This is a genomic window from Providencia sp. UF-224, assembly GCF_058245955.1.
The window spans coordinates 1-53,555 of the sequence record NZ_JBSICC010000011.1; the positions used below are offsets into that span (position 1 = coordinate 1).

Genomic DNA, 53,555 nt, shown 5'->3' on the forward strand with positions numbered 1-53,555 from the left:
TGGTGCGTCCGAGTAGACTCGAACTACCGACCCCCACCATGTCAAGGTGGTGCTCTAACCAACTGAGCTACGGACGCACTGAAATTAACGTGTTGTGCTAACTAGAATGGTGCGTCCGAGTAGACTCGAACTACCGACCCCCACCATGTCAAGGTGGTGCTCTAACCAACTGAGCTACGGACGCGCTGAAAACTTCTAGGTGACAACGGGGACGAATATTAACGTTATGCCGTGAATCTGGCAAGGGGAAAATGTAATTTCGCGACAGTTTGCTCGTATTTAAAACTATCTGGTGCGAAATACATCTTCCCACACAATAAATTGCTTAAAAAACCGACGACTAGCGTGTCGAACGTAGCAGGACAACTTGCTCAGGTTGCTTATGGATCCACATAATTCGTGTGGCCATACCCACCGCAGCGGCACTTAGTCCAATAATAAAGCCTATCCAGAAACCTTTTGGTCCCATCGCTGGCCCAACATAGTCTGTTAGGGCTAAAATATAGCCAGTAGGTAAACCTAACAGCCAGTACGCCGTGAACGTAATAAAGAAGATTGAACGGGTATCTTTATAACCACGTAAAATCCCTGCGCCAATGACTTGCACGGAATCTGATAACTGATAGATAGCGGCATAAAGCATTAAACTTGATGCTAGAACAACCACTTCAGGGTTTTTGTTATACATCATTGCAATTGGTTCACGGAAAACAGCGGTAAAAATTGCCGTAATCGTTGCGACCATTAAGCCAACGGCAAGGCCTGTATAAGAAGACACTTTAGCCGCTTCGGTGGATTGCTGACCTAAGTTATAACCTACGCGAATGGTTGCAGCGATCCCCAGTGATAATGGGAACATAAACATCACTGAACTGAAGTTAAGCGCAACTTGGTGTCCAGCAACGGCAACAACGCCTAATGGTGCAACCAACAGTGCGACAACAGCAAATAATGTGACTTCGAAGAACAACGCTAAGCCAATTGGCGTACCTAACACAATAATTCGCTTTAAAATTAATGGATTTGGTGATGTGAAAGGAACAGTAGGGCGAATATCGCGCTGAGCCGAAGCACGTTTCACATACCATCTCATCATCATGCACATAGCCCAATACACTGATGCCGTTGCCACACCACAGCCTACACCGCCAAGAGCAGGGGCACCGAAGTGACCGTAGATAAAGATATAGTTAATTGGAATATTGACCATTAAGCCCAGAAAACCAATCACCATCCCCGGCTTAGTTTTCGAAAGACCTTCACATTGGCTACGGTAGACTTGATAGAATAAATACCCCGGCGCCCCCCACATGATGGCATGTAAGAAACGAACGGATTTATCGGCAAGTTCTGGATCAATGTGTGGCATGTTGCTAATAATAAGTTGGCTATTATAAAGCAAGCACATAATACCTAAGGCTAAAAAGAGTGCGAGCCATAGACCTTGTTGAATTTGATCGCCAATTAAATTACGGCGGCCGGACCCGTTCATTTGAGCAACGATAGGGGTCAACGCCATTAGCAGTCCCTGACCAAAAAGAATAGCTGGCAGCCAGATGGAGAACCCAACTGCAACTGCGGACATCTCGATTTCACTGACGCTACCTGCCATAACCGTATCGACAAACCCCATGGCGGTTTGTGAAAACTGAGCGAGAACGATAGGAATACCGAGAGCCAACAAGCTACGCGCTTCTGTAAAATATTTCTGCACGCATACACCTTTATAATAAAAATAATGAAGAAGAAAAAACGAGAAAAATAAATGATTTAGCAATAAATCAAAGTGTTATTAAAAACCCTTTATTCTATCCATTTTATCAATGTATTCCAATAAAGATATACTGCCTATTAATGAAAGAGCACATTTGTCTCTTTGTGTATTTGATTACAGGCAGTTATTCAGTCTGTATCTCACCACTCAAATAAGATAGATCTCAAAAAATTCTTAGGTAAACTGGACTCATTAATTCACGACACAGAGAGTCATTATGTTTACAGGTATTGTTCAAGCGACCGCTCCAATTGTTGAAATTACGGAAAGAGCGAATTTTCGTACTCATGTCATGAAGTTTACCCCTGAATTACTGGTTGGTTTAGAAACGGGCGCCTCTGTTGCCCATAATGGTTGCTGTTTGACGGTCACTAAAATTGATGGTGAAAGAGTTAGCTTTGATTTAATTAAAGAAACACTCCGTCTGACTAATTTGGGTGCGCTACAAGAAGGCGATGTTGTCAATATTGAACGTGCCGCGAAATATGGTGATGAAATAGGTGGTCATGTGGTGTCTGGGCACATTATGACAACCGCAGAAATCAGTAAAATTTTCACTTCAGAAGATAATCATCAAATCTGGCTATCAATTCATGATAAAGCATTGATGAAATACATTTTACACAAAGGGTTTGTCGCGATTGATGGTATTAGCCTAACGGTTGGGGATGTTATCAATAACCGTTTTTGTGTACACCTAATCCCAGAAACGTTAGAAAGAACGACGTTGGGGCAAAAGCGTTTAGGGGATAAAATTAATATTGAGATAGACCCACAAACTCAGGCGATTGTTGATACTGTAGAGCGCGTGCTTAATCAAAAAGAGCAAGAAAAATTGTTGCAGCAGGGCAATGATTTAACAGAAGAAACTAAAGTAGATTAATAAGTTATCAATATTTTGACATTATTCAGGCTATAGCAATACTCTTTTTACTATAGCCTGAATAAAAATAATGAAATTTTAGATTTGGTAGGATAAAGGTGCTTAATCAAGTGTAAAGTTGTCAGAAATATCGAGTCAATAACACCACAGACTGCCAAAACAGCTAATTTGATTAAAACCTTGCCCTATTAGTTAGTTATTTTTCACTAAAATTAACAGAAAAACTGGCATTATCACGTTCAATCGCTTCAACTAAACGCCTAAAATGTGCGCTATTTTTGTGCATTTCAAGTGCATGGGTGCTTTCCCATTCTTCAAAAACAATATAGCCATTTTCTTTAGCCATAAGATCATACTGAATACAACCTTTCTCACGGCGGCTTAGTTTTGCTAAGTCACGAACGATTTCCCTAGTTAAATACCCATCCGTTCTTTCAGTTGTAATTTGGGCATACACAACAATACTCATTCCGTTCTCCTTATGTATTAAGAACTATCTTAATGGGTACTTGGTTTTTGTATTGTAAAAAAGCGAATAATCGGATTTTAAAAAGGCCGACGGGGTCATAGTGAAGTATCTTTTGAAATCACGGTAAAAATGAGACTGATCATAATAGCCAGTTTCAAACCAACGATAAGTGTCTTGATCTATCACCATACTTTTTAAAACATGCTCTAAACGGCAATTGATCTGGTAGCGTTTAGGCGTAATGCCATACTCTTTGAGAAATTCTTTTTGGATAACCCGCAGGTGTAGCCCTGTTTCATCGGCAATGTCGGTGATTTTTTTCGTAGGATTACGATAGAGCAACTCAATGATGTCATCAGTAAAATGTGGCTTTTTGCTGGCTTTAGTTTGGGTAAAGCAATCTAACAATTCCTTAAAAGAGGAATTCGCGAGCGCTTCAAACCAGTTATCTTGCCAAATTTCACCAAGGGCAATAGGCCTATCTGTATAATTGAATATACGTTGGGGTAATAAAAAACGTAAGGCATCATGGCGGATACGCAGTACCATGGTTTTTGCATGGTTAGGGTTTGCTGTAAATGTGTTGATTCTTGGAATGATGAGTTGAAATGGGTTAGTCGTGGAGTAGCCATCGGCGGACATGCAAATTGGATCTGATGAAATCCAAATCTCAGCCCCTGTCCCTGGAAATATTTTAATCGCACTGGTGAATTCTTTGATAATCAAAATAGAACTAACAAAGCCTTTCAATTCATCTGGCGGATAATATTGTTTCAACATCATACTTGAGCACTCATTATTTGATATGGCAATGATAGCGTTTTTTGACAAGAAAAATAACCATTGAAAACATGAGTTTTAGAAGATAAAAAAATAAAATGACTTTTTATTAGTGGAATACGCTTTAATTAGGTAAAAGTGGTTAGTGAATGATGCGTTAAAGCGCATTTTTAAGCAAATACTTCCTGTTACTGAATATGACAAAAGTGCCGCCAGTGCCTACAGTTAGCTTAAGAATAATATATTTGGTGAACGGTCAGTTTGTAATTAAAAACTGCGCCGCATAGCTGCGGCACAGTGTATAACGAATCTAAAGCAATTAATTTGCTTGGCAATCTGCTTGCTTCAATGTTTTTTCACATTTAACAGCACAACGTTGCATAAAGTAACCAATCGCCATTGGGATAATAGTAAAGGCCATCACACCCGTTGTTGCAAGAAGCGGGTCAAAGGCTAAAGCAGAAACTAACAAACTTGCCAAGAAACATAAGCCAAGTTGTAAGGCGTTTTGTAAGGCGGCTGCTTTACCACTTGCGCTAGGGAAGGTATTTAACGCTTTTGAAACGGCTATTGGGTACGACGCCCCGTTCATGGCAGCCATAAAGCAAAATGGAATTAAAATCATGGTTAATGATGGTGTGGTATAGATAGCCATGATGAATAAGATAGACATGCTAACCGCATAACCAATTAATAGTAGCGGGAATAAGGTTTCGGCACGTACTTTGGCTAAAACTAAACGGCAACCATAACCACCAACAATGAAAGCAAGAGTTTGGGGGATGTAGCTTAATCCAATATCCGCAGGGTTAAAGCCCATATTGCGCAGAATAAACGGCGAACCGGTTAGCCAAGCAAAAAAGCCCGCACTGCAAGAGGCATAAACTAAAACGTTGCCACTGAAGATTGGTGAGCTCAGTAATTTACCAAATGAAACTTTGGCTTGAGGCTGGTTTTCATCCTCGTGTTTTTTGACAGACACATTTTTGAGGAAAAACGTTGGTAACAGTAATAACACACCGACAGCCATCAAGATTAAAAAGATAGCTTCCCAAGTTTGGTGTTCGAGCACCCATGCTCCTAATAACGGCGCAAGTGCAGGGGAGAGCGCGACTAATGGCATGATTGATGCAAACACTTTTTGGGTGCTTGCCTCATCATAGCGGTCAATAACAAGGGCTTGCCATAAAACGGCGGCGGAGCAAACACCAACGGCTTGTAAAAAGCGTAAAGTTAATAACTGTGTTGCTGTAGTGACCCAAAAAATTGCCAAACTGCTCACAATAAAGATAGTCAGCCCAACAATTAACACTGGTTTGCGGCCAAGTTTGTCTGAAAGTGGGCCCCAAAGTAGCTGAGCAAACGCGAAGCCCGCTAAAAAGATACTGAGAGAAGCACTGATAGCCCCTTCGGTTGTGTGCAACGTGGTCTGCATTGCACCAAAAGCAGGCAGGTACATATCAATGGCTAAAAACCCCAACATGCTTAATCCAGCAAGATATAGCATAAATCCAGGGGAATTTTTTTTCGCAGTCGTCATAATTATTTACTTATCTGATATTTAAAAAAATGTTAACGGTAGTGCCATTGTATAGGCTATTTTTTTGTCTTGTGAAACGGTAATATTTGGATCTTGCCATCAAAATATTTGAAAGGAGATGCTATGTGGTCTGCTCATGCTCTTGAAGTGATTGATGCGGTTGCTCGGACGGGGAGTTTCAGTGGTGCCGCAGATGAGTTACACCGCGTGCCGTCGGCAATTAGCTATACAGTTAAACAAGTTGAAGAATGGTTGGCAGTCCCTTTGTTTGAACGGCGACACCGAGACGTTGTTTTAACCGAGGCAGGGCTGATTTTTATTAAAGAAAGCCGATCTGTTATCAAAAAAATGACAGAGACCCGTCATCAATGCCAACAAGCTGCGAATGGCTGGAGAGGTCAGTTCAGTATAGCGGTAGACTGCATCGTTAAGCCTCAACGCACCGAACAGCTTATCCTCGATTTTTATCGTCATTTTCCTGATATTGAATTGTATATACACCCCGAGGTTTTTAATGGTGTTTGGGATGCATTAGCTGATGGTCGAGTAGATGTCGCCATTGGCGCAACACGGGCTTCACCAATTGGTGAACGTTATAGTTTTCGAGATATGGGGTTTATGTCGTGGATGTGTGTTGCAAGCCCTGACCACCCTTTAGCGAAAATAGGGCATAGCCTAACAGACGATGAAATGCGTGAGTATCCAAGTTTGTGCTTAGAAGATACATCTCGCAGCTTACCTAAACGCGATACTTGGGCGTTGGATAACCAACGGCGTTTAGTTGTCCCCTATTGGGAAAACGGCTTAGCCTGTTTAGCTAATGGGCTGTGTGTGGGGATGGTACCTGAACATCGTGCAGCACCATTGTGTGCTGAAGGTAAATTGGTAGAATTGACACTGGCACAACCATTTCCATCAAGCCCATGCTGTTTAACATGGGTAGAGAAAAATACCTCTCCTGCGCTGAGTTGGTTATTAGATTATCTTGGTGATAATGAAACGCTCAACGCGGAGTGGTTATCAACATAAGTTGAGTTATCGGCGATAGTCAATAAATGGCCCGTCAGCAACAGAACGGCGCTCAACGAGACGAGGGTGAACTTCAATAGTTTGAGCGTCTTCGCGCTTATTCACAATACGGTCTAGTAACATTGCGAACGCCATTTGACCCAAACGCTCTTTAGGTTGGTGGATTGTTGTCAATGCAGGGGTGAAATAGCGTGCGTTTCGCACATTGTCGTAACCGATGATGGAAATGTCTTGTGGAACACGCAAGCCCATTTCATCCGCGGCGCAAATAGCACCCATAGCCATGATGTCACCACCACAGAAAACAGCAGTAGGGCGCTGTTTATGGCTTAAAATCTGCATCATCGCTTTATAGCCAGACTCTGGTTCAAAGTCCCCTTGAACAATCCACTCTTCTTTTAAGGTCACTTTGGCTTCTTCCATGGCTTTTTGGAAGCCAGTCAGACGACCAATCCCTGTATTACGCTCAAGGGAGCCTGGGATCACACCAATGTCACGGTGACCTCTATCAATCAGGTAACGCCCTGCGAGATAGCCCCCATGGAATGAATTGTCGATAATGCTATCGGTGAAATCCCCGCGGGAAGTTCCCCAATCCATCACAACCATTGGAATATTACGATAATCTTCAAGCATCCCGATAAGTGTATCGGGGTATTCGGAACACATAACCAGCAAGCCATCGACACGTTTTTGCGCCAACATCTGTAAGTAGGCTTTTTGTTTACCAAGATTATTGTGAGAGTTACAGAGGATCAGTGTATAGCCTTTTTCGTAGCAGCTATTTTCAACGGACTCAATAACTTCTGCAAAGTAAGGGGCCTCACTTGATGTTGCTAACAAACCAATCGATTTGGTGTGGTTCACTTTTAAGCTACGGGCAACCGCACTAGGCGAATAATTGAGCGATTTGATAGCAGCCCAAACTGCCGCTTTGGTATCATCAGCCACAAAGCGCGTTTTATTAATAACATGGGATACGGTAGTGGTAGAGACGCCAGCGCGTTTCGCCACATCTTTAATCGTTGCCATGGGGGAACAAAACTCCTGACCAACTATAGGTCTCTCTAAGAATTCTAGTTAAAAAATTACCTGCATATTGATGCATAGATCCTTTGCTGGCAATAATTTAGCGATTTGTTGTCGATTTTGTCTGATCTAGCGCAAAAACGAAAGAAATAATTGATGTTATAACATGTGATATAGACACTGGTTTTGCTTTTTTGGATGTGTATACTCAGTAACCTTAATGTTTATGTGGTTATCATTAATTCAATTTTGTTAGGATGAGAGGAACTCATGGATACAGATGTTAAATATGGAATACTAGCAGCAGTGGGTTCATTAGCGATGATTATTTTCATTGCTGTACATTTATTTTAGTTGTGTTTCATCTTCATTGGGTGAATAAATAAGGGCGAGTAATAACTCGCCCTTATTCTATTGGGAAAACATATTAAATTAAGCTAAGTTTTCTTCTACAAATTTCCAGTTTACCAGTGCCCAGAAATTTTCTAAGTATTTAGGGCGCGCATTACGGTAATCGATGTAGTAAGCGTGTTCCCAAATATCAACCGTTAAAACTGGCTTGTCGTCACCTGAAATAGGTGTTGCTGCATTGGAAGTATTGACGATTGCTAAGCTGCCATCGGCTTTCTTAACTAACCAAGTCCAACCTGCACCGAAGTTTTTGGTCGCTGCATCCGTAAATTGCGCTTTAAACTCAGCGAAAGAACCAAATGCCTTATTGATAGCATCTGCAACTTTACCTGTTGGCTCGCCACCTGCATTTGGCGCTAAGCAATTCCAATAAAAAGTATGGTTCCAAACTTGGGCGGCATTGTTAAATACGCCAGCTTCAGATGTTTTGATGATTTCTTCTAAAGATTTACCTTCAAAGTTAGTGCCTTTGATTAAGTTGTTTAAGTTAACAACGTAGGTATTGTGGTGTTTACCATAGTGGTATTCTAAGGTCTCAGCTGAAATATAAGGTTCTAAAGCATCTTTAGCATACGGTAGAGCGGGAAGTTCAAATGACATGACGTACTCCTTGATTGCTTTTGTAACAAAACATATGGGTGTTTGCTCGTAAAGTGAGCGAAATATTGTGCTTCGTTGTTTATCTACAGTTTTTTGCCAAATGGCCTGTATGATTCTTAATATGTTAATAGTAACACGATTAACCCTATAAAGGGTAAAGGTAATCGCGTTGATAAGTTAGTAATAAAAATGACAGCGTATGATTACCTCTTGTTGGCATAGTCGTCATGATTGAACCAAAATAAGAGAGTCGTGAAGGAAAAAATATGTAGGCGAGTTTTCAGTTTAAAGGGGTAGTATGTCGTCACTTTGAATCATTATGGAGAAAAAAATGAGCCTAATTTACGTCATGATTTTAAATTATATCAAACCATTAGAAGATGTAGATGCAGAAATGGACAATCATATTAAATGGTTGGAAAAAGGCTATGAAGAAGGGGTTTTTATTGCCTCTGGAAAGCAAGTTCCTCGAGTCGGTGGCATTATTCTTGCAAAATCAGATAACTTAGAAAAATTGCAAGAGCGTAATCAAGAAGATCCATTCCAGAAAGCAGGCCTCGTTGAAGTAAAAATCATAGCCTTTGATGCATCAATGAAGCTGGATGGCTTAAACGATATATTCTGATGAGTTGATTAGCTCCTTTTTAAGGAGCTATTTTTAACTTATCTATAATCTAAATACAAATACGAGTAATCAGTTATTATTTTTTCCTGAATTTACAACCGTCTAAATTAGTACACACAACCGTTTTTAAGTAAATGTCTTCTCGTTCCTGACTGGGAATTTTTGCACATACTTTTGTGAGCGCCAGTCTACGTTTTGTGCGTTCAGTTTCTAGTTTCCCTTCAGCTATATAGAAATTAATATCAATATCTGATGTTCTTTTACCGATAAACCCATAGGTACCCCTTATAGAAACAATTTCGATTCCATTATCTTCAAAGACATAAAATGCGCCATCACCCATTCTATTTTCGATAACCACAATATCATTTGTACTTTCATTTTGGGCTAAAGCATCTTTTGTCCATGCATCTTTTACGCAGTACGCCATGCTCTGTGTACCAACGGAAGCAGGGAAATTATCAAGTAATTTACTGTTATTACAGCCAGTAATGATCGTGCTAAATAAAAATATGCTGAAAATTTTTTTCATGAAAATCTCAATTTATAATCTGGGTTAGAGGTGTTTTATACGTATATTTACAAAACTCTTAAATGATATTGATAATCAATTTCATTTTTAAGGGTTAAATAAAAACTTGAATACAATCACCTTCTAATTATCGATTTACCTGCTTATTTGAGTGCGAAACCCTATGAATAATTTATAAAAGTAAAGTGAAGTGCTGGGGGGGGGTTGTAACTGCTATCTATAAAATGATGATGTAAAATGAGGGTAAAGATGTTTAGTAGATTTATTTGACTTGAATCATAAATAAGTCACAATAGTAGCAAATCAAAAGAGGGGCAATCCCCCTCTTTTTTCATACAAATAGCCATCGACATATTCAAAACAAGATATCGTATTGCGTAGTATATTTTAGGGCTAAAAATCAACTATCTAGTTGATAAATAAAAATATACTAATCATGTTAATGTTAAGGAAGTTAACATGACTTTAAATAAAGTGCTATTTAATCAATACTATATAACTGCCTCTCCAAAATTCTTCTAAATTATTCCGAAATGATATTCCAGTCATCAGAGCGACTATCTTGATATTTTTCTGTCATAGCTATACTTTTATGCCCCAAAAGGCTTTGGGCAAACTCCCCATTTTTTTCTTTTTTGTACAATCTAGCCGCAAGGCTTCGTATTTCATGGAAGGAGGGAGGAGTTTTATCGCCCCAAGATAACCCAGTGTTTTTTCTAGCAGTAGAAAATTGGCGAAATACACTTTCATACTGCAAGGGATTGCCGTTACTATTAGTAAATAAATTATCTGAAAATGAGATACTAATTAGCTCAGTTACAACGTCACCTACTGACTTTTCTATTTTCCCCATAGATAAGGTTAGAGGGATAGATAATTTGGTTCCTGTTTTGGCTTGGATAATCAGCAATCTATCATTAGTAATATTGGATTTTTGTAATTTGATTAAATCGCCAATTCGCTGGCCTGTAAGTAATCCAAGTTCCATTATAAGTTCGTATTGCCTACCATAAGCTTTTATCTCATTTTTTATTTTAATAAAATCATCAAAAGATAGCCTTGAACGTTCCACTTGAGTTCTGGGTGCTCTTGTTGATGATGCAGGATTTTCTTTCAAGTTGCCTTTCATTATTGCTTCTTTAAATAAATCAATGGCTGTTAATCTAACGTGCATTGCCATGGATTTTTTTCCACTATTATAAACTTCATCTATTAATTGAGATATTAATTTTGTGGTTATCAATGAGATATCTATATTGGGGATATGCTCTTTTATTATATTTAATTTACTGATATAACCTTTGAATGTGCTTTTCTTTAGGTTTCTATCCTCTAGAGTCTTAATATATTCTAAAATCCATTCATGCAAAAGAATTCCGTTCCCTGATATTCGTTCGACTAAATTAGGTTTTACTTTTGAAGATAAAATTTGATAATTTGCAGCAATAGCCTCATTGACTGCTTCTGCTTTATTCCTTCCTATACCGTACTCTATGCCAGTTTCAGGATTTCTATAGCTATAATAGCCTTTACGGCAATATAAATTAGGTGGTAAATGTGCGTTTTTTGGTTTTCTGTTTCTTGCCATCTGTTTCAATCCTTTTTAACAGTTTACAGTTATTGTTTAATAAAATAGTTGGATTTAATTTTTCGTAATTACTTATTTTTTGTGCTGAGGGATGAATTAAATATTGATATCCATCAAATGATGGTGAAGGATATATTTTCCCAGCACTTATCCATCGCCTAACTGTCTCATCACTTCTGCGATGCTTACTTGCAAACTCTCTTACTGTGAAGTATCTAACCATAATTAGATTCCTTTTCCGGTTTATGGACGTAGTAGCCCAATATTATTTTTTCTTTAATCTTAACGATTAAAATAATTCATCAGCATTCTTAATGTATGATCTATAGTTAATTCAATCTTTCCAAGTATTTGCTGTGTAGTCTTTGCCGATGCGCCCATGCCTCGGCATTTTTTTGTCTAACTTCCTTGTTAAATTCGCCCAGCCAACTACCCTTAAATAGCTAACACAGTGAAAATATAATTATCCCTACACAATCCTTGCCGTCATCGGGTACCCCTGGGTGGCGGTTTTTTTATTTCAATTAATAAATTTCTATCTATTTGTTGGGGGTAGTGTAGTATCGGTGGTGAAGTGTGTTTGCTAGGTTTCAATTAACGATTGATTTCTTTTGTTTGAATTCATACCGTCTAAGTTGGCGGTTCTTTTCATTTTTCTTCATTTCATCGTTGCAGATGAGCTCAACTTGCATTATCTGCATGGCACGGCTCTCGCATTCTTGCTGTGTGTATATTTTCTCAGATACAGGCACAGCAGAACCCTGTATTAGCATGAGTAATACATATCCGATTATTTTCATTAATTGATGCTCTGAATTTTAGGTATAAAAAACCCTGCTAGTACAGGGTCAGATTGTTAGGCAGCTAAAATGTTTGAAGCGTATTTTTCTATTTGGCCAATAGCTTGTTGGCAATATAGGATATTTAATTCAATTGACTCATCATTGCATGAATTTTCTTTTTTTAAATTTTCTAATATGATTTTTTTATGCTCTAATATCTCTGTTATAACATCAGTGATTTGATAAAATAGATATTCATTTATTATTGCGGAGTCATAAGCACATTTTTGTAAAGTTTCAGTATTGATACTGAGTAGTATTGATGAACATTTATCAAGGTCACCTTGATTTAGATTGCTAGAAGCACTTTGAAAATCAATATCTATATTTATAAGTTCGTTCTCTGTTATTTTTTTTATGGATTTTTTTTGTTCATTTTTTTCTTTTTCCTTTAATGTCTCGGTGTAGTTTTTTTGCCAAATATAGCCACCTATAGTTGCAGCAATTCCTAAAGATGAAATTATAGTAAACATCATAGATGTAAAGGATATCATAATACTTTCACCTTTAGTTTCTATAGTAAAATAACCTACAATTATAATTGTTCCAATTAGAAACCAAGCAACAGCACCAATAATGCTAACAATAAAATCTTTCATTCCGTCGAAATCATCAATATTCCGCTTCATAGTCCAGCCTTAACAGAAATTAAAGCAGGAATCATACTCACATCCATGTGACTAATCCACTGTCAAAATACCTCCTTAACTCGCCTTTTTGAACTCAATCACCCATACCCACGGATTATTATTCCAGCTTTCTTCTCCGTAGATGGAACGCCAAGTATCTTCCCAAACTTGAAATCCATAAGTGGCAGGTATGAAATCATAAAGACCACAACCAATCTCTTTACAAATATCACCTAAAGTAATGTCGCGCAGCTGTTGCAGCCAAACATCAGTAATTTCAATTTTCCCTTTGATATTACCGTCTTTATCCGCAAGGTTGATGATGTCGCCAATTTCGCCATATGGGCAATCAACATCAACAAACCCATGCCTCCATGCTGCACATACTTGCTCTGATAGTGTGTAACCATCTTGCATGCACCAAACTTGCGTAACTCTTCCTCGGTTACTTTTGGTTGTGGCTTAATCGGTCTGCGAGTCTGCGTTTTTCTGCCATTCATGACAGCCGTTAACATTGCATCGTTAAACTTAATTCTGTCTTTCATTGTTTGACCTATTTAATTTGTAAGAAAAGATTAATAACCAAGAATTATCCTATTCAGATAGTCGATTTGAGAATAAATTAAGAGTAAATGTTTGATTTGGGTAATACGACAATGCCCCGCAAAAGAAATGATAACAATCAGCCAGTGAGCATAATTGATGTAATTGTTTGCACATTAAAGGTCGTGGTAACTATCGTGACAATTATCTGTTTTATCACTTTGATATTACTAGTTTGCGCATGTGAGTTTTAGCTTATGTTCATTCCTCTTCATTGCCCCCTTTAATCGCTAGGATTAAAACGTTTCATGGCAAATGCTTATTTACCTTCTACACTTAAGCCCGAAAGAGTAGTTACTAGCTGTGTAACTTTCGCCGATGCTCCCTGCGTCGGCTTTTTTTGTCTAAATATCTTGCCAAATCCTGCTCGTTAACTATCCTTAAAAAACCAACACAAAAAATAAACTCTGAACATTCCCTTGCCGTCATTAGTGTGGTACCACTTTGGCGGTGTTTTTTTTACTTCATTGCATCCCTGCGATTGTATCCATATAAGCTTTTATGAATCCTTCCGCGACCGGCGCAACGATGGCATTACCGTAGGCGCGCAATCTTCCCACTCTGCCGGCAACCCCATTAACCAACGGGAATGTTCCGGATTCAACAGGCCGCCACTTGTCATCTGTGCAGTAGAGCCAGTCTGCATCTCTCCAGTAACCGTTAGTCTTTTTGGTGTTGTGATTGCCACCTGACCCGGCAACTTCAAGCAAAGCGTTTTTCCTGTTCCGCTCGATTTCGAGCCTCGAGCATCGTTCGCTATCGGCGATACCCGGCCAGCTAACTTTGCTGCCGTTTGAATATTCATCCCACCTTGCCGGCCTTGTGTTCCCGCTCCGCTTCCGCTGTTCGCTGTTGGAGTCGGCCACCCAATAGAGGCGCTGTCTGATATGCGGGGAACCGAAGCCCGCAGCGCATAAATCAACCGCTGTTGTTGCGTAGTCCTTTGCTTCCAAGTCAGTTTGTACAAGGTCGAGCCAAGCAAGCCCGCCTTTGCTTGCAACTTGTTCACCAAAGATAATGTCAGGTCTGCATTCACTGATAAGGTGGAATAGCGCCGGCCATAGGTGCCGCTCGTCAGTAAATCCATCGCCTTTGCCTGACGTGCTGAAAGGTTGGCATGGGCAACTCCCTGTCCAAACTGGTTTGTCGTCTGGCCATCCAGCTTTTCGCAATGCATATGACCAAACTCCGATACCTGCGAAGAAGTGGCATTGTGTGTATTGTTTAAGGTCATCAGGTTTAACATCCTCGATTGAACGTGTATCGACATCGCCATCAGCTATCAAGCCGGCGGCAATAAGATTTCGCAACCATTCGGCAGCGAATGGCTCTATTTCGTTGTAATATGCTGGCAAGATATCTATCTCCTGTTTGCATCCTTGCAAATATTCCTTGCGATTAATCCAATGTGACAATGACTGCTTTATCAATAGGTGACCAACTTAACGGCTGGTGATTGCCGATAACTTTATTTAACGCTTCGAAGGCTTCGTAAAGCTCAGGTGAAGCCTCACCATCTTCTGGCAGGGTATCCACAAAAATATCGTTAGGGTCTAATTGGTGTGGGTAATTTGGTTCGCATAACACGAGCTTTAAATCATCAACAGATACCCCGTGCTCTTCGCAGTAATCACGAATATCATCGATATCAAAGAAGTATCTATCACCAAAAAACATTGTCACTGGTGTTTTGTTATCCCACTCAACACGCTCAAATTTATCGAATCGTTCTTGTTGGTGCTCTTCCTTGCAAGCTGGGCAACCCCAGTTAATAACGAATGGCTCTTGATTTTGGTGTTTATCACAAACATTATGAGTTGCACCGCAGTATCTGGCTTGGTGCTCGTTATTGCCCCAGTAACGACCATCACGGTCTACCCATCCGGTAAGCGTCTTGATGCTTGCAGCCTCTGGCGAGCTGTATAAAACAACTTTATTTTTCATGGTTATATCCTTTGGTTAAATCACATAGGGAAGGGTTAGAAGGGTGGCTCATCATCAAAATTCATTGGCGGTTCGTTATAACTCGGTGCCTTTGGTTTATTTGATTGCTGTGGTTTCTGGCTTCCTGCCTGATTACTGTTACCTCCAAAATCCAACTGGTTAACGATAATGACTGGTGCTGCTTTCTTCTCACCACTCTGGCTTATCCATTCCTCCATAACGAACTCACCAGTTACTGTAACCTTTGCCCCTTTGGTTAAGTGCTCAGGTAGTTTTTCAGCTTTAGTACCAAACATTTTGCAGATAACCCACGATACTTTTTCGTGCTCTCCGTAACCTTGTTTTACTGGCAAGCTAAAAGATGCAACCGCCTTTCCATTTGGAGTCCATCGCTGTTCGCAGTCTTTACCTAAGTTTCCGCTTGCTGTTATTGTGTTAATTGCCATTTACGCCGCCTTTTTAAGTTCGCTAATTCTTATTCCAGTTAGTCGCTTGCACTCTTCTTGGTGAGTACCGCTTAATTCATTCCATACTTTTTTGTACTCATTCGTGATCGCAAGTTCGCTAGTTGCTTCATGCAAAAAGCCTGTGTAATCACTTAATATTTGCTCTGGTGTTCTCGGTGCTACGTTATGCACCTCTGCGTCAGCATCAACCGCCGTTTCCTCTGTCGGTATGCAAAACGCTTGAAAGGCTGCGTATTTATATGCAATAGACATTGCTTTGTTTGTAGCCTTATCTCCGCTATCCATAGCTTCACCATAAGTCATGACTGTGTGTTTACTGCCATCCGTGACAGACACAAAATCAAACTCAGCTTTGACGGTTACGTAAAATAATGGAGTTCCTTTTTGGCTAAGGCGTTCACATACCGAGCGCTCAGTACAGCGAGTTAAGATAAGTAATCCGTGCTTAACTAATGCAGGGGCTAGGGCGTTATAAACCGCATCAATACCCCTAAACGCATAATTTACGCCGCCACCTTTTGGCTTCTCCTTGCTAATGCCTTTTTCTGCCAGTTCCTTGGCAACATTACTTATTGCTTTGTATACCTCGCTCATAATTACCTCCGAAAATTAGTCACCTACAATTCTGCCGCTTAATGGAATCTCTGTGGCGCCACGATATGGGTCAAAGTGTTGTTTATCTGGATTCAGCATGTAGTAACCACGCCTGAATTCTTCATCTCGTAACTGTTGAATGTGCGCAGGCAAAGGAGGGTGATTAAGCGCTGTGATAAGGTTGTTGCTGTTAACTTGTTTTGAATACGATATATCCATATATCTTGGCCGCTCGTTAGCAACCCCTTGCTCTCGCTCTTTCTTCAGCTCATTCATGAGCCTTATCGTAGCTGCTAAAACTTCCTGTTTATTTGAGCTCCGCAATCTATTATCCACTGCTAAGTAATCAGCCATATTCACCCCTTAGCCAGGCAGATGGTACTGACTGAGGCTGAACACCTAGACTTTCCATGCGATAGTATTCCTCCTCTTCCTCGCGCTCCCTGCGCCGCTTATCGGCATCCTGCCTTCGCTTGAGTTCATACTCTGAAATTCTCATGCTGCGCCCTCATACCGTTCCCTGAGTATTTTTTCCAACAATTCCTTTGTTACGCCTCTCGTGTTGAGAATGAGAGTCTCTGGGTCGTCAGTTTCAACGCTGTAATTACTGCCAGCGTGAATAATTGCCCGTCGACCTCCGCACGCCGCAGGTTCCGTTGCGGTGTACATTTCCTTTGACTCGACAATGAACTTTGTCATTCAGACCTCCCGTAACTTGCTTTGAGAAATTCCATTGCTAACCACCAAACATCATCACAACGTTGGCTTATAGCGATTCGCGCCTGTACCTGTGCCAGACGTAAGAAATGTTTGTCGATTTGCATGATTTATCTCGTTAATAGAGGTAATAGAATTACAGCCATAATGATTAATGCTGCGTAGTAATAGTTATCGCCCATGTGATGACCTCACATAGTTATTTAGGTTCTGGTGTTGGTGCGGTGGGTTATTTGTGTTCGATTGCGTTTTGATGTTTAGCTGTCATTACAACCATTTCAGCAAATTTATCAGAGACATTTTTACGGATGCCAGCGTTAACAGCTTCAGTAATTTGTCGGTCGATATCTTGATTAATGCCTTTTAATTTTTCTTGAACAACATCCTGCACACGCTTATCTGTTAGCCATGTGATTAATCTTGTTCCATTTCCATAGCCATCAGTAAAGCTTCCTTTGTCATTAACTTTCTTTTCCAATAGGCTATCGAAAGTTCTCTTGATTAAGTCGGTGATTGTAAGGCAGTCCTGCGCATCACCCCATTTATCAGTGATGGTTACTTCTTTTTCTAGCCATTCATCAGCAAATGCTATCGCTTTCTGCTCAATTGATTTTTTCGCTGACATTATTGATTCGTCAATTGCTTTGTTGATTTGCTCAGACGCTTGTTTTTCTACTTTTGCTAAACACTGCTTTGAAATTGCACCTTTAACGCCTTCTATGATTTGATATTTAACTTCTTCATCAATGTTCCCATCTTCTTCTAGCCAGTCTAAATCTACTGTGATATTCAGTTTCATAATTAATTCCTTATATGCGATTTCTCACTATTAATAGCGATATGAAATGTGTTGTGGTGGGTTACTGCTGGCCGAGGGCTTTTGAGATTGCTAAAGAGTCGTTTCTAACTTAGCTATAACTTCGTCATAGTTAACTTCTAGCTCTTCACAGGATTCTCGTAAATCACTAAATGAAATCGAGCTTTTCACCGCCTGAGCTTCATTTTTAGACAGAAGAGCGCCACGGTAATCATATGATTCAGAGGTTGCTAACCGACCACCTAGGATTTTCATCCCTTCATATACTATCGGCTCATCGTCAAACTCATACTCAACTACGAATGTCATTTTCCCCATATATCACCCCCGCGCCTTTAACATTGCATCTGCCATTTGATATGCGTTTTTCGCAACCCATTCAAGCGTTTGTTCTGTCACTACGTCAATCATTGCATGATTGGATACAATCCCCTGCATGGCCTTAGCGGCTAGATAATCACGCAATGTCATGCCTTCCTGCGCTACAAATTGCATATCTGGATGCCCGCTTACTGGAAAAGCCGCTCCACCTGTTTTATCTGTCATACTCCCTCCGTTATTAACTAAAATACTGATATACTCCATTTAACTTAAATAAATGGATTTATGATTATGAAATTAATTGCTGTTGCTGCGCTCTTATTCTCTACATCTGTAATGGCTGCAAATCAGTGTAAGCCTGATGATGTTTGCTTAAAGTTTCAATCGAATAAATCTACTTATACCTTGCATTGCAAGGGGATTGGGCGGGTAAAAATAAATGATACTGATAATGGTGATACGTTTTTTATTCTTTATTTAAATAAAGAATACAATCTTTATGAGTATGCGAAAAACAACTACAAGGAAGATTCTGTTATGAGTATATTTAATAAAAAATTTAAATTAACCATCGGTCAAAGAGTTAGGCGTGTATTAGTCATACCTATAAACTCTTCAGAAATCAAAGAATCAACTGACTCATTAATGTCTTGCGTTAAGTCTCTATCTCCTATCTATTAATCACCAAGCCATTCAAGGTATTGCATCTGTTGAATAACACCTTCATCTGTTGGCTCTCTGTTCTCTTTATTGCATTCCTTGCAATTTGTTGTCGCTACTGGTTGCCCCATGCATCCACATTCACGACCAGAGCAACAGGTAATAAACTCAATGCCGTCTTGGCAATATTTATTGCTACATTTCATTGCAGCTCCTATCTATTAATCAACTAACCACAGCCCACAGAATGAACTCTGGTTAGTTGCCTAGATATCGCTCTAGGCTGCGGGCCTCACAGACCATGGCACCGAACTCTTTAATTTATTTAGATAAGCTAAATTTAATCACTACATAAATCCTCCGATTCAAACGGCACTTACATCTATGGCGAGACCGATTTATTGCCTAGTAAAATACAAGTAACCTATGCTAATAGTTTAAATAAATTTATATTAAACTCTGGAAAACTGACGGGGCAAATATCTACATGATAAGATTTGTGTTCTTACCACTTGATGAGGGATAAACCTATGAAGCCCAATGTTTCTGAATTAGCTTTTGAATATCTACGTAGAAACAAAGAAGATTTGACACCTGAAGAATTCTTTAACGAATACATATCGTTAATGATGACTTTTAAATCAGTTATTGAGTCACATGGAAAAAATAAGCCGACAGCATTTGATGTCCTGTCTTAACCTTTAATGGTAACTCCGCCATCATCATGATGTGACGGCGGTTTATTTTAATTAAATGCATGTTTCTATGCTCTCGCCGTCACTTCACCAGACTCTAATAACGTTCCTGACTTACGATATTTAGCTGAGTAAATACTAGAATTTGGTAAGCAGGTATTATCTGCTGAGTCATAAACTTTAGTGCTGCGAATTGAAATTGCTTTTTCAACTCGGCTAATTGGTTTGCGCGTTAGTGATAAGGTAGGGCGCTTTACTTCTTCTAGTTCGCCATGGATTGCGGCTTTTAAGCTTTTAGTTATCTCGTAGGATTCCTGCAATGCCTTTCTGCGTTCCATTCTGCGTGATCTGGCGTTGTTGTAGCCGTGAAAGTTACACATAGTTTTCCCCTTTCAGTTTGCTTTGGTGATTGGTGGTAGGTGTTGATCTCCTACTTTCGGTGTTACGTCATGCGACACGCGACTTACTGAGTTATTGCCGATTCCTATATTGCTAATCAGCCTTAGCGTTCACCAATCCCAAAACATACTGTCTTTGGTTTGCGCTTTTACAGCGCTATCTGCTTAAAGAGCTAACATCCTGTTTATCTATGGCTCCTTGCCTTCGATGGATAGTATATTCACAAATTGTGATTTTAATGTCAACCACAAAATGTGTTTATTTGACCGTTATTGAATTAACGTGATGATTTGAAATGGAAAATATTTAATTTATAGACACGATTTGTGTCAGAGATCACACAGGCGAGGAATTGAGGACACAAAAAAGCCCTCGCGGGGAGGGCTGGGAGATTAGTTTAGTTGATTCTTATCCGTCGGGATTTCAATTTCATCTAATAAATTTAATTTGAATTGATCTGATAAAGGTATGGGCTGAATATCTGAAATAGATTTAACATCAATCCCAACCTCTCTGCCTTTTTTAATAACTTCACCATCAGAGCTCCAAATTTCAGTGATTCCATTAGCCTTAGCAATGGCTATAATTTGTCGATCAAATCTAACTTTATTAGCGGTCTCATTGGAGTTTATTTGTTTGATAAATTGCTTAAACTCTTGTTTTGATGGAAGCATTGAGCACTCTACAGAAGCTAGCTCCTCAAAGGGGAGTATCTCAAAACAGTTCATGCTAGAAATTAGATTAACATGAGCATGCTTATTTGCCTCTCCATCAATGCCCAACAAGTATTCTGCAAGCACTGGTGTAGGTATCACAATTGTGCCACCGCTTCTCTCTATATGGTCAAGTAATGCTTTAGACCTTAACTCTAAGTCATCAACAGAGGAGAATCCGTCAGTACCCAGCTTGTTTGCATTATTGGAACTTTTCTTCATTAAACTGATGAGGATATTGGTGTCCACTATTATTTTTTTCAACTGAAACTCCTGTATTTCAGTATTAGCTCTTCCTGATCGTCTATTTCATCCCATCTATTTGCTGGGTCTGATGACAGTTTTTCGAGACCATCTGAAATGGCAATATCTTGTAGCTCAACAAACTTTTCTATTTTTAAGTTTTTGAGTTTCCAGACACCGTCTTTCTTTTCGTGTTGTGACTCGCCATACACTCTTATTTTTTTAAACAAGTATTTTGCAAGTCTAACTGCATCTGGTTTAGTGGCTGTACATATTAGGATTTCACCACCATTGCCTCTAAGCCTTACTGATACAGAATCTTTGCCTTTTTCAACAATGTGGTATAGCTCACCTTGAATCTTTGTGTTCTTTTTTGTAATTACAATTGGCTTTGCTTCTGTTGCAGGTCTTATTGTGTGCAATAACTCATTATTTGAATATATTTCAGCGGAGTAGTTATCCTTTGAAATTCTTTTTGCAAACTTACTATTCTCTGTATTTTCAATAATATTCGCACAGATAATATTGTGAGAACTAGCATTTGTAGAGTATGCATGAATCTCAATGCAACCATCATTCACTGATTTAAACCTAACTTCCTTTTCTTCACCGTATAGAATCGCGAGATCGGCAAGATAACCAGCAAGCTTATTCATTGGAATTTCGCTAGGGCTAGTGCCATTAATTACTATTTTTAAATTAAGTAACTCGCTCATAAAAAATTGCTCATAAAAAGGAAACTAGGTACTACTATAAAGTATAGGTCATCTTTGTAAATCAGACAGTGATAAAAATGTCAATGGTTGCTGTTCTATCTGTCACACCCTAAAACGTGTCGTCATTCTGCATTGAAAATAGAAATCCAAGCAAAAGGTTCTTCTGCAAACTGTAATACTGCTCCAACTGCTAGCGCTATTATTAATATAACAATCAGCAGCTTATTTTTACTGATGAGTTCTAATAATCTTTTCATATCGAACCCTCACTAATTATCAAAAGCAATCAGTAACAATAGAATGATATCCAGCACCGCGATAATAACTAGCAGTATCATTATGTTGGAGTTGGATATCAGCTCTAGCAGTTTCTTCATCTAAAACGTGTCGTCAGGCCACTGAGACTTAACCACTTTGCCTATAATCTGGCAGTTACCATTAATTGGGATAAGGTCAAACCGTGGGTTTAACGGCTCCAGATAATCTTGCCCTGACTCTCTAATCAATCGCTTAAATGTGAACTCATCACCATGTAATCGCGCTATGCAAAAATCACCAAAGTCTACATCCTGGTCAGGGTCAACAAGTATGAGCATCCCTTCTGGGAAGCTAGGACGCCCGCCTTGAGGGGCTGTCATTGAGTGACCTTCAACCTCTAACCAGAATGCGCTATCACTTGCTTTCTTGGCTGTTGGTATCCATGCAATAGCATCGCTTCTAGTGTACGCATTACTATTTTCAGTAAACTCACCTGCTTGTACTTTGGTGAATAGAGGGTACTCATAGTTGCTAACAACCTGATCGCTCCTATCACCAAACATCAATTCCGCAGGTGAAACACCTAAAGCCTCACTGATAACTAAAGCGTCATCAGCACTTATTTTTCTTTCACCTAGTTCATAATTTCCAATTCTAGAGGCCGCGGAATATCCGCACAGCTTTGCAAGTTGTGCTTGGCTTAACCCTCTAGATTCACGAATAGACTTAAGTCTCTCGCCAATAATTTCATTTATTTTTTTCATGGTTATCTTTTAACACAAAACGTGATGTAAGTATTTAAACGATTCGTGATTGACAGTTAATCACATATTGTGTGTAATAGAGGTGTAAACATGGAGGATACACACAATGAATAACATCGCAGAACAGCGAAAAAAATTAGGAATTTCTCAGGCTGTTTTGGCTTCATCAATCGGATGGGGTCAATCTCGTATTGCAAACTACGAGCTAAGTATTAGAACGCCTAGCCTTAATGATTGCCGAGTAATCGTTGAGGCATTACAGAAACTTGGTGCTAAATGCTCATTAGATGACGTTTTCCCGCCTCAAGCTGCATAACTTTACCGCTCTTTAAATCTCCAGCCCTGAAAAAGGGTATCAATACAAAACTTAACTCACAGGATCGTGAGCAACGGACTAACTGTATCAATAATATGGAATATTAAATTATGGACTACGCAACAACACGCAAAAACTTCAATCAATTCGTATCAAATCATCTAATCGCTACGGCATTACAAGCATTGAGAGCTAAGTCTCAATCGGTAGTGGCCAAAACGTTAGGTGTCCATGACTCAACCATTCTACGCAGAACTGACAAATTTCCTGAGCTATGCGAAACGCTGGCAGCTTCGGGGATTAAAGATTTTGTACTGGAAGGTGAGAGAAAAATATCAGAAGAGGAATATCGCTTTTTGTGGAAGCAAATCGGAGAACTTTCTTTGATGAGAACAAAAGAAAACGCCCAGATTGTTGGAGCAATCGAGGCGCATTAGTAAATCATTCACGGGAGTAATTATACATGAATATTAATTACACAACAAATCGATATGGAGGTCGTTATGCCGCTCGGTGAACTGACCTTCCATAAAAAGATAATTGAACATGCAGAAATGCCAGATGACTTTCGTCTTTCTGGGTGGGTGTATGTTCTCAGTAATCAATTTATGCCAGATATTTATAAGATTGGAATGACGACAAACTCACCAGAGGCAAGAGCTAAAGAACTATCTTCCTCATCGGGTGTGCCTGCGAAATTTAAAATAGAGGCGAGTTATTACTCTCATGACCCGCAAGGCGATGAAAAATTGATTCATGACTATTTATCTAACTTTAGAGTTAATGAAAGTAGAGAGTTTTTCAAAGGGGATCTAAATAAAATTTTAGCAGTGTGCGCTGATATCACAGAGTTTGATACTTCCTCTCCTGTAGAAGAGATAGCTGACCAATATGACATCATTAGTACCGAAAGGCTTAATAGACTAGACATTGGTGATCTCTTTGAATCGTTGGGAATAGAAGTATTTGGATGCCGTCTAGCGGCAGCTGAGAGACTGATACGGATAGCATATGAATGCTTAATTGAGAGCAACCGAAAAAAAAGTAGAGCAATTTTTCTAAATGAAGGTAGCGCTTATCTTATTAGAACCCAAGTGGATCAAATGTATGAAAAATACCTTATTGAAACTGATGGGAAGGGTAGGCCTGCGCCACATGCCACTGATGAAGATATGGGAGTACCATTTTAATGGCTAGAGCAAGGAATATTAAGCCGGGCTTTTTTACTAATGATGATTTAGCAGAATGCGAGCCATTGGCTCGTATTCTTTTTGTGGGGTTATGGACAGTTGCCGATCGCGAAGGTCGACTAGAAGATAAACCACGAAAAATTAAAGCTATGGTTTTGCCATATGACGATGCTGATTGTGACAAATTACTCGATCAATTACATGGCAAAAACTTTATCACTAGATATGAAGTAGATGGGAATGAGTTTATCCAGATTAATAACTGGAAGAAACACCAGAACCCTCACATGAAAGAAGCGGCTAGTGAAATACCAGAACAAGACACGCAACCTATTGATATTAAAGAAGCACCCAAAAAGCACCATACAAGTACAGTGCAAGAACCAGAAGAGAATCAAACTATCCCTGCTGATTCCCTTAACCTGATTCCTGATTCCCTTAACCCTATAAACACCCAAGCCGAAAACACGGCTTGTTCTGATGAGCCTGAAAATAAATCGGCAAGTGTTCACCAGATGTCTAGCAAGTACGCATTCGAAGGTGAGGTGATCCGATTAAACAAAAAAGATTTTACTGAGTGGCAAAGCCTGTATTCAAACATCGACCTCGAACACGAGCTGAGACGGCTGGATATTGAGTTTAGAGCTGACAAGCCGAAAAACTGGTTTATCACCGCTAGTCAGAAATTGAATTACCAGAACAAAAACACTAAGCCAGCTTGGACACCATCTAAGCGAGTAATGCCGCCTAGTCGAACCCAAGAATTCATACCGGAGAACTTCTGATGAGCACAGCAATGCAAACTCTTGCACGGCTCAGAAAACTGATGCCGGAACACATCAAGCCAAAGTTTGAAACACCTGAACAACTCATGGCATGGCAACGAGAGCAGGGCGAAATTGATTCAAAGCGGATCACCGATGCAAATCGTGTTACCCGACTGAATAAAATCATGGGACGTTCTGGAATTAACCCGCTTCACCTAGATTGCACATTCGATAACTACCAAGTCACTACACCTGAGCAGCAAACCGCATTACGCAAAGCCAAGAATTATGCTGAGAACTTTGGCAAAAACTTTGGCGGATTTATCTTTAGCGGCAATGCAGGAACTGGCAAGAATCACTTAGCGGCAGCAATCGGAAATCACCTCATACAGCACGGTAAGAGCATCCTAATCGCTACACTGCCAGACCTAATGATGCGAGTACGCGAAACCTATCAGAAGGACACCAAGACCTCAGAATCGAAACTAATCGATGACCTGTGCGAGGTTGATTTACTGGTGCTTGATGATGTTGGTGTGCAGCGAGGAAACCTCAACGAGGATTTAATTATCTTCCAAGTTGTAGACCGTCGATTAGCAAACAAAAAGCCAGTTGGGGTGCTGACTAACCTAGCGTTTGCAGAGCTTTCAAAGGTGCTGGGTGAGCGCGTTATTGACCGTTTAAGAATGGGTAGCCCGACAACGATTAATTTCGGATGGGAAAGTTACCGCAGCCAAGTTAAGTAACACACCAAATTATAAGTACTTCTAGATGAGCAATAAATACTTAGAAATAACACTAGGAACTGGCGATAAAGTAATTTCGACAGTCACATATCAAGAAATGGATTTTACCGGTATAGCAATCTCAAACCGACATGACGGGAAAAGAGATATTGGAGGTGAGCCTTTTCATTTTCCAGCGGGAACTACAACGGATGATTTTGACACGCTAGTAGTGATTAAATCAAGTTCAATAGAATCACTGAAAGTTCTCAGGGCTAGAATTGATGAGGCTATTGATTTGATGGAGGCATCTAATGCAGGGAACTAATTGGGTTAAGGTGAGTGAAAAACAGGGGGGGTGGTTGTATAGCCCACAATATATGTGAGCTCTATTAAAATTATCTTACTGGTGAAATTCCAGGATCTAGTTCATGTATTCTACGAGTGATATCGGCATTTTTACCGTTTAAATCATCGTTTGATGCGATGAAATAGTGACGACCGCCATCAGTCGTATGCTCAATAACCTTATACGTAACAGTTCTTGGTATAAGAGTTTCAGCTTTGCTATCTCTCGAATAAAACTTTGGAAGTGGTTGTTTTTCACATGTTACTTCTAGCTCTCTTACATAAGGAGCAGAAAAAACTTGCCCATCGTGCTCACCACCAATAACTAGATAGTCATAATATTTTTCATCAGTCATGATTTTTTCTCAATTAATAACTGCATTAACATCTAAGTAAATGACCTTATATCTCAATAAATTAATATTCAAGTAGGAATCAATGAATATTGAAAACTTCTGTTTACATGAATCAACTAAAAAGCTATTTGATAGCAACATAAACGAATTACTCAAATCCCACCCAAAGCTCAGCGTCACAATCAAAGTATACAAGCCAAAGCGTAGCCTATCCCAAAACAATCTCTCGCATAAATGGTACTCAGAAATCAGTAAATATCTGATTCAGAGTGGTCGCACATGGATGACGGAAGAAAAAGTTAAGAATGACTTGAAAGCTACATTCCTCGGCTATGAAGAAATTGAACAAACCAACTTTGTCACAGGGGAAATAACCGTCAGAGAACAGCTCATGCACACTTCAAGGCTAGATACTGGCGATATGTATCAGTACATGACGAAAATCGAAGCATGGTGTGCACAGTTCGGATTACAGCTAACAATCCCACACACAAGCGAATACATGAAACTCAAGGAGCAGCAAGAGAGATGAAACTAGAAAAAGGAAAGGTCTACGAGATATCAGAACAGGCTTTGGATTTTTACCACAAGCATAACCGAGCTGAATACCACTCTACATACCCAAGAGAAACTGATAGGGAGCCACTGCACAACGTAATTATAAGAATGGTTAGTGGAGATTTGGAAACATCCATATTGCTTACCGACGAAATAGTCAAAGTTGCTGATATCCAAGAGGTGTAATGATGAAGCGTAAATACCCAAACCTAACACTCGGAGCCAAGTTATTTATGGTAGCCATATTTGCTTGTCTGTTTGCATCTGCATGGATATTTGTTGAGGCGATATATGGCTAAGGCTAAAAAGCCGAAGCTGAAAACCTGTAAAGAATGCGATAAAGAATTTACTCCCTACCTATCAACTCAAAAAGTCTGTTCTACATCCTGCGCAATACTATTTGCTGCCAAAGAAGTTAAACGAGCTGAAGATAAGGCCCGTCGAAAGAAACTATCTGAGGAGCGTAAAATATTGCGGGCCCGCAAGGAAAAGCTAAAGACAAAATCAGACTGGAACAAAGAGGCCCAAGCGGCAGTAAACAAATACATATTCTGGCGCGATTACGGTCAGCCATGTATTGCTTGTGGTAGGTCCTTAAATTACGGGATAAGAGGTGGGTCCGTAGATGCAAGTCATTACAGGTCAAGAGGTACGGCAAGTCATTTAAGGTTTAATCTACTTAACATTCACGCTGGCTGTGTTCACTGCAATAGGGACCTGTCAGGCAATCTAATTCCATACCGCACTAATCTCATCAATAAAATCGGCGAAGAGCGAGTAACACGCTTAGAGCACGATAACTCGGTCCGTAAATTCGATATCGAATATCTCAAGCGAATGAAAGCAATATTCACTCGTAGGGCCCGTTGGTATGAGAAAAGGCGGAAGCAGCTCATGGAGGCAGCTTAATGTTTACGGATATAGAAGACGTAGCAATTAAAGAAGTCAGATGGTCTCGGGCTAAAAACAGACGAGATTATGCAGTTGTTCAAATAGGATGTGGTCTCATGAAGGCCAACTAATATAGATGGCTATGTGAAAGCTCTAAAGTGAGAGTTATGTTTTCCACTAAAGACGATGGAAACGGAACAGTATCGACGGAGGTAAGATGATTACTAAATTAAAAAAAGGCACTTCGCGCCTAGCCAAAGAATTAGATAGTGCCGTTTCAAATACTGAATATATTAAATCTGAAGCTGACTGCAAAAGCTCGCAAATTAACATGAGGTGAACAATGCGTGATATTCAACAAGTGTTAGAACGCTGGGGAGCTTGGGCAGCGGATAATACGGAGTCAGTGCAATGGTATTCTGTGGCGGCTGGATTTAGCAGTTTAATTCCAAGCAAGGTTAAGTCACGAGACCAGTGCTGCGAAGATGATGCAATGATCATCTCTGAATGCATGGCGCAGCTAAATAGGAAAGATAGCGAAATGCACGACCTGCTACTTGATTACTATCTATTTGGTAAGACATTCATTCAGTTGGCAAAAAAACATAGATGCTCTGATACTCACATCGGTAAAAAATTACAAAAGGCAGAGGGGCAAATTGATGGTATGTTGATGTGGCTGGATATTACTTTGGAAATGGATAAATACATAGAAATAATCCATTAAGTCACTTTACGATCGTAAAATAGCTGATATTGTGACAAGAGTGAATACGTTGTCACCTGACTTACGGAATGAAACCTCGCAATGTGGTTTTTTTTATGCCTAAATAAACATAAGACTTGCGGTTCCTATTTGTCAGAATTACATGTGAAGTTATATGCAATAACCGATCAAAAGTGTTAATTATTTCCCTTAAGATCCTGTTAAGATTTAATTGATAGACTATAAAAAATTAACAGACAAAAGGAATTATTATGAATAAGGCAATTATTGCACTCGTATTATCAGCAGCTTCATTTGGTGTGTTAGCTAACAATCATGCTGGTGGGTTTGTTTCTAATGATGGTTCTGTAGGTCCAAAAGGTGGGTTTGTTGCAACGGCGCAAGCAGTGACAACTGTCGTTCAAGCGAAAGAGCTTCCTGATGATGCGTGGGTCTCACTTGAAGGTCATATTGTTAAACAGATTGGTAAAGAGCTTTACGAGTTTAAAGATAGTACTGGCTCAATCTCTGTAGATATTGATGATAGGCGCTGGCGTGGACAGGTTGTGACGCCTGAGACAAAAGTTCGTTTAGATGGTGAAATTGATAAAGAGTGGGCTTCATTAGAAGTTGATGTGAAGCGAGTAACCATTATCAATAAGTAGCTCTAAATATTTAATGAGCCCCATGATTGGATAATCGGGGGCTTTTCTGCACTGAAAAAACTCTATTTACCAACTTCTGCCTAATTCATATGCTAGATAGCTTTATCTATAGCTCTTTCAATCGCTTTACATTCGGGACTATTTCCACTGGATTGCTCTATTTGACCCGGCAAGTTGCCTTCTGGGGTATCCATCTTTATCACGCAAGTGTCAGGCTTAGTTTGGGGGTTAGTGTTTGATGAACAACTAGTTACTAAAGCGATAACAAAACATGCCAATATAGCTTTATTTTTATGCATACTACTTATCCTATTTTTAAAGGGTAATTCTTGATGCTACTAAAGGTTAAGCGTGAAGTGCAAAGTAATTCATAAAATCGGCCAAAGCGGCTTATTTATTTTTTATAACGATAAGGTAACTCAAGTGGTAGGCCTGTCGCTCTTGAACTCCACCCGTAAAGCTGGGAGTTACCTTTTCATTGTGGAGAATGCCAAGCCTAGTCACCTATCTATTTTTACTATTATTTTATCTGCTTTAGATCTATTCGTTGATACGGAGTCATCCATTTGCTAGGTTAAAATGATGGAAAAAGAGTGAGGCAGGGCATATGGATTATTATTTAACAAAAAGTGACCGCGACGAATTGGTCATATTACACAAAAAAGCATGCCCACAACTTATTCAGTATAGCAGTGCGACTTATGTGGGTTACTATTTTGGTGAATACGGTGCATTACAGAAAGTTGAAAGTATGACTACAAACACTGTTATTGCATGCTCTCACTGTATGACTGATTTACAGGTTAATAATGAACCTGTATAAATTTTATATATCTGACTTATACTATAATTGAAGTGCAACTATCTCCAGTCTAGAAATTTAGTAAGGAACAGTCATGAATAAATTGATGCTAGCAACAATAATTGGCACGTCATTACTATCAGTTTCAGCATGGTCCAGCACAAATAAGTCAGAAGACTTCATCAATGTGAATTATAACTGTGCAAATAATCAAACGTTTAATGCAGTATTTATTAATGATGTAGAAAATAGTTATGCTGTAATTGGGTTTGATAATCGCATCATACCAATGAAAATAATTGAAATGGCATCTGGCGCCAGCTATAAATCTGATTCAGGAAAAGAAAACCTAGTTTTGCATACTAAAGGTGATAAAGCAGAGTTAGTAAAAGAAAATGGTGATATTGTTTTCTCGAATTGCATATCCACACAACTAGATTAATTTTTCTTTTCCTTAACCATATCAACTCACAAGGGCTGCGCATTGCGTGGCCTTTTTCATATATAGCCACCGAAAATCGTTATCAATATGTAATAACATTGTGATTGGTTAGACTACATTGATAACTGGTGCCAATGTAGAGAATCCCAAGTGGGAAGGTGGAGCTAGCCGGCCTACCGTGTTAGTTTGTTGAAATTTAACTTAGGTTCAATAAACCAGTGGATAGTTGAGTTAAAAGACAATAAAAGAGCGATGCTAATAGTTGATAGTGTTAGTAATATTATTAATAATAAACTATATTCTACATGGAAGTAAGTTAAGGTTTGTAAAAGAATAAAACAAATAATAGGATGAATTAAATAAACACCTAAAGCATTGTTTGATACCCTTGAATATTTATCAGTTGATAAAGAAAAGTAAATAATGCTAGAGCCTAAAACTATGCTTATAAAGAACTTTAAAATATAAATAACAAAAAAGTATAATAAGAAATCAGCTTTAGTAATACTTAAAATTGTTCTATTGATGTTTTCTTCATAATAAAGTGCAGCTATAGCTAAGGCTGCAGTGATTATAATTATATAATGAGGTTTTTTTCTAAGTGAAGATATTTTTTCACCATTAATAAAATAAGCAACTACAAAGAATGGGAAGTATTTAATAATGGAAAAGAAACTGGATGCACTAATTAAGTAATTACTTGCTAAATAAGAAAAAAATAATGATATCGCCAAAATAATAAATAATATTAAACTGTTAGATTTGAACTTTTGTGGTAACAATAAAAAAAAAGCTTGCCAAACAGGTGTGGCTAAAAAAAACCATACTCCATTTTGAGGTTCAAAGAGATAAAGTTTTAAGCTTAATTGGCCGGAAAAGTATAGTGGGATTGCATCAACTGTTTGAAATATTAAATAAATTATAATAGATGGAAGCAAACTAAGCTTCAAAGATTTCCAAGAGGCATTCTTCGTTACGAATGCAACTATGAATACAAACATAGGAATTAATGTTAAGTCGAAAATACTAATAAGAAATGAGGCCTTATTTTTATCGACTAAATTTAAGTAGAAATTAAAAACAATAAGAGAGCTCAATATGAGCTTCAACGTGGGCCAATATGGTTGGGTAATATTATTTGACACAGGCTTAATTTGTTGTTTCATATGCACGCCCTGTATAAGAATCAGCTCATTGTACTGTATTGATATACTTATTTGAAATGAATTCCTTGGAAATAATCAAGAAACAATTTTAACTTATCTTGAATGAATATTAGTTCCATGAATTTAAACCTGGGCTACTGTAGTTGGTAGCTTTCTATTAACTAAACATCGGAACACTCCGTAGGGGGTGAAATCATGCGTATGGATAAATATAGCAACGCAGCCTACGGTAGTGCTGGGCTTACAGCATTTTTTGCTAGCTTATCGCTTTATGAATGGGGCTTTATTATCGGGATGGCGTTTAGCATTCTTTTAGGTCTCGCTACCTTTTTTATGAATCGACGAGAGCAGCGAAAGCGGACCCGTTTATTTGAAGAACTTGTTAATAAAACCGACCCACAAAACCCATCAGACACTGCACGAAAAGCCGCCGAACTTATGGCAAAAGCACCTAAGGATATCTAATGTCGCTCAAACAAAAACTAACTGTGCTTGTTGGCGCAGGGGCTTCGGCTATCGCTTTAACGGTGATTGCGCATTTTGAAGGTGTGAGATATGAGCCTTATGAAGATGTGGGTAGGGTATTAACAGTTTGCTATGGTCACACGGGGAAAGATATTGTTCCCAATAAAACTTATACCAAAGAAGAATGCAACGAGCTATTAGCACTTGATTTTATGAGAACTAAGCTGCAGGTAGATCGCCTAGTTAAAGTTCCTGTTGATGAACATACAAAAGCAGCCCTTTATTCATTTGCTTTTAACGTGGGTACTGGGGCATTCGCTAAGTCGACAATGCTTAAAAAGCTTAACGAAAGTGATCAATACGGTGCTTGTGAAGAACTTAAAAAATGGGTTTACGCTGGTGGCAAGGTATGGCGTGGGCTCGTTAATCGCCGAGAAGCGGAGGCGACCATATGCCATGGAAACCTATAGTGGTTGTAATGTGTTTCATGCTACTCGCGATATCAATAATTGCTTTCGGTGCTTATTGTATGACAGATAATACATGCGGTATTGATAAAGCCAGCTTAGAAAAGCGCTGCCAGAAAGCCATCGATCACTATAAAGGTCAGCAAGTTAATTTTTAATCTTCTATATGGTAATCGCCATGAATACAGTCAGAGTCGCATTATTTATCGCAGCGTGGGTAGCTATATGGGGAATGTGGAAGCAACACGAGAGAATAGGTGAGCTAAACACTAAGAATGCCGTACTACTCGTCGAGCTAACAGAGCAAGTCAAAATCAATGAAGCTTACCAAGAACGAGTCCAATCACTTCATAAACTCGATACTAAGCATATTCAGGAACTAGCCAATGCAAAAAGTGAAATTGATAAGTTGCGTATTGCTGCTGAGCGCAATCCTGAATGGGTGTACATCAAAGCTAGTTGTAAAAAAGTCGAAGGCATTACCACCCCCAGCTTGGATGATGCAACAACCGCCAGACCTACTGACACCGCTGTCAGAAATTATTGGCTACTCAGAAGCAGGATAGCAAAACAAACGCAAATGATATTGGGGCTGCAAGATTATATTAGAACGGAGTGTTTGTGATGAATGAAACAGTCTAGCTAAAAAATAACGGTTATCCGTGGATTGGTTCAATTTATCATACGCATTATTCTTAGTCATACTAATAGTGCTTATACTTGAAATGCTTACTGAGCAGCAGGTTAAGATAGTTGCTTCGTTGCATGAACATGATGAAATGTTTGATACATCTTCAGCTGTTAACTCTGCGTCTACTGTTTGTATATATAAGGATAATAAAATTAATAATATACCGAATTATATCCTCAACTATCTTAGGCCTGATTGTAATGAAAATTGAAAAGTTCAAGCACTAGCCGATGACAAAGTTTTGTATAAAATGAATAAGGTAAAAAAATAGCCCGTGCCAGGAAGACTAACGGGCTAACATAATACCAGCACACATCTTGGTTATCATTATTCTTACTACCTTTATAGTAACGAATATAGAATAATAAATTAATAGGTGTCAGTGTGTAACAAAAGGAAAAAAAATATTTCAAGTTATGGTGAGCGCCATTTTTAGGCCCGTAAATAGGATTCATTAAGTAAGCATATTAGGGAAATAATATTCAGCATGGGATAATTGGGGAGAACATTACTATTTTAAATTTTGCTTTATAACATTTTCACTAATAACTAGATGCAAACTAGTACGACTATTTATCTAAATTAGATTGTTAATTAAATAAGAAATGTATTAATACTAGAAAAATAAGTATTCTCATGAGACTATGCAAAGAATGAAAGTTGCCTCATACTTCATTGATATTATTAGTATTTATAATTGGAAAGGGTTAGTTATAGAGATTTTTAAAATTATAAATATAAGTTATTTTGTAATTTATATAATTAACAATAATAGGAGGTAATATGCCTCCCCTCAATGTGTAAGGAGGAGGTCATAAAGGGAGGGTTATTTTCTGCCTAGGAGAAAACCAACAATTAATCCAACACTAGCAGATATGGCTACTGCAGTGAGTGGATTTTGTTTAATTTTTGTCTGAGCATTTTGACTATAATCTTGTGCTGTTTCTAGCATGTCAGCAGTTACTTGCTTGCCCTTACCGTAGATTTCCTTTGCTTTACCTTCGATTTGGTGCTTATTTGACTCAGTTAGCTCCCCATATTTATCTTGGGCCTTGCCTGCTGCTTCTGCAACTTTACCTTCAGCTTTATCAAAAAGTGCCATAATGCTACCTCTATGTTTGATTAAGTAAGTGTAAGTTATAAAAATAAACAATTCCGTTGAAACTTTATACATTAAAGCATCATAATATTTAATTATGCAAGAATTATATAATATTAACTTATTAACTTATTAATTTATAACCCTACAGGATTAGCAGGTATTCGTGTGTTAAGTTAGATTGGTTAATATTATTATGTTGTATTCAGACAGTTATCAGCTAATCAATAGTAGATTTTTTATATTTAATAAGCGTACACTGATGCTCATGGCCAGCATAGATTTATGATTAAGGTGGAGTTAGAGCATGAGATTAATTAGTAATGAACGTGAGCATTTTGGGGCCTTACTCGGATATGCTCCTGGAGGTGTAGCAATATATTCATCAGATTACGATTCATTATCTAATTTTGATAGCAAAAATGATATTTCTTTTCGTAGCTATATTGGTAATGAATATATGGGCTATAAATGGCAATGTGTTGAGTTTGCTCGTCGTTTTTTATATCTCAATTATGGAGTTGTTTTTAGTGATGTCGGTATGGCATATGAAATATTTTCTTTGCGTTTTTTACGGCACGTAGTTGATGATGACATTTTACCGCTAAAAGCTTTTGTTAACGGGAGTCCTATCAAGCCTACCGCGGGGGCATTGTTAATTTGGGATGAGGGTGGCGAGTTTAATAAAACAGGCCATATAGCAATTATTACGCAGGTTTATGATGATAAAGTTCGCATCGCTGAGCAAAATGTCATCCATCATAAATTGCCTATAGGTCAGCAGTGGACACGGGAATTGCCTCTGAAAAGAGATAAAGAAAGATATACACTATCAGATACTTTCCCAGACACTAAAATTTTAGGGTGGATGATACAAACAGATAGTGATGAACATGCTTATTCAGGGCCGTATACTAATCCTGAGTTGCTAAAAATTCATGCTGCAAAAATAGATAATAAAATTGACTATAATAAAGAATGGTTGAATGAATCAAATCCCATAGAAAATAAATATATTCAAGCTAGGCAAGGTCGTAAGCTAAATAGTGCTCTTCATGAATATTTTACAATATCTAGCACAGCTGAAAATAAATTGATACAAGCAACCAATGAAGTTCATCTTATGTATCTGCATGCGACAGAAAAAGTGTTAAAGAGTGATAATCTATTGAAACTTTTTAACATTCCAGAAATGCTTTGGCCTCGTATACGTTTATCATGGAAGAATCGGCGCCATGATATGATTACAGGAAGATTAGACTTTTGTTTAGATGAACGAGGATTAAAAGTCTATGAATATAATGCGGATTCAGCTTCTTGTCATACAGAGGCTGGGGTCATTATTGATAGGTGGGCAAAAGCAGGGCAACTGAAAGATGGCAAAAACCCAAGTGGCCACTTAACCGAATTACTTTCTAGCACATGGGAACACTCTTCTGCTAAACCTTTTATTCACATTATGCAGGATGCAGATAGTGAAGAAGATTATCATTCGCAATACATGGCATATGCAATTACCGAAGCTGGATTCGATTATAAAATCATTCATGGTTTAGAAGAATTATTTTGGAATGAAACAGGTCAAGTTGTTGATAGTGATGGCCGTATATTAGAGTGTGTATGGAAAACATGGGCGTGGGAAACTGCTCTTGAGCAAATTCGACAAGAATGTGAGAAAGATTATGAGCATTCAGCTCTACAAATTCGTACTGGGCACTCAGAATATAATGACGTCAGACTAGTTGATGTATTATTAAAACCTGAGATTCGCGTCTTTGAGCCTTTATGGACAGTCATTCCAAGTAATAAAGCTATATTACCTATTCTTTGGTCGTTATTTCCTCATCACCCTTATCTTTTGAATACAAGTTTTGACATCAGTGATGAATTACGTTTGAGTGGTTATGCGATTAAGCCAATAGCTGGCCGTTGTGGTGACAACATAGGATTAGTTGATAAGTGCGATACAGTTTTAGATGAAACTTCAGGTCAATTTGGTCAACAGGAAAATATTTACCAACAATTATGGTGTTTACCAAATATAGAAGATCGTTTTATTCAAGTCTGCACATTTACTGTTGGGGGACATTATGGAGGAGCATGTTTACGATCAGATCCATCATTAGTTATCAAAAAGGATAGTAATATAGAGCCATTATGGGTGCTTGATGATAATGATTTTTTATAATGGATACGATATCAGAAAATATATCTCTTAAAATTCATATGATTACCTTGTTAAAGTTGGTCCCAGCAATACTATTTCCTCAGTATCTCAAGCCATCAGTTAATAGCTGATGGCCTTTGCTTAAAGGAAAGTTGAGCAACAAAGAAATGCCCCATTACTGGGGCAAAATAAAACGAAGCAATAGTTTGAATACACTATCAGCATAGATGATTAGTAAATTTTTCACATGGATTAAGTGTAAGCAAATACGGAAAAGAAAATACGAATATGAGTGTCGTTAAAAGTATAAGAAAACACTAGAAGGACAAAGTAAGCTTATCCCCTAGTGTTTTAGGTAAGGGGGGAGGTTACTTAGCTGCTCTTTGTATTGCCTCTCCTCCAGCCTCTATGTCTTCACCAACACCTTTAGTTGTGTTACAGGCAGTTAGTGTGAAAGCAACAGCTAATGAGCAGATGAGGAAACTGATTTTTTTCAACATATTTTCTTCCTTTTTAATGTGAAGTTATAAGCTACAGAAGATCATTTATAATTATAGCAGAATAATTAACTTACTATTTTTATCTGTAGGGAATAAGAGTTTCAGTATTAAACCCATCATATCTTTGTGGAGTTAATATGATTAGTGATACCTGACAAATGAAAATTAGCTGCTATATTCTAAGTGTTAATACTTATTTTGTGATTAATCAACATTAGCAAAAAAGGGTACACTCTATGATATTAAAAGAGCTATTTATCCGTATGCTTCATATTTTCCAATACTTATTAGTTGGTTTTCTTTTGTTATTATCATCAATAGCATTACCTAATTGGCTAGGTAATGCCACGGTCTTTTTTGTAGGGTAGTATCCAAAGTAGTGAATGGAAGAAATGGATAATCACAAAGATTATGAAATAAAAAAAGCCCACAAAGATGAAGTGGGCTAAAAATGCTGCTTTATGTAGTTGAATATCGTATTAAATGTAGTTAATTTTTCAGTATATGCAAACTATTTTTTAGTATTGGTGGGGTTAAACACCTTGGTAGTATAAGCAGCGATAAAATATACCAATTCCCACAATAAACATGACCAAAATATCACCAATAATAAGAGTGGGTAAAGTATTCTTAACATTTTGAAACTTCGATATATTTATCTTTTATACACCTGTTAATATATAGCGGTATATCTTTAGATATGATTAATCTCTGATATTCTATGTAGGGGACATTTTTGTACTGATGAGTTAGCTTGTTATGGAAACCAATTTCCAAGGTTTTATTGTCATGATTGTATTCAATAGATTCAATTTCTACTAAATTCATTAATAATCTATACATATTGAGCCTTTATGTAAAACACATAATAAGAGTATTTGAAAGTGTAGTATGGCTCTTAGTAATATCAAATATTTAGTTAGAATTTATAGATGATTAGGTCGTTCAGAGACCTTTTTTATGCGAAAGTATCTTATCGGTGATATTTAGTGAGGTTACAATGCAGATAAAGTCAGTTTTTATGTTTTTAAGCATGCTTTTACTTAACGGATGCAGTGTTAAAGTACCAAAGGATATATCACCAGTTAAGAATTTTGATTTATCCCGCTACCTTGGTGAATGGCATGAGATAGCCCGAATCGATAATCGATTTGAAAAAGGATTAATCAAGGTCTCAGCTAACTATTCTCTTCGTGGTGACGGAGGTGTAAAAGTAGTGAATAGAGGGTGGGATTCAGAGAATAAAAAATGGAAAGAAAGCGTGGGGAAAGCCTATTATGTTGAATCTTCCGATGTAGGAGCTTTGAAAGTTTCTTTCTTTGGTCCTTTTTACGGTGGGTATAATATTATTAAGCTTGATGAAAACTATCAATATTCATTAGTTGTTGGGCCTAATAAAGATTATCTATGGGTTTTATCTCGCACGCCAACTATGCCACCAGAGTTATTAAATGAATACCTTAGCTTTGCAAGTAACCATGGTTTTGATAGGAAGCAAATATTGATATTTCAATAGAACTACCTCTTAATTATCTGCTTTGATATTTTTTATTGAAAATTCAAGAAGTGAAATATATGACCCGCCTCGTGCGGGTTTTTTATTGGGTATAAACTATGGCACTAAACGATAAACAAGAAATGTTTTGTCGTGAGTACCTCGTAGACTTAAACGCTACTCAGGCGGCTATACGTGCGGGGTACAGCGAAAAAACTGCTAACAGAATAGCAGCTCAATTATTGTCAAAACTTGACATTGAAAAACGAATCCAAGAGCTGATGAATAGGCGTAGCGAAAGGCTAGATATCGATGCTGACTACGTGCTTAAGCGTTTAGTCGATATAGACCAAATGGATGTGTTGGATATTCTTCACGATGACGGGGGTATTAAGCCTATTCATGAGTGGCCTAAAGTTTGGCGTACGTCATTAAGTGGCATGGACTTAGCTGAAATGTTTGAGTCCAAAGATGGTGAGCGTGACTTGGTTGGTATCATGAAGAAGATCAAATGGCCTGACAAAGTGAAAAATCTTGAGCTACTTGGTAAGCACGTCAAAGTACAAGCATTCAAAGAACAGATTGAGCAGAAAGTTGAAGCGACACACAACATTATGCCAGTTCCATCATGTACCAATGTGGATGATTGGGAAAAGGCTGCACAGCAGCAACAGGGTGAGGTATTAGGTGGATGAATTACAACGTAGTATGGAAACCCTTACCTGGTTCGCAGTCATTATCATTAAGTTGCCCATGCAATGAAATCCTGTATGAAGGCACGCGAGGTCCTGGTAAAACCGCGGCCCAATTAGCGAGATTTAGGCGCAATGTCGGAGTGGGTTACGGTTCATTTTGGCGCGGTATCATATTTGATACGGAATACAAAAATCTTGCAGATATCATTACTCAATCTAAGCGTATGTATCGGTTGTTTAAAGATGGCGCTCGCTTTCTTGCTTCAGCCTCTGAATTACGTTGGGTATGGCCTACAGGAGAAGAGCTGCTATTCCGATTTGGTAAAGAAGCGGACGATTATTGGGACTATCATGGGCAAGAGTTCCCGTTCATTGGCTTTAACGAATTAACCAAGCAAAAATCAGCCGATTTCTATGAAGCGATGTTCTCTTGTCGTCGGTCATCATTTAGACCGGAAGATTACCCACTTGAAAATGGTGCATTGCTAAAACCGATACCGCTAGAAACATTCAGCACCACCAATCCTTTTGGGATTGGTCATACATGGGTGAAAAAACGATTTATCGAGCCTAAGCCTCGTGGAACGGTGATTCGGGAAACACAAAAAGTATTTAATCCCCAAACTGAGCGCGACGAAGAAATTACATTAACTCGCGTTGCCATTCATGGTTCATTTAAAGAAAACCCATATTTAGATCCCCAATACATCGCCACGCTCATGAGTATTAAAGACCCTAACCGTAAAAAAGCATGGGTAGAAGGCTCTTGGGATGTGACGAGCGGTGGACGGTTTGACCATCTTTGGAACGCAACACACCACGTTATTAAGCCGTTTCGAATTCCAGATAGCTGGACGATTGACCGCTCCCATGACTGGGGGGAGTCAAAACCATTTTCTAACTTATGGTGGGCGCAATCGGATGGAACCGAAGCCTCGTTACCTGATGGTCGTATATTTTGCCCTCCTGCGGGTTCATTAATTTTGATTGGCGAGTGGTATGGGTGCCCGCCTGATGAACTCAACAAAGGATTGAACATGTCGTCAACTAACGTTGCTAAAGGCATTAAGTGGATTGATGAGCGCTTAGCTGGCTTAGATAGCGCTATCCCTAGCGAAATAGTTCAAGATGGTATTACACAAGGGCAAATGAATATTATGCCCAATATCTGTAAAAAGGTGATTAAAGGTCCTGCAGATAATTCTATCTATACCCCTAACGATGATGAGGACTCCATTGCACAAAAAATGGAGGCTCAAGGTGTCGAATGGATGAAGGCGAATAAAAACCCTGGTTCCCGTATTAACGGTACATCACTTTTTGCCGATATGCTCGAGGCCGTGATTGAAGGTAAGAAAAAAGAGTCAGGCACACCAGAAAAAGCGGCATTTTATGTCTTTGACTATTGCCGAGGCTGGATTAGTCGAGTTCCTATTTTAGTTCGAGACTCTAAAAACCCTGACGATGTAGATACCGAGCAAGAAGATCACGATTGGGATAGTACACGTTATCGCGTGCTTCATAAACCATATAAACCTACCGGAACAGTAACTAAACTTAGGATATAAATCATGCCTGATATTTCAACTCCCAACCTTGACTATAACGATATGGTTGAGGCTTGGGATATCAATGATGCCTTAATGGGTGGGACGTTGTACATGCGCACATTAGGCGAGCAATACATGCCTAAGTGGCCTAATGAAGAGAATGACTCGTACAAGGAAAGGTTAGCGACAGCAACATTACTCCCCGCGTATGAGGAAACCATTAATCAGAACGTAGGGCGTGTTCTTGCGGCACCTATTGTATTAAGTGAAGAAACTCCGTCGGAAGTTGTTGAAATTGCTTCCGATGTTGATATGGAAGGGAGCCGCCTTGATGTATGGGCGCAACAATTCTTCAGTATTTCATTACAGTACGGCTTGGCGCATGCTTTGGTTGATTATCCGAGAGTGGATTTAAACGCGGTAAAAACCAAAAATGATGAAAAGAAACTCGGCGCTAGACCTTATGTGACGATGCTTAACCCTCGTCAGGTGATTGGTTGGAAATCCGAAACCAAAGGTGGGAAAACATACCTGACTGAATTGCGAGTGAAAGAAATTATCACGGTAGATGGTGATGACTTCGGGCAAACAAAGGTGGAGCAAATACGCCACATTATGCCCCGTCAGGTTGTCATTTATCGTCGAAGTAAGGGCAATAACGGTAGCGATGTGTGGGTACCACATGAAGAATGGAAAACGTCACGTGACGACATACCGCTAATTACACTATATACAAAGCGTATTGGATTTATGCGTGGCTCACCGCCACTTTTAAATCTTGCAATACTCAACATCAAACACTGGCAGAGCCAAAGTGAACAAGACAACATCTTGCACGTTGCTCGGGTTCCTTTGCTGGTTGCCTATGGATTGAATGACGGTGCAGAACTCACTATCGGCTCATCATCAGCGACTAAGTTTGATGACAAAACTAAAGCTGGGCTTGAATATGTCGAGCATACGGGATCAGCTATTGGTGCCGGCAAAGAATCGATTGCCGATTTAGAGCAGCAAATGCGCCAAGCTGGTGCAAAGCTAATTAAGGGTGACAACACATCAACAAAATCTGTCGAGCAAACCAACGAAGAGAAAATGCAGGAAAACTCGCCACTCTACACGATGGCGATTTCGCTCGAAGATGCGCTTGATAACATTTTGCAAATCTTTGCTGAATATAAAGGTTTGCCAAGCGGCGGTAATGTGGATGTCAGAACCGAGCTAGAAATCAGCGACAAAGAGATTAACTCAACAGCCGCGCTGGCGGTTCAATCCTTGCGTCAAGGTGGGGATATTCGTCGTATTGACGCGATTCGTGCATTACAAGCGTTAGGTTTAATTGACCAGGATACTAAGCCAGAAGAGGTTATTGATGAGTTAAAAAATCAAGCTCCCTCATTCATGGAGTAGCGTATGGCGACAGCAAATGACTTTATCCAAAATGAAAGCATTGCCCACGCCATTTGGGTCAGTCGGTACAGCACTGGTGTGGCTAGGCGAATAGTTAACTTATTTAACCAGAGTGATGCTGAGCTAGTGGCTCGGCTGTTGGTGGCGATGGACGGGCTAGATGCTAAGAGTTTCACTGTTGAGCAATTAGAAAGCCTGCTGGGTAGTGTTAGAGAAGTCAATAAACAGGCTATTGATTCTATTCAGGCTAGCTTATCTAGTGAAATGCTGGCTTTTGCACAACACGAAGCTGGTTATCAGTTGTCGTTATTTACTACCGCTATCCCTGAGCAAGTGATTAAGCAGGTTTCCCTGCAGAGTATCTCTGCACAACAAGCCTATTCCGCTGCAATGTCTCAACCCTTTCAAGGGCGATTATTGAAAGGTTGGATGAAGAACCTTGAAGCAGACCGCATGGCCAGAATATCAAATGTGGTGAGACAGGGCTTTTTGTTGGGCGATACCACCGAGCAGATAGCTCGAAAGGTACGAGGTCACGCGAATAAAGGCTATCAGGATAGTGCGTTGCAATTAAGTCGTTCAAATGCCATTAGCATTACCAAAACGGCATTAGGGCATATGGGATCCGTGAGCCGCGATCATTTTGCTAACGCAAACAGCGATATCGTCAAAGGTAAACGCTGGATATCAACACTTGATAATCGAACAACACCAGAATGCCGAATTCGTGATCAGCTTATATACACGATGGACAACAAACCGATTGGCCATAAAATTCCGTATCTGCAAGGACCCGGAAAACTGCATTTTTGCTGTCGTTCTACTGAGGTACTTGTTTTGAAATCTGCAAAGGAGTTAGGGCTTGATATTCGCGATATTTCTAACAGCTCCAGAGCCAGTATGGATGGACAAATCCCCTCTGAGATTAATTACTCGGATTGGCTGAAAAACCAAAAGCCAGATAGGCAAGATGAAATACTGGGTAAAACGCGTGCCTCACTCATGCGTGACGGAGGCTTATCGTTTGATGAGTTTTATACCGATAAAGGTGAGTACTTATCACTAGAGCAACTTAAACGAATAGACAGTGAGGCATTTCGTCGCACTAGGCTGTAAAGCCAACTGATTATCAAGACTCCTAACGGGGTCTTTTTTTATACCTGTTATTGGGCGGATGCCACATAACGAACGGTCGGATGACCTTTTAAAGCCGGAAGGCGAGGAAGATAAAATGAAGTTAAAAACAGTTGAAGTGAATGGTAAAAGTTATGCTGAAATTGATGATAAAGGTTTTCCTATTTATCAGCACGATGATGGTAAAGAAATCGGTTTCGATGCGGCGCAAGCAGTTAGCAAAATTGCCTCATTGAATGGTGAAGCTAAATCACATCGTGAAGCCAAAGAAGCGGCGGAAACGAATCTGGCTAAATTCGCGGGTATTGAAGACCCGAAAAAAGCATTAGAAGCCATTGAGACGTTAACTAAAATCGACCAGAAGAAACTGATTGATGCAGGCGCGGTTGACCAGGTTAAAGCAGAAATTACTAAATCATTCCAAGGGCAATTGGATGAAGCAAACAGCAAGGCCAGCACACTTCAAGAGCAGCTTTATAATTCCATGATTGGCGGCAGCTTTACAGGCTCTAAATTCATCACTGACAAAATGGCCATTCCGGCTGACTTTGTTCAAGCCCGGTTCGGTCAGTCATTCAAAATTGAAGACGGCAATGTCGTGGCCTATGACCCGTCAGGTAACAAAATCTATTCTCGTGCTAAGCCGGGTGAGTTAGCAGGATTTGATGAAGCGCTCGAATTCTTAGTGGAGCAGTACCCGCAGAAAGACCACATTTTAAAAGCTTCGGATAACAGTGGCATGGGTTCAAAAGCCAGTCAGCACCAAGCGGGGCAAAAGACAATGAAACGTTCAGCATTTGATTCACTTGACCCAGTCGCTAAAAGTGCAGCATTAGCAGATAAAGTCACAATCGTAGATTAACCCTCCTGATGCCTTTCGGATGATGGGCATCGCTAGGTCTGGATAGGCCATTCAAAAACAAATCATATTTAACTCCCATAAGGAACAATACATGTCCAATACATTAACAGGGCTTATCCCGACTATTTACACCGCGTTAGACACCGTCTCTCGCGAACAAGTTGGTTTTATCCCCGCGGTATCACGTAACGCAAAAGCGGATGCGGCAGCAAAAGGAACCTCAGTCACAGCGCCAGTCGCACCAGCAGCAACCACAGTAGATATTGAACCGGGTGCAACCGCCCCAAATGATGGTGACCAAACAATTGGTAATGTGGAAGTAAAAATTACCAAATCAAAAATGGCACCGGTCAAATGGAATGGCGAGGAACAATTAGCATTAGGCCCAGCGGGAACCTATAACACCATTCTTGCTGACCAGTTTAAGCAAGCATTCCGAGCGCTATCTAATGAGGTAGATGCTGACCTTGGAGCGCTTTATTACGCAACGTCTCGCGCTGTCGGTAAAGCAGGAACGACACCATTTGGTGTGGCGGGTGACTTATCTGATGCAGCGAATGCTCGGCAGGTTATGAGTGATAACGGGTCTCCAACCACAGATTTACAGATGGTATTGGGTTCCTCTGCAATTGCTAACTTACGAGGAAAGCAATCTGTTCTATTCAAAGTAAACGAGTCTGGTACTGACGCGTTATTGCGTGAAGGTATTATCGGTCGTTTAGAAGGTTTTAATATCCACGAATCGGCAGGTGTCAAAAAACACACCTCGTCTGCTACGGGGTATCTAGTCAATGGCGCGAAGAAAGAGGGTGATATCCTCATTGCAGTTGATACGGGTACTGGGGAATTTAAAGCTGGTGATGTTGTTACATTTGCAGACGATGACCATCAGTATGTTGTTGCGGCCGCTTCAGCATCAACCATTAGTTTAGCAGCTCCGGGTTTACGTCAAGATTTGGTTGATGACTCTGCTATTAGCGTGCTTGGAGCATACACCGCGAATATGGCCTTTGACCGTAACGCATTCTTGCTGGCAGCGCGTACTCCTGCAATGCCTGAAGGTGGCGATACCGCAGATGATGTCATGAATGTGACAGACCCTGTATCAGGCATCACTTTCCAAGTGGCACTTTATCGGCAGTATCGTCAGGTTCGCTTCGAAGTCGGGCTATCGTGGGGGGTAGCGCCTGTAAAACCTGAACACAGTTGTATTATCTTGGGTTAAATCATAAGGGGCTTCGGCTCCTTTTTTCTTTGGAGAAATAAATATGGCCAAGGCACCGAATAAAAAAGCGGGTGTAGAACAGTCCAATGAAACGCCCGATGAACAGCAAGAAAAAATCATTGAACTGGTCGTGATGACTCGGGGTGGTATCGATGCCGATGTTCACCCCAATGAAGTTGAACGCTGGACGAATGAGGGCTGGCAGGCTAAGTAAGGGCATTTCATGGTCGAATATATCACGATTGAGGATGTCGATTTAAAACTGGGGGCTGATTGGGCTGATGAGGCTAAAAAGCCTAAATCCGTGCTATCAGCCAACGCGTGGCTAACCTCACTGAATCTTCGTGATTTTGGTCATGGTGATATTCCTGATGATGTAAAACAAGCGGGTGCTTATGCGGCTGAGGTTGCTTCTAAAGGCAAGCTTTATCAGCTATCGGATACCGGTTCACTGACCAGTAAAAAGGTTGATGCAGATGGAGCCTCAGTATCTAAATCCTATGCGGAGTTGAATTCAGGCAGTACAGCACGTTTAGACCCCGACTTGCAACTGGCGTTAGCATTGCTTAGTCAATACGGGGCTAACACTCACCAAGTCCGACTGCGTAGGGGGTAATGATGGGGCTTCATGACGAACTACAAGCTGAATTAGCTGCCGCGTTTGATGAAGACCTCGCGGACGCTATCAATGCTTTTGATGGGAAATATATTATCAAGGGCGATGATTGGGACCCCGTAACGGAAACCAGCACTGATATGGTTATTGAGTATTCAGGGCGGGGTGTTTTATCGCGCTATGCAACCTCAAAAATTGATAACGTGAATATCCTCATGGGGGATTTAAAACTCACCGCGTTAACCAATGAAGTCACTGGCATACCTCAAGTTAACCATACCATCACGACAAAAGACCTCGTTACTCACGAGTTGAGGGCGTACAGCGTTAAATCGGTGGGGACTGACCCAGCAGGCGCGACATACTCTATTCAATTAAGAGGGGGATAATATGGCGAAGCAAAGCTGGTCTATTCCTCCCTCCGCATTTGCGGGGCTCATTGAAGCCGATGTAAACCGAAAAATGCGGGTTATCGCCATACAGTTATTGACTGAGATTGTGCAACGTTCACCGGTTGATACGGGGCGGTTCCGCAATAATAATACGGTGAGCATTCAACATCCTGATTACAGCGAAACGGGCTTTACGGGAGGGGCTACATTAGAGCGTGGTTCAAGCAGTGGTGTGCAGGCGTATTCGATGGGGGTCGGTAAAATAGGCGAAGCCAGTCGAGAGCGTTTTCCTGTCATCTATATTCAAAACAATCTCCCCTATGCTTCAAGTCTTGAAAATGGTCATTCTGGCCAAGCGCCTGAGGGCGTTTATCGGTTGTCGTTCGAAAGCATAGCACAGGCATACAAATGACATTAACGGAAATTAGAAACGCCATCATTCAACGTATGACGGCACAGACCACTATTGCCAAAAGTGATGTGAGATACCCCAACGATAAGCCATATGACCCAACGGGAAAATCTATTTGGGCACGTTTGACTATCAAGCATGGCTTATCTGGTACACAAGAAATTGGACGTGGCCCCGTGGTTCATCGTACCGGCATCGCATTTATTCAATTATTTGTTCCCTTGGAAACAGGCACGCTTTTTATCACTCAAACGGCAGACCAACTGAAAGATTTATTTGAGAATCAAACCGACGGTCAATTGGATTACTTTTCGGTGTCTGCTGATGATGTTGGTGATGAAGGGCATGGCTGGTACCAACTAAATTTATCTATTCCATATCGCGCACTATAGGAGGCTAAATGTCATCAGGTGCTAAGGTCATCACGGCGTTTATCCGTGAGACAACAACGGGTGTCACTCCGACAAGTGGCAAGTGGGATTTATTAACGCGAACAAGTTATGGCGTAAAACCCACACAAAATACGTCTGATAATGACGAAATTGGCGGCTCTCGCATGGCGCAAGGTAAGTCACTCACCACCGTCGACGTAGGCGGCGATATCGGGGCTAAGTTTCGCTATGGGCAACATGATGCATTTTTAGCATCTTGCTTTGGCGCTGAGTGGGTAAGCAATACCTTAACAATGGGCAATGAGCGTATCACTTTCTCATTAGCAACATTTGCCGCTGACATTGGTGTCGCGTCAATTGCTCGCGGTTGTCAGGTAGGCGCAATGCAACTCGAAACGCCAGCGGATGGTGATGTAACATTTTCGATCACCTTTGCCGGGCTTGGGTTCGACTCGAAAGGTGATGGTACTAAATACCATACCGAACCGGTCGATAATGCAGGCAAACTGCGTTATAGCTTTAAAACGGTCACTAATCTTAAGCTTAATGGTATTCAAGGTGGTAATGGCTTCTGTGTTGATTCATTTAGCTTGAACTTTGACAACAACATGCAAGTTCAGCGCTGTATTGGTACCGGAACGCCATTTGCGGGGGCGAATATCCCGACCACTTTTACCCCATCAGGCAGCATTACGCTCTCTTGGTCTAAAGCGGCATGGGAAATTTGGAAGAAAACATTAACCGGTGAAACTATCCCGTTTGAGTTCACGCTGCAAAATGCGGAAGGGGGTTATACGTTTTTATTCCCAGCCGTGCAGGTTGATGGTGATTGGCCTGATGGTGGAAACACTGACATTATTCAGGTTCAACTCAACATCACCGCCGCAGACACACCGCCAACAATTACACGCATTCCACCCGTCAAAGCGGATGGGAAATAAACATTGATAGCTCGTTAATTCGGGCTTTTATAACTAGAGGGAAGAAAATGATTATTCTAAACAGTGATTCAAAACTAGAAGCCGTAAAATGGATTGAGCCAATTGCTGGGCTAAAGCTCCTCGTGTGCTCTATTGAAAATGAGTTTTATCGCACGACTAGCGCAACGATTTACAGACATATTGACCGTTTAGATAACAAGATGAATGTGGGTACGCCTGAATTCGATTTATCGAAAGTTGATATCGCACAAACACCTGATGATTTACTGATGGCCACAACAGCCCGTTACCTAATTAAAGGATGGGAAGGCGTTGGTGAGGTAAATGAAAGTGGTAAGCAAGTTGCGATTGAGTTTACCCCTGAGCGCGGTGCGATGCTGTTAAAGCAAAAGCCAGAGCTGTACTGGAAAGTATTAAACGCAGCGGTTGAGTTAGGGAAAGAAGAAGTTGAGCAAGTTGCTGATGCAGTAAAAAAGCACTAGAGGCTCAGAAGTGGCTATCTGAGTTTGGCGGCGAACTAGGTGATAAGGCCAAGTGGAAACGAAAGAAGCTAGGGCTTCCTGATATTCCTGCTCCTGAGTTTGACGGTGTGACGAATGAATTATTGATTGCTTATGGCTTAATTTCGCGAGGTCGTCGTTACACAGAAATGACAGGATGCCCACTTCCACTATCACTCACAGATATCGATAGATACCTATCTGCAAGGCCAACAGCCATAAGCCGCAAAGAGTTTGATGCAGCTATTTTTGCGCTTGATGATTTATTTCGTGAGGAGTGGGTGAGAGAGCAGGAAATCAGAAAGCAGTAAAAAAATGCCTAAGCATAATGGTGCTAACGAAGAAATTATTTTGATTTGTTTTATTGAAAAAGCATCTGATAAGCACTCTTTAGTAATATTGCTTTTATCACTGTAAAATTTAATCATTTGAAATAAAAATTCAAATAATATTATTTTTCAGATTATAGTGCTGAAGTCTCTAATTTTAAGGTAACGAAATCTAATGATAATAATATCCTATACGATATGGAATTGATGTATTTAAATTAGATGTAGATCAATAAATGATATTATCAAACCACATAATTAAAATAATCAGCACATAATGAAAAGCAACGTTGTTTAAAGAGTTTCATAACTAGTTAAGGAGCATATGGAAAGATATTAGTGCAACGACTTTTATTATCAAAATGAATGCAACTATCTCTAGGAGTTAATCATGAGTAAAGCTAAAGAACTACAAATCCGCCCACTTAAAACGCCAACAGATTTGACTCAAAATGCAACAAAAGATATCAGTGGAGCAATGAACGCAATTTTAGCTGATATTTTTGCTATTTATTTAAAAACTAAAAATTTTCATTGGCATATGAGTGGTCCACACTTTCGTGATTACCACTTATTACTCGATGAACAAAGTGAACAACTATACTCCATGACTGATCCAATAGCTGAAAGAGTCCGTAAAATAGGTGGTATGACTATACGTTCTATAGGACAAATATCTAAGATGCAAAGGATTAGTGATAACAATGCAGAATACGTAGAACCTTTAGATATGCTTGCTGAGCTTTGCGAAGATAATAAGATGTTGGCTTCTGAATTTCGAAAAGCACATGAAGTGTGTGCAGAACATGGTGACTATTCCACCACTAGCCTAATAGAAAACTGGATTGATGAAACAGAACGTCGTGTTTGGTTCTTATTTGAGGCGTGTCGTGAAGCTAAAACATCAGGTCATTAGCGTAAAAGTTTCTTTATAGTCAATTGAGTTTAATACTTTTGTGGGGCATCAGAATTAGATGCCCCAGTGTTTTTTCTGTGCAGCCAACTGTCTGGAATATGCATTCGCCATTCCATTATTAATGTCGTGGGTAGAATATATGTCTGAATAAGGAGTTTAGGGCTGAGGGGGAAAGATTCACAATTGATGATTAGGCCGTTTTTTATATAAGACTTATTACTTATAAATACCTCATTTAGTTTGATGATATATGATATACATCTAAAAAAGACATAACTTATTATAGTAAAGTCGCCCTTTTCAATAGGAATGATGTTTATGATAAGTTTATCTCATCTATCCGGGCTTTTCTTAGGAATTCTCCTCGGTTTTGTTATGCAGCGTGGGCGTTTTTGTATGGCTGGTGGCCTACGTGATCTTTATCTTTTTCGTGATAGTCGAATGCTTATAGCAATATTAATTGTTATATCTATTCAGAGCATAGGTTTATTTATATTTTCTTATTTAGGGATAGCGAAAATTCCTGGCGATACTTTTCCTTGGTTAGCAACGATCGTTGGTGGTCTTCTGTTTGGTATTGGTATGGGGTGTGCTGGTTCATGTTCGACCGGTGCTTATTATCGAGCTGCAGAAGGGTTGATTGGCAGTATTTTAGCGGTAGTTGGTTTTATTATAGCAAGCTGGTTAATTAGGCAGCCAATATTAAAAAATATATTTCAACCAATCACTTCACCTAGATTAGAAAGTGGCACTATTACGCAAACATTCAATGTACCACCCTATATCGCTATTTTGATATTAGTTGCTATTACGATTTTTTTTGCTTCCCGACATATACAAAAGAACAAGCTAATAAAAATACCTAAAATGAAAGCGAAAAAAAAAGGTGTTGCACATATCCTTTTTGAGGCTAGATGGCATCCTTTTATTTCGGCAATAGTTATTGGTGTTATTGCATTATTGGCATGGCCATCTAGCCTGTCTGATGGAAGGGTGGGTGGTTTAGGGATTAGTGGGCCTAGTGCGCAGTTTTTTACTTTAGTTACGGAAGGTAACTTGAAGTTTTTTAATTGGGCTGGATTTTTACTAATGGGTATTTTTGCTGGGGCTTTTATTGCGGCTAAGGGAAGTAACGAATTTAGACTGCGAAATCCAGGGTTCCCTATTATCGCTAAAAGTTTTACTGGTGGCCTGCTTATGGGAATTGGTAGTGGATTGGCTGGTGGTTGCATGCTAGGCAACACATTAGTCAATACAGCTTGGTTTTCTTGGCAGGGCTGGGCATTTATCCCATGTATTATTATTGGTAGCTGGATTGTGAGTTATTTTACAATTATTCGTCCTCAATATATTAAAAAGTGAGATAGGTAATGAATACAATTAAGTTAGATACATGTGGCCATTTATGTCCATTTCCTTTAATTGAAGCTAAGAAAGCAATTGGGTCAATGAATGTTGGTGATTTATTAGTCATTGAATATGATTGTGCTCAGGCAACAGAAAATATTCCTCGTTGGGCTGCTGAAGAAGGTCATGAGGTTGTTGAATTTGAACAAGTATCAGATGCGCAGTGGCGTATGCAGATAAGAAAAGGCTAATCAAATAATATAAATTAATGAGAGCTGTTTAAGTGTAATGTTGACGTAGTTATGTTTGATAGCCCTTACTAAATAAAAGTCGTATTTGACTACCTTTTATAGAAACCCACTAACGTGGGTTTTTTATTTGTTTGAAATTTAAATTGAGAGTACATTTTAATCAATTGATTTAATTTTGATGGTGATTTGATGTGTACACTAAAATTTTACGAGTTTTATGCGTTTTGTTATTGATATTACTATCCTTTGTCTTAGGGATTTCAGTTAGTGTTAGTAAAAAACCTACTCTTATTGATGGTGCCAAACAGATGGTAATGGACTTTATGCATCAGCCTAATGCAGCCGATATCAAAAACGTTAAGTTCTATTCAATTGGTTCAAGTATGGGAAATAAGGTAGTTGGTAATGTTTGTGGTGAAGTTTTCACATTTAAAGATGAACTGCCTTATAAGTACAAGAGATTTATTGTTGAGGTTGCAGCGAATCAAGAAGGCGAGTGCGTATTCTCTATCCCTTTATTCGACTTTGAAGGTGAAATGATGCCAGAGCCCGATTTCCAGAAGATATGGGATGATAGGTGTAACTAGACCTGCTACGGCAGGTTTTTTATTGCCTGAACTTTGTAGCCTACTTATTTTTTCGATTTTGTGGACTCACTAAATTGATAACTAAACTAGTCGGAAGGCATGCCATCATCATTAAATTTGACACCAAGACTTTCGAGTTTTTTTCGTGCCGCGTGATGGACGACACCTCGTTTATTAGCTTTGGGTTCGAGTAGCTTGAATAGCGTCGCATTGCTAACATTAGCGTTATTAATTACTTCAATGCGAACCCCCCAAAACTTATCATTGGCGAATAAATCTAAAATTTGTTCATCAGCATCTGGATTGGAAGCGGCAACTGCTCTAATTGCTTGGTTTGGGTCAGATAAGAATTGTTCTAATTCATAATAATTGGATGCACCAATTGCGGTTATATAGCGTAGCCTTTCAGCCTCTTTTTGCTCAGGTGTTTTCTTTGCCATTTTATTACCTTATAAAAAATCCTATGGAATTGTCATATAAGACTAGCATAGCTATAGGGGTAATTTAGTGGGATAAGTCCAGATCTGTTTGCTTCAATTTGCATCCTCGCTAAGCTAACATTACTGAAACTAATTGATGGGATGGTGAGATGAAAGGATACATAGCTGCTAGCTTGCTAATGGTGATGTGCTTTGGTTCTGTTGCTGAAAGCAATAAAGATACCGCTCCATTCGGGTTTAAATGGCAAGCATCGGTAGATGAAGTCAAAGAAAGTATTTCTGGCAATTACACTATTGTTAGCGAGGAAATTAGTTGCCCAATAAGCAAGTTAAAGCTAATTAAGACTAATGAAGAATATGCAGGTAGTTGGGTGTATGAATTAGGGTTCTTTACTCCAAGGTCAGGCGATAAGTTCATTGGATTGAACGAGGTTAGCTATAGCAAATCATCAAAAGATAAAAAAGCTATTGATGAGGATTTTAAAAATGTACGGGCTGAGCTCACAAGCCGCTATAAAGAAAAAGATAACGAAAACAATACAACAGATGAAATGTCATTCACTTATGATAGTCCTTACGTAACTGGTTTACTTGCATACGAGGATGGCTATTCAGGTTGGCAGGTAACCGCGATTGTACTAAACACACCGACTTTAGATAGAAAGGAGTGGGTAGAGGTGTACGATAAGGCAAAATCTCAGTGCTTTAAGCAGTAAGGTAAATAGTTGGCACTAATCTCAGCCTAACCTACACATAACCCAAGGACGGGCTTGTAATCCAGATCACACATTACGCCTCTTAACTGAGGTCTTTTGCGTTCAATTGCTGAAACTATTTGCTAATATTCAATCATTAATAATTAAAAGGTATTGATGATGAAAAGAATATTACTAGTTGCTGCGGTGGTTGCTTTGCTGGCTGGCTGCGACAGCAAACAAGACGCCCCGTTCGGCCTGAAGTGGGGGCAGAGCATGGATAGTGTCAGCTTCATTAAAGATGGTGATTGTGAAAAAGAAGATGGAATTACCACATGTAAATTTGATAACCAAAAGCCATTTAATGAGTGGACGTTTTCAAACGAATTAAAGTTTGATGGGGATG

74 protein-coding genes, 2 tRNA genes and 1 pseudogene (1 of these 77 running past the window's edge) are annotated in these 53,555 nt (G+C 39.5%); 43 read left to right on the forward strand and 34 right to left on the reverse strand.

The features are described 5' to 3' along the window. The 3 genes from AC4IFO_RS11980 to AC4IFO_RS11990 all read right to left on the reverse strand — a co-directional run bounded on the left by AC4IFO_RS11980 (position 1) and on the right by AC4IFO_RS11990 (position 1,714). Positions 1-77: transfer RNA gene (locus tag AC4IFO_RS11980), tRNA-Val, on the reverse strand. A 30-nt stretch (positions 78-107) separates the two neighbouring features. Then, positions 108-184: transfer RNA gene (locus tag AC4IFO_RS11985), tRNA-Val, on the reverse strand. A 156-nt stretch (positions 185-340) separates the two neighbouring features. After that, positions 341-1,714: an MATE family efflux transporter gene (locus AC4IFO_RS11990; RefSeq protein ID WP_490734638.1), complete on the reverse strand. Its 1,374-nt coding sequence runs from the start codon at positions 1,712-1,714 to the stop codon at positions 341-343. A gap of 277 nt (positions 1,715-1,991) precedes the next feature. Between AC4IFO_RS11990 and AC4IFO_RS11995 the strand changes: the two genes are divergently transcribed. Beyond that, entirely contained in the window at positions 1,992-2,657 is a 666-nt protein-coding gene (locus tag AC4IFO_RS11995; protein ID WP_490734640.1) for a riboflavin synthase subunit alpha, read from the forward strand. Between the two features lie 196 nt (positions 2,658-2,853). On the opposite strand, the gene AC4IFO_RS12000 is transcribed toward AC4IFO_RS11995, so the two are convergent. The 3 genes from AC4IFO_RS12000 to punC form a co-directional block, all read right to left on the reverse strand. After that, positions 2,854-3,126: a putative quinol monooxygenase gene (locus AC4IFO_RS12000; RefSeq protein ID WP_490734642.1), complete on the reverse strand. Its 273-nt coding sequence runs from the start codon at positions 3,124-3,126 to the stop codon at positions 2,854-2,856. A gap of 24 nt (positions 3,127-3,150) precedes the next feature. Continuing rightward, complete coding sequence (locus AC4IFO_RS12005; RefSeq protein WP_490734644.1) at positions 3,151-3,909, reverse strand: helix-turn-helix transcriptional regulator; 759 nt, start codon at positions 3,907-3,909, stop codon at positions 3,151-3,153. Positions 3,910-4,225: 316 nt separating this feature from the next. Continuing rightward, positions 4,226-5,449 (reverse strand): purine nucleoside transporter PunC, encoded by a 1,224-nt coding sequence (gene punC / locus AC4IFO_RS12010; RefSeq protein ID WP_490734886.1) that lies wholly within the window; start codon positions 5,447-5,449, stop codon positions 4,226-4,228. A 120-nt stretch (positions 5,450-5,569) separates the two neighbouring features. Here punC and punR point away from each other — a divergent pair, with 120 nt between their 5' ends. After that, positions 5,570-6,475 carry a DNA-binding transcriptional activator PunR gene (gene punR, locus AC4IFO_RS12015; protein ID WP_490734646.1) on the forward strand — a complete coding sequence of 302 codons (906 nt, stop codon included), beginning with the start codon at positions 5,570-5,572 and terminating at the stop codon, positions 6,473-6,475. A gap of 6 nt (positions 6,476-6,481) precedes the next feature. Here the strand turns inward: punR and purR are convergent, their stop codons facing one another. Together purR and sodB are read right to left on the reverse strand one after the other, a co-directional pair. Beyond that, complete coding sequence (gene purR, locus AC4IFO_RS12020; RefSeq protein WP_490734648.1) at positions 6,482-7,507, reverse strand: HTH-type transcriptional repressor PurR; 1,026 nt, start codon at positions 7,505-7,507, stop codon at positions 6,482-6,484. A 429-nt stretch (positions 7,508-7,936) separates the two neighbouring features. After that, complete coding sequence (gene sodB / locus AC4IFO_RS12025; RefSeq protein ID WP_273804142.1) at positions 7,937-8,515, reverse strand: superoxide dismutase [Fe]; 579 nt, start codon at positions 8,513-8,515, stop codon at positions 7,937-7,939. Between the two features lie 331 nt (positions 8,516-8,846). Here sodB and AC4IFO_RS12030 point away from each other — a divergent pair, with 331 nt between their 5' ends. Next, the gene (locus AC4IFO_RS12030) at positions 8,847-9,140 is read left to right on the forward strand and encodes a YciI family protein (RefSeq protein WP_490734650.1); all 294 of its coding nucleotides are present in this window, start codon (positions 8,847-8,849) and stop codon (positions 9,138-9,140) included. Between the two features lie 76 nt (positions 9,141-9,216). On the opposite strand, the gene AC4IFO_RS12035 is transcribed toward AC4IFO_RS12030, so the two are convergent. The 13 genes and pseudogenes from AC4IFO_RS12035 to AC4IFO_RS12095 form a co-directional block, all read right to left on the reverse strand. Further along, positions 9,217-9,672, reverse strand: a complete 456-nt coding sequence (locus AC4IFO_RS12035) for a hypothetical protein (RefSeq protein WP_490734652.1) — start codon at positions 9,670-9,672, stop codon at positions 9,217-9,219. Between the two features lie 523 nt (positions 9,673-10,195). Continuing rightward, the gene (locus tag AC4IFO_RS12040; protein ID WP_490734654.1) at positions 10,196-11,260 is read right to left on the reverse strand and encodes a tyrosine-type recombinase/integrase; all 1,065 of its coding nucleotides are present in this window, start codon (positions 11,258-11,260) and stop codon (positions 10,196-10,198) included. Next, on the reverse strand, positions 11,217-11,483 hold the full coding sequence (locus tag AC4IFO_RS12045) for an excisionase (RefSeq protein ID WP_273804144.1): 267 nt from the start codon (positions 11,481-11,483) through the stop codon (positions 11,217-11,219). Before AC4IFO_RS12045 ends, AC4IFO_RS12040 begins: the two co-directional genes overlap by 44 nt. A gap of 633 nt (positions 11,484-12,116) precedes the next feature. Then, positions 12,117-12,731: a hypothetical protein gene (locus AC4IFO_RS12050; RefSeq protein WP_490734656.1), complete on the reverse strand. Its 615-nt coding sequence runs from the start codon at positions 12,729-12,731 to the stop codon at positions 12,117-12,119. A 75-nt stretch (positions 12,732-12,806) separates the two neighbouring features. Next, a pseudogene (locus AC4IFO_RS12055) lies at positions 12,807-13,276 on the reverse strand (ASCH domain-containing protein). A 522-nt stretch (positions 13,277-13,798) separates the two neighbouring features. Continuing rightward, positions 13,799-14,689: a DNA cytosine methyltransferase gene (locus AC4IFO_RS12060; protein ID WP_490734888.1), complete on the reverse strand. Its 891-nt coding sequence runs from the start codon at positions 14,687-14,689 to the stop codon at positions 13,799-13,801. Between the two features lie 43 nt (positions 14,690-14,732). Further along, positions 14,733-15,278 carry a hypothetical protein gene (locus AC4IFO_RS12065; protein WP_490734658.1) on the reverse strand — a complete coding sequence of 182 codons (546 nt, stop codon included), beginning with the start codon at positions 15,276-15,278 and terminating at the stop codon, positions 14,733-14,735. Between the two features lie 35 nt (positions 15,279-15,313). Then, positions 15,314-15,724 carry a single-stranded DNA-binding protein gene (locus AC4IFO_RS12070; protein ID WP_490734660.1) on the reverse strand — a complete coding sequence of 137 codons (411 nt, stop codon included), beginning with the start codon at positions 15,722-15,724 and terminating at the stop codon, positions 15,314-15,316. Continuing rightward, complete coding sequence (locus AC4IFO_RS12075; protein WP_272693329.1) at positions 15,725-16,339, reverse strand: ERF family protein; 615 nt, start codon at positions 16,337-16,339, stop codon at positions 15,725-15,727. A 15-nt stretch (positions 16,340-16,354) separates the two neighbouring features. Then, positions 16,355-16,693: a hypothetical protein gene (locus AC4IFO_RS12080; RefSeq protein WP_490734662.1), complete on the reverse strand. Its 339-nt coding sequence runs from the start codon at positions 16,691-16,693 to the stop codon at positions 16,355-16,357. Between the two features lie 592 nt (positions 16,694-17,285). Continuing rightward, on the reverse strand, positions 17,286-17,855 hold the full coding sequence (locus AC4IFO_RS12085) for a hypothetical protein (protein WP_490734664.1): 570 nt from the start codon (positions 17,853-17,855) through the stop codon (positions 17,286-17,288). A gap of 90 nt (positions 17,856-17,945) precedes the next feature. After that, complete coding sequence (locus tag AC4IFO_RS12090) at positions 17,946-18,182, reverse strand: hypothetical protein (protein ID WP_490734666.1); 237 nt, start codon at positions 18,180-18,182, stop codon at positions 17,946-17,948. Between the two features lie 12 nt (positions 18,183-18,194). Further along, positions 18,195-18,419, reverse strand: a complete 225-nt coding sequence (locus AC4IFO_RS12095; RefSeq protein ID WP_490734668.1) for a hypothetical protein — start codon at positions 18,417-18,419, stop codon at positions 18,195-18,197. A gap of 66 nt (positions 18,420-18,485) precedes the next feature. On the opposite strand from AC4IFO_RS12095, the gene AC4IFO_RS12100 reads away from it, so the two are divergent. Beyond that, positions 18,486-18,875, forward strand: coding sequence for a hypothetical protein (locus AC4IFO_RS12100; RefSeq protein WP_490734670.1), 390 nt, complete (start codon positions 18,486-18,488; stop codon positions 18,873-18,875). On the opposite strand, the gene AC4IFO_RS12105 is transcribed toward AC4IFO_RS12100, so the two are convergent. Next, positions 18,872-19,060 carry a hypothetical protein gene (locus AC4IFO_RS12105; protein WP_490734672.1) on the reverse strand — a complete coding sequence of 63 codons (189 nt, stop codon included), beginning with the start codon at positions 19,058-19,060 and terminating at the stop codon, positions 18,872-18,874. The genes AC4IFO_RS12100 and AC4IFO_RS12105 overlap by 4 nt on opposite strands. Before the next feature lie 324 nt (positions 19,061-19,384). Between AC4IFO_RS12105 and AC4IFO_RS12110 the strand changes: the two genes are divergently transcribed. Further along, on the forward strand, positions 19,385-19,552 hold the full coding sequence (locus tag AC4IFO_RS12110; RefSeq protein ID WP_490734674.1) for a YdiH family protein: 168 nt from the start codon (positions 19,385-19,387) through the stop codon (positions 19,550-19,552). Positions 19,553-19,617: 65 nt separating this feature from the next. Here the strand turns inward: AC4IFO_RS12110 and AC4IFO_RS12115 are convergent, their stop codons facing one another. The 5 genes from AC4IFO_RS12115 to AC4IFO_RS12135 form a co-directional block, all read right to left on the reverse strand. Next, positions 19,618-19,929 carry a transcriptional antitermination N peptide gene (locus AC4IFO_RS12115; protein WP_490734676.1) on the reverse strand — a complete coding sequence of 104 codons (312 nt, stop codon included), beginning with the start codon at positions 19,927-19,929 and terminating at the stop codon, positions 19,618-19,620. A gap of 411 nt (positions 19,930-20,340) precedes the next feature. After that, positions 20,341-20,925, reverse strand: a complete 585-nt coding sequence (locus AC4IFO_RS12120) for a type II toxin-antitoxin system VapC family toxin (RefSeq protein ID WP_350024793.1) — start codon at positions 20,923-20,925, stop codon at positions 20,341-20,343. Further along, positions 20,922-21,620, reverse strand: coding sequence for a hypothetical protein (locus tag AC4IFO_RS12125; protein ID WP_272658720.1), 699 nt, complete (start codon positions 21,618-21,620; stop codon positions 20,922-20,924). The genes AC4IFO_RS12120 and AC4IFO_RS12125 overlap by 4 nt, the downstream gene beginning before the upstream one ends. 122 nt (positions 21,621-21,742) lie before the next feature. Then, positions 21,743-21,877 (reverse strand): hypothetical protein, encoded by a 135-nt coding sequence (locus tag AC4IFO_RS12130; RefSeq protein ID WP_286228189.1) that lies wholly within the window; start codon positions 21,875-21,877, stop codon positions 21,743-21,745. Between the two features lie 120 nt (positions 21,878-21,997). Then, positions 21,998-22,642, reverse strand: a complete 645-nt coding sequence (locus AC4IFO_RS12135) for a LexA family protein (protein WP_240133251.1) — start codon at positions 22,640-22,642, stop codon at positions 21,998-22,000. Between the two features lie 106 nt (positions 22,643-22,748). On the opposite strand from AC4IFO_RS12135, the gene AC4IFO_RS12140 reads away from it, so the two are divergent. The 6 genes from AC4IFO_RS12140 (at position 22,749) to AC4IFO_RS12165 (ending at position 25,968) form a co-directional block, all read left to right on the forward strand. Next, the gene (locus AC4IFO_RS12140; protein WP_006657610.1) at positions 22,749-22,958 is read left to right on the forward strand and encodes a helix-turn-helix transcriptional regulator; all 210 of its coding nucleotides are present in this window, start codon (positions 22,749-22,751) and stop codon (positions 22,956-22,958) included. Positions 22,959-23,068: 110 nt separating this feature from the next. Continuing rightward, the gene (locus AC4IFO_RS12145) at positions 23,069-23,395 is read left to right on the forward strand and encodes a hypothetical protein (RefSeq protein WP_273804161.1); all 327 of its coding nucleotides are present in this window, start codon (positions 23,069-23,071) and stop codon (positions 23,393-23,395) included. A 66-nt stretch (positions 23,396-23,461) separates the two neighbouring features. Further along, positions 23,462-24,148, forward strand: coding sequence for a GIY-YIG nuclease family protein (locus AC4IFO_RS12150; RefSeq protein ID WP_490734680.1), 687 nt, complete (start codon positions 23,462-23,464; stop codon positions 24,146-24,148). Beyond that, positions 24,148-24,933: a hypothetical protein gene (locus AC4IFO_RS12155; RefSeq protein WP_490734682.1), complete on the forward strand. Its 786-nt coding sequence runs from the start codon at positions 24,148-24,150 to the stop codon at positions 24,931-24,933. The genes AC4IFO_RS12150 and AC4IFO_RS12155 overlap by 1 nt, the downstream gene beginning before the upstream one ends. Then, positions 24,933-25,661 carry an ATP-binding protein gene (locus tag AC4IFO_RS12160; protein WP_490734684.1) on the forward strand — a complete coding sequence of 243 codons (729 nt, stop codon included), beginning with the start codon at positions 24,933-24,935 and terminating at the stop codon, positions 25,659-25,661. The genes AC4IFO_RS12155 and AC4IFO_RS12160 overlap by 1 nt, the downstream gene beginning before the upstream one ends. Positions 25,662-25,686: 25 nt before the next feature. Then, on the forward strand, positions 25,687-25,968 hold the full coding sequence (locus AC4IFO_RS12165; RefSeq protein ID WP_490734686.1) for a hypothetical protein: 282 nt from the start codon (positions 25,687-25,689) through the stop codon (positions 25,966-25,968). 70 nt (positions 25,969-26,038) lie between these two features. Here the strand turns inward: AC4IFO_RS12165 and AC4IFO_RS12170 are convergent, their stop codons facing one another. Continuing rightward, positions 26,039-26,344 (reverse strand): hypothetical protein, encoded by a 306-nt coding sequence (locus AC4IFO_RS12170; protein ID WP_490734688.1) that lies wholly within the window; start codon positions 26,342-26,344, stop codon positions 26,039-26,041. Between the two features lie 82 nt (positions 26,345-26,426). Between AC4IFO_RS12170 and AC4IFO_RS12175 the strand changes: the two genes are divergently transcribed. The 5 genes from AC4IFO_RS12175 (at position 26,427) to AC4IFO_RS12195 (ending at position 29,164) form a co-directional block, all read left to right on the forward strand. Then, on the forward strand, positions 26,427-26,876 hold the full coding sequence (locus tag AC4IFO_RS12175; protein WP_490734690.1) for a recombination protein NinB: 450 nt from the start codon (positions 26,427-26,429) through the stop codon (positions 26,874-26,876). Continuing rightward, positions 26,873-27,088, forward strand: a complete 216-nt coding sequence (locus tag AC4IFO_RS12180; RefSeq protein WP_206226858.1) for a hypothetical protein — start codon at positions 26,873-26,875, stop codon at positions 27,086-27,088. The genes AC4IFO_RS12175 and AC4IFO_RS12180 overlap by 4 nt, the downstream gene beginning before the upstream one ends. A 105-nt stretch (positions 27,089-27,193) precedes the next feature. Then, positions 27,194-27,811 carry a recombination protein NinG gene (locus tag AC4IFO_RS12185; RefSeq protein ID WP_490734693.1) on the forward strand — a complete coding sequence of 206 codons (618 nt, stop codon included), beginning with the start codon at positions 27,194-27,196 and terminating at the stop codon, positions 27,809-27,811. 325 nt (positions 27,812-28,136) lie between these two features. Then, positions 28,137-28,520 (forward strand): antiterminator Q family protein, encoded by a 384-nt coding sequence (locus tag AC4IFO_RS12190; protein WP_273804167.1) that lies wholly within the window; start codon positions 28,137-28,139, stop codon positions 28,518-28,520. A 251-nt stretch (positions 28,521-28,771) separates the two neighbouring features. Then, positions 28,772-29,164 (forward strand): YgiW/YdeI family stress tolerance OB fold protein, encoded by a 393-nt coding sequence (locus AC4IFO_RS12195; protein ID WP_273804168.1) that lies wholly within the window; start codon positions 28,772-28,774, stop codon positions 29,162-29,164. A gap of 92 nt (positions 29,165-29,256) precedes the next feature. On the opposite strand, the gene AC4IFO_RS12200 is transcribed toward AC4IFO_RS12195, so the two are convergent. After that, positions 29,257-29,463 carry a thiamine biosynthesis protein ApbE gene (locus AC4IFO_RS12200; protein WP_273804169.1) on the reverse strand — a complete coding sequence of 69 codons (207 nt, stop codon included), beginning with the start codon at positions 29,461-29,463 and terminating at the stop codon, positions 29,257-29,259. Positions 29,464-29,771: 308 nt separating this feature from the next. Here AC4IFO_RS12200 and AC4IFO_RS12205 point away from each other — a divergent pair, with 308 nt between their 5' ends. Continuing rightward, entirely contained in the window at positions 29,772-29,987 is a 216-nt protein-coding gene (locus tag AC4IFO_RS12205) for a hypothetical protein (RefSeq protein ID WP_490734696.1), read from the forward strand. 73 nt (positions 29,988-30,060) lie between these two features. Further along, positions 30,061-30,408 (forward strand): MliC family protein, encoded by a 348-nt coding sequence (locus AC4IFO_RS12210; RefSeq protein ID WP_273804170.1) that lies wholly within the window; start codon positions 30,061-30,063, stop codon positions 30,406-30,408. Between the two features lie 173 nt (positions 30,409-30,581). Here AC4IFO_RS12210 and AC4IFO_RS12215 read toward each other — a convergent pair whose 3' ends face one another. Then, the gene (locus tag AC4IFO_RS12215) at positions 30,582-31,574 is read right to left on the reverse strand and encodes an acetyltransferase (RefSeq protein ID WP_490734699.1); all 993 of its coding nucleotides are present in this window, start codon (positions 31,572-31,574) and stop codon (positions 30,582-30,584) included. 195 nt (positions 31,575-31,769) lie between these two features. Between AC4IFO_RS12215 and AC4IFO_RS12220 the strand changes: the two genes are divergently transcribed. The 3 genes from AC4IFO_RS12220 (at position 31,770) to AC4IFO_RS12230 (ending at position 33,131) form a co-directional block, all read left to right on the forward strand. Continuing rightward, positions 31,770-32,039, forward strand: a complete 270-nt coding sequence (locus AC4IFO_RS12220; protein WP_490734701.1) for an HP1 family phage holin — start codon at positions 31,770-31,772, stop codon at positions 32,037-32,039. Further along, positions 32,039-32,509, forward strand: coding sequence for a lysozyme (locus AC4IFO_RS12225; RefSeq protein WP_273804173.1), 471 nt, complete (start codon positions 32,039-32,041; stop codon positions 32,507-32,509). The genes AC4IFO_RS12220 and AC4IFO_RS12225 overlap by 1 nt, the downstream gene beginning before the upstream one ends. A gap of 175 nt (positions 32,510-32,684) precedes the next feature. Further along, the gene (locus AC4IFO_RS12230) at positions 32,685-33,131 is read left to right on the forward strand and encodes a lysis protein (RefSeq protein ID WP_490734703.1); all 447 of its coding nucleotides are present in this window, start codon (positions 32,685-32,687) and stop codon (positions 33,129-33,131) included. 892 nt (positions 33,132-34,023) lie between these two features. On the opposite strand, the gene AC4IFO_RS12235 is transcribed toward AC4IFO_RS12230, so the two are convergent. Then, positions 34,024-34,299 (reverse strand): ElaB/YgaM/YqjD family protein, encoded by a 276-nt coding sequence (locus AC4IFO_RS12235; protein ID WP_273838957.1) that lies wholly within the window; start codon positions 34,297-34,299, stop codon positions 34,024-34,026. A gap of 304 nt (positions 34,300-34,603) precedes the next feature. Here AC4IFO_RS12235 and gss point away from each other — a divergent pair, with 304 nt between their 5' ends. Beyond that, positions 34,604-36,484: a bifunctional glutathionylspermidine amidase/synthase gene (gss, locus tag AC4IFO_RS12240; protein ID WP_490734706.1), complete on the forward strand. Its 1,881-nt coding sequence runs from the start codon at positions 34,604-34,606 to the stop codon at positions 36,482-36,484. A gap of 347 nt (positions 36,485-36,831) precedes the next feature. Here gss and AC4IFO_RS12245 read toward each other — a convergent pair whose 3' ends face one another. Beyond that, positions 36,832-36,963, reverse strand: coding sequence for an entericidin A/B family lipoprotein (locus tag AC4IFO_RS12245; RefSeq protein WP_273804176.1), 132 nt, complete (start codon positions 36,961-36,963; stop codon positions 36,832-36,834). 630 nt (positions 36,964-37,593) lie between these two features. Continuing rightward, complete coding sequence (locus AC4IFO_RS12250; protein ID WP_425299584.1) at positions 37,594-37,806, reverse strand: KTSC domain-containing protein; 213 nt, start codon at positions 37,804-37,806, stop codon at positions 37,594-37,596. 157 nt (positions 37,807-37,963) lie between these two features. On the opposite strand from AC4IFO_RS12250, the gene AC4IFO_RS12255 reads away from it, so the two are divergent. From AC4IFO_RS12255 to AC4IFO_RS12345, 19 genes are all read left to right on the forward strand, one after another. Further along, positions 37,964-38,479 carry a lipocalin family protein gene (locus AC4IFO_RS12255; protein WP_273804177.1) on the forward strand — a complete coding sequence of 172 codons (516 nt, stop codon included), beginning with the start codon at positions 37,964-37,966 and terminating at the stop codon, positions 38,477-38,479. Positions 38,480-38,577: 98 nt separating this feature from the next. After that, a complete protein-coding gene (locus tag AC4IFO_RS12260) occupies positions 38,578-39,153 on the forward strand; it encodes a terminase small subunit (protein ID WP_273804178.1) in 576 nt (191 codons plus the stop codon). Further along, on the forward strand, positions 39,150-40,721 hold the full coding sequence (locus tag AC4IFO_RS12265; protein WP_490734710.1) for a terminase: 1,572 nt from the start codon (positions 39,150-39,152) through the stop codon (positions 40,719-40,721). Before AC4IFO_RS12260 ends, AC4IFO_RS12265 begins: the two co-directional genes overlap by 4 nt. A 3-nt stretch (positions 40,722-40,724) precedes the next feature. Continuing rightward, positions 40,725-42,110, forward strand: coding sequence for a DUF4055 domain-containing protein (locus AC4IFO_RS12270; protein ID WP_490734712.1), 1,386 nt, complete (start codon positions 40,725-40,727; stop codon positions 42,108-42,110). A gap of 3 nt (positions 42,111-42,113) precedes the next feature. After that, positions 42,114-43,226, forward strand: a complete 1,113-nt coding sequence (locus AC4IFO_RS12275; protein WP_490734714.1) for a phage minor head protein — start codon at positions 42,114-42,116, stop codon at positions 43,224-43,226. Positions 43,227-43,341: 115 nt separating this feature from the next. After that, on the forward strand, positions 43,342-44,106 hold the full coding sequence (locus AC4IFO_RS12280) for a DUF6651 domain-containing protein (protein WP_273804183.1): 765 nt from the start codon (positions 43,342-43,344) through the stop codon (positions 44,104-44,106). Between the two features lie 91 nt (positions 44,107-44,197). After that, a complete protein-coding gene (locus AC4IFO_RS12285; protein WP_490734717.1) occupies positions 44,198-45,331 on the forward strand; it encodes a major capsid protein in 1,134 nt (377 codons plus the stop codon). Between the two features lie 43 nt (positions 45,332-45,374). Beyond that, complete coding sequence (locus AC4IFO_RS12290; RefSeq protein ID WP_273804185.1) at positions 45,375-45,545, forward strand: hypothetical protein; 171 nt, start codon at positions 45,375-45,377, stop codon at positions 45,543-45,545. A 9-nt stretch (positions 45,546-45,554) separates the two neighbouring features. Then, positions 45,555-45,947: a protein singed gene (locus AC4IFO_RS12295; protein WP_273804187.1), complete on the forward strand. Its 393-nt coding sequence runs from the start codon at positions 45,555-45,557 to the stop codon at positions 45,945-45,947. Between the two features lie 2 nt (positions 45,948-45,949). Then, entirely contained in the window at positions 45,950-46,336 is a 387-nt protein-coding gene (locus tag AC4IFO_RS12300; protein WP_490734719.1) for a glutamate 5-kinase, read from the forward strand. A gap of 1 nt (position 46,337) precedes the next feature. Then, positions 46,338-46,751, forward strand: a complete 414-nt coding sequence (locus tag AC4IFO_RS12305) for an HK97 gp10 family phage protein (protein ID WP_273804188.1) — start codon at positions 46,338-46,340, stop codon at positions 46,749-46,751. Continuing rightward, entirely contained in the window at positions 46,748-47,143 is a 396-nt protein-coding gene (locus AC4IFO_RS12310) for a phage tail terminator-like protein (RefSeq protein WP_273804189.1), read from the forward strand. Before AC4IFO_RS12305 ends, AC4IFO_RS12310 begins: the two co-directional genes overlap by 4 nt. 8 nt (positions 47,144-47,151) lie before the next feature. Continuing rightward, positions 47,152-48,084: a phage tail tube protein gene (locus tag AC4IFO_RS12315; RefSeq protein ID WP_490734722.1), complete on the forward strand. Its 933-nt coding sequence runs from the start codon at positions 47,152-47,154 to the stop codon at positions 48,082-48,084. 47 nt (positions 48,085-48,131) lie between these two features. Then, entirely contained in the window at positions 48,132-48,566 is a 435-nt protein-coding gene (locus tag AC4IFO_RS12320) for a phage-derived protein YdaY family protein (protein ID WP_273838971.1), read from the forward strand. Between the two features lie 107 nt (positions 48,567-48,673). Continuing rightward, on the forward strand, positions 48,674-48,895 hold the full coding sequence (locus tag AC4IFO_RS12325) for a hypothetical protein (RefSeq protein ID WP_490734724.1): 222 nt from the start codon (positions 48,674-48,676) through the stop codon (positions 48,893-48,895). A gap of 409 nt (positions 48,896-49,304) precedes the next feature. Next, positions 49,305-49,829: a Dps family protein gene (locus AC4IFO_RS12330; RefSeq protein WP_273804193.1), complete on the forward strand. Its 525-nt coding sequence runs from the start codon at positions 49,305-49,307 to the stop codon at positions 49,827-49,829. 318 nt (positions 49,830-50,147) lie between these two features. Next, entirely contained in the window at positions 50,148-51,191 is a 1,044-nt protein-coding gene (locus AC4IFO_RS12335) for a YeeE/YedE family protein (RefSeq protein WP_273838974.1), read from the forward strand. Between the two features lie 8 nt (positions 51,192-51,199). Then, positions 51,200-51,427, forward strand: coding sequence for a sulfurtransferase TusA family protein (locus AC4IFO_RS12340; RefSeq protein ID WP_273804195.1), 228 nt, complete (start codon positions 51,200-51,202; stop codon positions 51,425-51,427). A gap of 191 nt (positions 51,428-51,618) precedes the next feature. Continuing rightward, positions 51,619-52,014: a hypothetical protein gene (locus AC4IFO_RS12345; protein ID WP_273804196.1), complete on the forward strand. Its 396-nt coding sequence runs from the start codon at positions 51,619-51,621 to the stop codon at positions 52,012-52,014. An 86-nt stretch (positions 52,015-52,100) separates the two neighbouring features. Here the strand turns inward: AC4IFO_RS12345 and AC4IFO_RS12350 are convergent, their stop codons facing one another. After that, complete coding sequence (locus tag AC4IFO_RS12350; RefSeq protein WP_273838975.1) at positions 52,101-52,454, reverse strand: hypothetical protein; 354 nt, start codon at positions 52,452-52,454, stop codon at positions 52,101-52,103. Positions 52,455-52,603: 149 nt separating this feature from the next. On the opposite strand from AC4IFO_RS12350, the gene AC4IFO_RS12355 reads away from it, so the two are divergent. Then, complete coding sequence (locus tag AC4IFO_RS12355) at positions 52,604-53,170, forward strand: hypothetical protein (protein ID WP_490734728.1); 567 nt, start codon at positions 52,604-52,606, stop codon at positions 53,168-53,170. A 159-nt stretch (positions 53,171-53,329) separates the two neighbouring features. Next, positions 53,330-53,555, forward strand: partial view of a hypothetical protein gene (locus AC4IFO_RS12360; RefSeq protein WP_490734730.1) — the 5' portion only. The gene runs 272 nt beyond the window's last position; 226 of the gene's 498 nt are visible here — the first part of the coding sequence; its start codon is at positions 53,330-53,332; the stop codon falls past the right edge of the window.

Excerpts from the sequence above, each read along its gene's own strand:
- AC4IFO_RS11995 (WP_490734640.1), top strand. The coding sequence starts at position 1,992 with ATGTTTACAGGTATTGTTCAAGCGACCGCTCCAATTGTTGAAATTACG.
- AC4IFO_RS12000 (WP_490734642.1), bottom strand. The coding sequence starts at position 3,126 with ATGAGTATTGTTGTGTATGCCCAAATTACAACTGAAAGAACGGATGGG.
- AC4IFO_RS12005 (WP_490734644.1), bottom strand. The coding sequence starts at position 3,909 with ATGATGTTGAAACAATATTATCCGCCAGATGAATTGAAAGGCTTTGTT.
- punR (WP_490734646.1), top strand. The coding sequence starts at position 5,570 with ATGTGGTCTGCTCATGCTCTTGAAGTGATTGATGCGGTTGCTCGGACG.
- purR (WP_490734648.1), bottom strand. The coding sequence starts at position 7,507 with ATGGCAACGATTAAAGATGTGGCGAAACGCGCTGGCGTCTCTACCACT.
- sodB (WP_273804142.1), bottom strand. The coding sequence starts at position 8,515 with ATGTCATTTGAACTTCCCGCTCTACCGTATGCTAAAGATGCTTTAGAA.
- AC4IFO_RS12030 (WP_490734650.1), top strand. The coding sequence starts at position 8,847 with ATGAGCCTAATTTACGTCATGATTTTAAATTATATCAAACCATTAGAA.
- AC4IFO_RS12035 (WP_490734652.1), bottom strand. The coding sequence starts at position 9,672 with ATGAAAAAAATTTTCAGCATATTTTTATTTAGCACGATCATTACTGGC.
- AC4IFO_RS12040 (WP_490734654.1), bottom strand. The coding sequence starts at position 11,260 with ATGGCAAGAAACAGAAAACCAAAAAACGCACATTTACCACCTAATTTA.
- AC4IFO_RS12045 (WP_273804144.1), bottom strand. The coding sequence starts at position 11,483 with ATGGTTAGATACTTCACAGTAAGAGAGTTTGCAAGTAAGCATCGCAGA.
- AC4IFO_RS12050 (WP_490734656.1), bottom strand. The coding sequence starts at position 12,731 with ATGAAGCGGAATATTGATGATTTCGACGGAATGAAAGATTTTATTGTT.
- AC4IFO_RS12065 (WP_490734658.1), bottom strand. The coding sequence starts at position 15,278 with ATGAAAAATAAAGTTGTTTTATACAGCTCGCCAGAGGCTGCAAGCATC.
- AC4IFO_RS12070 (WP_490734660.1), bottom strand. The coding sequence starts at position 15,724 with ATGGCAATTAACACAATAACAGCAAGCGGAAACTTAGGTAAAGACTGC.
- AC4IFO_RS12075 (WP_272693329.1), bottom strand. The coding sequence starts at position 16,339 with ATGAGCGAGGTATACAAAGCAATAAGTAATGTTGCCAAGGAACTGGCA.
- AC4IFO_RS12080 (WP_490734662.1), bottom strand. The coding sequence starts at position 16,693 with ATGGCTGATTACTTAGCAGTGGATAATAGATTGCGGAGCTCAAATAAA.
- AC4IFO_RS12085 (WP_490734664.1), bottom strand. The coding sequence starts at position 17,855 with ATGAAACTGAATATCACAGTAGATTTAGACTGGCTAGAAGAAGATGGG.
- AC4IFO_RS12090 (WP_490734666.1), bottom strand. The coding sequence starts at position 18,182 with ATGACATTCGTAGTTGAGTATGAGTTTGACGATGAGCCGATAGTATAT.
- AC4IFO_RS12095 (WP_490734668.1), bottom strand. The coding sequence starts at position 18,419 with ATGACAGATAAAACAGGTGGAGCGGCTTTTCCAGTAAGCGGGCATCCA.
- AC4IFO_RS12100 (WP_490734670.1), top strand. The coding sequence starts at position 18,486 with ATGAAATTAATTGCTGTTGCTGCGCTCTTATTCTCTACATCTGTAATG.
- AC4IFO_RS12105 (WP_490734672.1), bottom strand. The coding sequence starts at position 19,060 with ATGAAATGTAGCAATAAATATTGCCAAGACGGCATTGAGTTTATTACC.
- AC4IFO_RS12110 (WP_490734674.1), top strand. The coding sequence starts at position 19,385 with ATGAAGCCCAATGTTTCTGAATTAGCTTTTGAATATCTACGTAGAAAC.
- AC4IFO_RS12115 (WP_490734676.1), bottom strand. The coding sequence starts at position 19,929 with ATGTGTAACTTTCACGGCTACAACAACGCCAGATCACGCAGAATGGAA.
- AC4IFO_RS12125 (WP_272658720.1), bottom strand. The coding sequence starts at position 21,620 with ATGAGCGAGTTACTTAATTTAAAAATAGTAATTAATGGCACTAGCCCT.
- AC4IFO_RS12130 (WP_286228189.1), bottom strand. The coding sequence starts at position 21,877 with ATGAAAAGATTATTAGAACTCATCAGTAAAAATAAGCTGCTGATTGTT.
- AC4IFO_RS12135 (WP_240133251.1), bottom strand. The coding sequence starts at position 22,642 with ATGAAAAAAATAAATGAAATTATTGGCGAGAGACTTAAGTCTATTCGT.
- AC4IFO_RS12140 (WP_006657610.1), top strand. The coding sequence starts at position 22,749 with ATGAATAACATCGCAGAACAGCGAAAAAAATTAGGAATTTCTCAGGCT.
- AC4IFO_RS12145 (WP_273804161.1), top strand. The coding sequence starts at position 23,069 with ATGGACTACGCAACAACACGCAAAAACTTCAATCAATTCGTATCAAAT.
- AC4IFO_RS12150 (WP_490734680.1), top strand. The coding sequence starts at position 23,462 with ATGCCGCTCGGTGAACTGACCTTCCATAAAAAGATAATTGAACATGCA.
- AC4IFO_RS12155 (WP_490734682.1), top strand. The coding sequence starts at position 24,148 with ATGGCTAGAGCAAGGAATATTAAGCCGGGCTTTTTTACTAATGATGAT.
- AC4IFO_RS12160 (WP_490734684.1), top strand. The coding sequence starts at position 24,933 with ATGAGCACAGCAATGCAAACTCTTGCACGGCTCAGAAAACTGATGCCG.
- AC4IFO_RS12165 (WP_490734686.1), top strand. The coding sequence starts at position 25,687 with ATGAGCAATAAATACTTAGAAATAACACTAGGAACTGGCGATAAAGTA.
- AC4IFO_RS12170 (WP_490734688.1), bottom strand. The coding sequence starts at position 26,344 with ATGACTGATGAAAAATATTATGACTATCTAGTTATTGGTGGTGAGCAC.
- AC4IFO_RS12175 (WP_490734690.1), top strand. The coding sequence starts at position 26,427 with ATGAATATTGAAAACTTCTGTTTACATGAATCAACTAAAAAGCTATTT.
- AC4IFO_RS12180 (WP_206226858.1), top strand. The coding sequence starts at position 26,873 with ATGAAACTAGAAAAAGGAAAGGTCTACGAGATATCAGAACAGGCTTTG.
- AC4IFO_RS12185 (WP_490734693.1), top strand. The coding sequence starts at position 27,194 with ATGGCTAAGGCTAAAAAGCCGAAGCTGAAAACCTGTAAAGAATGCGAT.
- AC4IFO_RS12190 (WP_273804167.1), top strand. The coding sequence starts at position 28,137 with ATGCGTGATATTCAACAAGTGTTAGAACGCTGGGGAGCTTGGGCAGCG.
- AC4IFO_RS12195 (WP_273804168.1), top strand. The coding sequence starts at position 28,772 with ATGAATAAGGCAATTATTGCACTCGTATTATCAGCAGCTTCATTTGGT.
- AC4IFO_RS12200 (WP_273804169.1), bottom strand. The coding sequence starts at position 29,463 with ATGCATAAAAATAAAGCTATATTGGCATGTTTTGTTATCGCTTTAGTA.
- AC4IFO_RS12205 (WP_490734696.1), top strand. The coding sequence starts at position 29,772 with ATGGATTATTATTTAACAAAAAGTGACCGCGACGAATTGGTCATATTA.
- AC4IFO_RS12210 (WP_273804170.1), top strand. The coding sequence starts at position 30,061 with ATGAATAAATTGATGCTAGCAACAATAATTGGCACGTCATTACTATCA.
- AC4IFO_RS12215 (WP_490734699.1), bottom strand. The coding sequence starts at position 31,574 with ATGAAACAACAAATTAAGCCTGTGTCAAATAATATTACCCAACCATAT.
- AC4IFO_RS12220 (WP_490734701.1), top strand. The coding sequence starts at position 31,770 with ATGCGTATGGATAAATATAGCAACGCAGCCTACGGTAGTGCTGGGCTT.
- AC4IFO_RS12225 (WP_273804173.1), top strand. The coding sequence starts at position 32,039 with ATGTCGCTCAAACAAAAACTAACTGTGCTTGTTGGCGCAGGGGCTTCG.
- AC4IFO_RS12230 (WP_490734703.1), top strand. The coding sequence starts at position 32,685 with ATGAATACAGTCAGAGTCGCATTATTTATCGCAGCGTGGGTAGCTATA.
- AC4IFO_RS12235 (WP_273838957.1), bottom strand. The coding sequence starts at position 34,299 with ATGGCACTTTTTGATAAAGCTGAAGGTAAAGTTGCAGAAGCAGCAGGC.
- gss (WP_490734706.1), top strand. The coding sequence starts at position 34,604 with ATGAGATTAATTAGTAATGAACGTGAGCATTTTGGGGCCTTACTCGGA.
- AC4IFO_RS12245 (WP_273804176.1), bottom strand. The coding sequence starts at position 36,963 with ATGTTGAAAAAAATCAGTTTCCTCATCTGCTCATTAGCTGTTGCTTTC.
- AC4IFO_RS12250 (WP_425299584.1), bottom strand. The coding sequence starts at position 37,806 with ATGTATAGATTATTAATGAATTTAGTAGAAATTGAATCTATTGAATAC.
- AC4IFO_RS12255 (WP_273804177.1), top strand. The coding sequence starts at position 37,964 with ATGCAGATAAAGTCAGTTTTTATGTTTTTAAGCATGCTTTTACTTAAC.
- AC4IFO_RS12260 (WP_273804178.1), top strand. The coding sequence starts at position 38,578 with ATGGCACTAAACGATAAACAAGAAATGTTTTGTCGTGAGTACCTCGTA.
- AC4IFO_RS12265 (WP_490734710.1), top strand. The coding sequence starts at position 39,150 with ATGAATTACAACGTAGTATGGAAACCCTTACCTGGTTCGCAGTCATTA.
- AC4IFO_RS12270 (WP_490734712.1), top strand. The coding sequence starts at position 40,725 with ATGCCTGATATTTCAACTCCCAACCTTGACTATAACGATATGGTTGAG.
- AC4IFO_RS12275 (WP_490734714.1), top strand. The coding sequence starts at position 42,114 with ATGGCGACAGCAAATGACTTTATCCAAAATGAAAGCATTGCCCACGCC.
- AC4IFO_RS12280 (WP_273804183.1), top strand. The coding sequence starts at position 43,342 with ATGAAGTTAAAAACAGTTGAAGTGAATGGTAAAAGTTATGCTGAAATT.
- AC4IFO_RS12285 (WP_490734717.1), top strand. The coding sequence starts at position 44,198 with ATGTCCAATACATTAACAGGGCTTATCCCGACTATTTACACCGCGTTA.
- AC4IFO_RS12290 (WP_273804185.1), top strand. The coding sequence starts at position 45,375 with ATGGCCAAGGCACCGAATAAAAAAGCGGGTGTAGAACAGTCCAATGAA.
- AC4IFO_RS12295 (WP_273804187.1), top strand. The coding sequence starts at position 45,555 with ATGGTCGAATATATCACGATTGAGGATGTCGATTTAAAACTGGGGGCT.
- AC4IFO_RS12300 (WP_490734719.1), top strand. The coding sequence starts at position 45,950 with ATGGGGCTTCATGACGAACTACAAGCTGAATTAGCTGCCGCGTTTGAT.
- AC4IFO_RS12305 (WP_273804188.1), top strand. The coding sequence starts at position 46,338 with ATGGCGAAGCAAAGCTGGTCTATTCCTCCCTCCGCATTTGCGGGGCTC.
- AC4IFO_RS12310 (WP_273804189.1), top strand. The coding sequence starts at position 46,748 with ATGACATTAACGGAAATTAGAAACGCCATCATTCAACGTATGACGGCA.
- AC4IFO_RS12315 (WP_490734722.1), top strand. The coding sequence starts at position 47,152 with ATGTCATCAGGTGCTAAGGTCATCACGGCGTTTATCCGTGAGACAACA.
- AC4IFO_RS12320 (WP_273838971.1), top strand. The coding sequence starts at position 48,132 with ATGATTATTCTAAACAGTGATTCAAAACTAGAAGCCGTAAAATGGATT.
- AC4IFO_RS12330 (WP_273804193.1), top strand. The coding sequence starts at position 49,305 with ATGAGTAAAGCTAAAGAACTACAAATCCGCCCACTTAAAACGCCAACA.
- AC4IFO_RS12335 (WP_273838974.1), top strand. The coding sequence starts at position 50,148 with ATGATAAGTTTATCTCATCTATCCGGGCTTTTCTTAGGAATTCTCCTC.
- AC4IFO_RS12340 (WP_273804195.1), top strand. The coding sequence starts at position 51,200 with ATGAATACAATTAAGTTAGATACATGTGGCCATTTATGTCCATTTCCT.
- AC4IFO_RS12350 (WP_273838975.1), bottom strand. The coding sequence starts at position 52,454 with ATGGCAAAGAAAACACCTGAGCAAAAAGAGGCTGAAAGGCTACGCTAT.
- AC4IFO_RS12355 (WP_490734728.1), top strand. The coding sequence starts at position 52,604 with ATGAAAGGATACATAGCTGCTAGCTTGCTAATGGTGATGTGCTTTGGT.